This window comes from Mycolicibacterium arseniciresistens (genome assembly GCF_030519285.1).
Classification (GTDB): Bacteria; Actinomycetota; Actinomycetes; order Mycobacteriales; family Mycobacteriaceae; genus Mycobacterium; species Mycobacterium arseniciresistens.
Genome location: NZ_JAUMSQ010000026.1, coordinates 1 through 55,846 on the forward strand (window position 1 = coordinate 1; position 55,846 = coordinate 55,846).

Annotated in this window: 57 protein-coding genes, 1 tRNA gene and 4 pseudogenes (1 of these 62 cut by a window edge); 27 read left to right on the top strand and 35 right to left on the bottom strand. The window is 65.7% G+C overall.

Translation table 11 applies throughout. The features are described from left to right. Positions 1-217: 217 nt before the first annotated feature. From Q2100_RS06050 to Q2100_RS06060, 3 genes and pseudogenes are all read right to left on the bottom strand, one after another. Positions 218-718, bottom strand: coding sequence for a TIGR02611 family protein (locus tag Q2100_RS06050; RefSeq protein WP_302913252.1), 501 nt, complete (start codon positions 716-718; stop codon positions 218-220). Further along, positions 715-1,350, bottom strand: a complete 636-nt coding sequence (locus Q2100_RS06055; RefSeq protein WP_302913253.1) for a PaaI family thioesterase — start codon at positions 1,348-1,350, stop codon at positions 715-717. Before Q2100_RS06055 ends, Q2100_RS06050 begins: the two co-directional genes overlap by 4 nt. A 24-nt stretch (positions 1,351-1,374) precedes the next feature. After that, positions 1,375-2,162: pseudogene (locus tag Q2100_RS06060) on the bottom strand (aldo/keto reductase). A gap of 121 nt (positions 2,163-2,283) precedes the next feature. Here Q2100_RS06060 and Q2100_RS06065 point away from each other — a divergent pair. After that, positions 2,284-2,781: a DUF1990 domain-containing protein gene (locus Q2100_RS06065; RefSeq protein ID WP_302913254.1), complete on the top strand. Its 498-nt coding sequence runs from the start codon at positions 2,284-2,286 to the stop codon at positions 2,779-2,781. Here the strand turns inward: Q2100_RS06065 and Q2100_RS06070 are convergent. Then, positions 2,768-3,856, bottom strand: coding sequence for a hypothetical protein (locus tag Q2100_RS06070; RefSeq protein WP_264012317.1), 1,089 nt, complete (start codon positions 3,854-3,856; stop codon positions 2,768-2,770). The two genes, Q2100_RS06065 and Q2100_RS06070, sit on opposite strands and share 14 nt — an antisense overlap. 60 nt (positions 3,857-3,916) lie before the next feature. On the opposite strand from Q2100_RS06070, the gene Q2100_RS06075 reads away from it, so the two are divergent. The 3 genes from Q2100_RS06075 to Q2100_RS06085 all read left to right on the top strand — a co-directional run bounded on the left by Q2100_RS06075 (position 3,917) and on the right by Q2100_RS06085 (position 5,498). Continuing rightward, complete coding sequence (locus tag Q2100_RS06075; protein ID WP_302913255.1) at positions 3,917-4,630, top strand: ANTAR domain-containing protein; 714 nt, start codon at positions 3,917-3,919, stop codon at positions 4,628-4,630. Positions 4,631-4,764: 134 nt separating this feature from the next. Then, complete coding sequence (locus Q2100_RS06080) at positions 4,765-5,166, top strand: phage holin family protein (RefSeq protein WP_302913256.1); 402 nt, start codon at positions 4,765-4,767, stop codon at positions 5,164-5,166. Next, on the top strand, positions 5,163-5,498 hold the full coding sequence (locus Q2100_RS06085; protein ID WP_269896115.1) for a DUF3618 domain-containing protein: 336 nt from the start codon (positions 5,163-5,165) through the stop codon (positions 5,496-5,498). The genes Q2100_RS06080 and Q2100_RS06085 overlap by 4 nt, the downstream gene beginning before the upstream one ends. A 9-nt stretch (positions 5,499-5,507) precedes the next feature. Here Q2100_RS06085 and Q2100_RS06090 read toward each other — a convergent pair whose 3' ends face one another. The 3 genes and pseudogenes from Q2100_RS06090 to Q2100_RS06100 all read right to left on the bottom strand — a co-directional run. Continuing rightward, positions 5,508-6,593: a glycosyltransferase family 87 protein gene (locus tag Q2100_RS06090; RefSeq protein WP_302913257.1), complete on the bottom strand. Its 1,086-nt coding sequence runs from the start codon at positions 6,591-6,593 to the stop codon at positions 5,508-5,510. Positions 6,594-6,826: 233 nt separating this feature from the next. Continuing rightward, positions 6,827-6,949, bottom strand: a tRNA-Val gene (locus Q2100_RS06095). A 128-nt stretch (positions 6,950-7,077) separates the two neighbouring features. Then, a pseudogene (locus Q2100_RS06100) lies at positions 7,078-7,275 on the bottom strand (hypothetical protein); the annotation flags it as partial. Positions 7,276-7,659: 384 nt separating this feature from the next. On the opposite strand from Q2100_RS06100, the gene Q2100_RS06105 reads away from it, so the two are divergent. Then, positions 7,660-8,217, top strand: a complete 558-nt coding sequence (locus Q2100_RS06105) for a DinB family protein (RefSeq protein ID WP_407667584.1) — start codon at positions 7,660-7,662, stop codon at positions 8,215-8,217. A gap of 459 nt (positions 8,218-8,676) precedes the next feature. On the opposite strand, the gene Q2100_RS06110 is transcribed toward Q2100_RS06105, so the two are convergent. The 4 genes from Q2100_RS06110 to Q2100_RS31830 all read right to left on the bottom strand — a co-directional run bounded on the left by Q2100_RS06110 (position 8,677) and on the right by Q2100_RS31830 (position 11,021). After that, complete coding sequence (locus Q2100_RS06110; protein WP_302913258.1) at positions 8,677-9,339, bottom strand: adenylate/guanylate cyclase domain-containing protein; 663 nt, start codon at positions 9,337-9,339, stop codon at positions 8,677-8,679. Continuing rightward, a complete protein-coding gene (locus tag Q2100_RS06115) occupies positions 9,336-10,004 on the bottom strand; it encodes a methyltransferase family protein (protein WP_328518110.1) in 669 nt (222 codons plus the stop codon). Before Q2100_RS06115 ends, Q2100_RS06110 begins: the two co-directional genes overlap by 4 nt. Beyond that, positions 10,004-10,630 carry a class I SAM-dependent methyltransferase gene (locus Q2100_RS06120; RefSeq protein WP_302913260.1) on the bottom strand — a complete coding sequence of 209 codons (627 nt, stop codon included), beginning with the start codon at positions 10,628-10,630 and terminating at the stop codon, positions 10,004-10,006. Before Q2100_RS06120 ends, Q2100_RS06115 begins: the two co-directional genes overlap by 1 nt. A 151-nt stretch (positions 10,631-10,781) precedes the next feature. Further along, on the bottom strand, positions 10,782-11,021 hold the full coding sequence (locus Q2100_RS31830) for a hypothetical protein (RefSeq protein WP_407667585.1): 240 nt from the start codon (positions 11,019-11,021) through the stop codon (positions 10,782-10,784). Between the two features lie 80 nt (positions 11,022-11,101). Between Q2100_RS31830 and Q2100_RS06130 the strand changes: the two are divergent. The 6 genes and pseudogenes from Q2100_RS06130 to Q2100_RS06155 form a co-directional block, all read left to right on the top strand. Beyond that, positions 11,102-11,358 (top strand): annotated as a pseudogene (locus tag Q2100_RS06130) (sterol desaturase family protein); the annotation flags it as partial. Between the two features lie 31 nt (positions 11,359-11,389). Next, positions 11,390-11,791 carry an ArsR/SmtB family transcription factor gene (locus Q2100_RS06135; protein ID WP_302913261.1) on the top strand — a complete coding sequence of 134 codons (402 nt, stop codon included), beginning with the start codon at positions 11,390-11,392 and terminating at the stop codon, positions 11,789-11,791. Then, entirely contained in the window at positions 11,788-13,752 is a 1,965-nt protein-coding gene (locus Q2100_RS06140; RefSeq protein WP_302913262.1) for a heavy metal translocating P-type ATPase, read from the top strand. Before Q2100_RS06135 ends, Q2100_RS06140 begins: the two co-directional genes overlap by 4 nt. Before the next feature lie 53 nt (positions 13,753-13,805). Then, a complete protein-coding gene (lspA, locus tag Q2100_RS06145) occupies positions 13,806-14,258 on the top strand; it encodes a signal peptidase II (RefSeq protein ID WP_302913304.1) in 453 nt (150 codons plus the stop codon). Further along, positions 14,255-14,848, top strand: a complete 594-nt coding sequence (locus Q2100_RS06150) for a cadmium resistance transporter (RefSeq protein ID WP_302913263.1) — start codon at positions 14,255-14,257, stop codon at positions 14,846-14,848. Before lspA ends, Q2100_RS06150 begins: the two co-directional genes overlap by 4 nt. 58 nt (positions 14,849-14,906) lie before the next feature. Continuing rightward, entirely contained in the window at positions 14,907-15,506 is a 600-nt protein-coding gene (locus Q2100_RS06155) for a TlpA family protein disulfide reductase (protein ID WP_302913264.1), read from the top strand. A 117-nt stretch (positions 15,507-15,623) separates the two neighbouring features. Here the strand turns inward: Q2100_RS06155 and Q2100_RS06160 are convergent, their stop codons facing one another. Then, the gene (locus Q2100_RS06160; protein WP_302913305.1) at positions 15,624-15,893 is read right to left on the bottom strand and encodes a metal-sensitive transcriptional regulator; all 270 of its coding nucleotides are present in this window, start codon (positions 15,891-15,893) and stop codon (positions 15,624-15,626) included. Positions 15,894-16,188: 295 nt separating this feature from the next. Between Q2100_RS06160 and Q2100_RS06165 the strand changes: the two genes are divergently transcribed. The 5 genes and pseudogenes from Q2100_RS06165 (at position 16,189) to Q2100_RS06185 (ending at position 21,123) form a co-directional block, all read left to right on the top strand. After that, the gene (locus Q2100_RS06165; protein ID WP_302913265.1) at positions 16,189-17,568 is read left to right on the top strand and encodes an MBL fold metallo-hydrolase; all 1,380 of its coding nucleotides are present in this window, start codon (positions 16,189-16,191) and stop codon (positions 17,566-17,568) included. A gap of 129 nt (positions 17,569-17,697) precedes the next feature. Further along, a pseudogene (locus Q2100_RS06170) lies at positions 17,698-18,470 on the top strand (sulfite exporter TauE/SafE family protein). 214 nt (positions 18,471-18,684) lie between these two features. Then, entirely contained in the window at positions 18,685-19,200 is a 516-nt protein-coding gene (locus tag Q2100_RS06175; protein WP_328518111.1) for an MPT63 family protein, read from the top strand. A 201-nt stretch (positions 19,201-19,401) separates the two neighbouring features. Continuing rightward, positions 19,402-19,776 (top strand): BlaI/MecI/CopY family transcriptional regulator, encoded by a 375-nt coding sequence (locus Q2100_RS06180; protein WP_302913267.1) that lies wholly within the window; start codon positions 19,402-19,404, stop codon positions 19,774-19,776. Positions 19,777-20,343: 567 nt separating this feature from the next. Further along, the gene (locus Q2100_RS06185; RefSeq protein ID WP_302913268.1) at positions 20,344-21,123 is read left to right on the top strand and encodes a hypothetical protein; all 780 of its coding nucleotides are present in this window, start codon (positions 20,344-20,346) and stop codon (positions 21,121-21,123) included. Positions 21,124-21,176: 53 nt separating this feature from the next. On the opposite strand, the gene Q2100_RS06190 is transcribed toward Q2100_RS06185, so the two are convergent. The 6 genes from Q2100_RS06190 to Q2100_RS06215 form a co-directional block, all read right to left on the bottom strand. Next, a complete protein-coding gene (locus Q2100_RS06190) occupies positions 21,177-23,300 on the bottom strand; it encodes a heavy metal translocating P-type ATPase (protein WP_302913269.1) in 2,124 nt (707 codons plus the stop codon). 84 nt (positions 23,301-23,384) lie between these two features. Next, on the bottom strand, positions 23,385-23,717 hold the full coding sequence (locus tag Q2100_RS06195) for a metal-sensitive transcriptional regulator (RefSeq protein ID WP_302913270.1): 333 nt from the start codon (positions 23,715-23,717) through the stop codon (positions 23,385-23,387). A 67-nt stretch (positions 23,718-23,784) separates the two neighbouring features. Continuing rightward, positions 23,785-24,060, bottom strand: a complete 276-nt coding sequence (locus Q2100_RS06200) for a YHS domain-containing protein (protein WP_302913271.1) — start codon at positions 24,058-24,060, stop codon at positions 23,785-23,787. 25 nt (positions 24,061-24,085) lie between these two features. Further along, a complete protein-coding gene (locus Q2100_RS06205; protein WP_302913272.1) occupies positions 24,086-26,359 on the bottom strand; it encodes a heavy metal translocating P-type ATPase in 2,274 nt (757 codons plus the stop codon). A gap of 42 nt (positions 26,360-26,401) precedes the next feature. After that, complete coding sequence (locus Q2100_RS06210) at positions 26,402-27,373, bottom strand: DUF8832 domain-containing protein (protein ID WP_302913273.1); 972 nt, start codon at positions 27,371-27,373, stop codon at positions 26,402-26,404. Beyond that, a complete protein-coding gene (locus Q2100_RS06215) occupies positions 27,370-27,582 on the bottom strand; it encodes a heavy-metal-associated domain-containing protein (RefSeq protein ID WP_302913274.1) in 213 nt (70 codons plus the stop codon). Before Q2100_RS06215 ends, Q2100_RS06210 begins: the two co-directional genes overlap by 4 nt. A 377-nt stretch (positions 27,583-27,959) precedes the next feature. Between Q2100_RS06215 and Q2100_RS06220 the strand changes: the two genes are divergently transcribed. Then, complete coding sequence (locus Q2100_RS06220; protein WP_302913275.1) at positions 27,960-29,177, top strand: L,D-transpeptidase; 1,218 nt, start codon at positions 27,960-27,962, stop codon at positions 29,175-29,177. A gap of 495 nt (positions 29,178-29,672) precedes the next feature. Next, entirely contained in the window at positions 29,673-30,500 is an 828-nt protein-coding gene (gene ripB / locus Q2100_RS06225; RefSeq protein ID WP_302913276.1) for an NlpC/P60 family peptidoglycan endopeptidase RipB, read from the top strand. 73 nt (positions 30,501-30,573) lie between these two features. Here ripB and Q2100_RS06230 read toward each other — a convergent pair whose 3' ends face one another. The 6 genes from Q2100_RS06230 to Q2100_RS06255 form a co-directional block, all read right to left on the bottom strand. Continuing rightward, positions 30,574-31,263, bottom strand: coding sequence for a winged helix-turn-helix transcriptional regulator (locus Q2100_RS06230; protein ID WP_302913277.1), 690 nt, complete (start codon positions 31,261-31,263; stop codon positions 30,574-30,576). A 193-nt stretch (positions 31,264-31,456) separates the two neighbouring features. Continuing rightward, entirely contained in the window at positions 31,457-32,719 is a 1,263-nt protein-coding gene (locus Q2100_RS06235; protein ID WP_302913278.1) for an MDR family MFS transporter, read from the bottom strand. Then, entirely contained in the window at positions 32,716-33,831 is a 1,116-nt protein-coding gene (locus Q2100_RS06240) for a PLP-dependent cysteine synthase family protein (protein WP_302913279.1), read from the bottom strand. Before Q2100_RS06240 ends, Q2100_RS06235 begins: the two co-directional genes overlap by 4 nt. Before the next feature lie 104 nt (positions 33,832-33,935). Then, positions 33,936-34,346 carry a putative copper homeostasis (lipo)protein LpqS gene (gene lpqS / locus Q2100_RS06245; protein ID WP_302913280.1) on the bottom strand — a complete coding sequence of 137 codons (411 nt, stop codon included), beginning with the start codon at positions 34,344-34,346 and terminating at the stop codon, positions 33,936-33,938. Between the two features lie 389 nt (positions 34,347-34,735). Beyond that, on the bottom strand, positions 34,736-35,656 hold the full coding sequence (locus Q2100_RS06250; protein ID WP_302913281.1) for a M56 family metallopeptidase: 921 nt from the start codon (positions 35,654-35,656) through the stop codon (positions 34,736-34,738). Then, positions 35,656-36,018, bottom strand: a complete 363-nt coding sequence (locus Q2100_RS06255; RefSeq protein WP_302913282.1) for a BlaI/MecI/CopY family transcriptional regulator — start codon at positions 36,016-36,018, stop codon at positions 35,656-35,658. Before Q2100_RS06255 ends, Q2100_RS06250 begins: the two co-directional genes overlap by 1 nt. 418 nt (positions 36,019-36,436) lie before the next feature. On the opposite strand from Q2100_RS06255, the gene ripA reads away from it, so the two are divergent. The 3 genes from ripA (at position 36,437) to Q2100_RS06270 (ending at position 40,189) form a co-directional block, all read left to right on the top strand. Further along, positions 36,437-37,846: an NlpC/P60 family peptidoglycan endopeptidase RipA gene (gene ripA / locus Q2100_RS06260; RefSeq protein WP_302913283.1), complete on the top strand. Its 1,410-nt coding sequence runs from the start codon at positions 36,437-36,439 to the stop codon at positions 37,844-37,846. A 424-nt stretch (positions 37,847-38,270) separates the two neighbouring features. Further along, on the top strand, positions 38,271-39,017 hold the full coding sequence (locus Q2100_RS06265; protein ID WP_407667586.1) for a response regulator: 747 nt from the start codon (positions 38,271-38,273) through the stop codon (positions 39,015-39,017). Beyond that, positions 39,014-40,189 (top strand): sensor histidine kinase, encoded by a 1,176-nt coding sequence (locus tag Q2100_RS06270; RefSeq protein ID WP_302913285.1) that lies wholly within the window; start codon positions 39,014-39,016, stop codon positions 40,187-40,189. Before Q2100_RS06265 ends, Q2100_RS06270 begins: the two co-directional genes overlap by 4 nt. Before the next feature lie 28 nt (positions 40,190-40,217). Here Q2100_RS06270 and Q2100_RS06275 read toward each other — a convergent pair whose 3' ends face one another. Beyond that, positions 40,218-40,883, bottom strand: a complete 666-nt coding sequence (locus Q2100_RS06275) for a DUF305 domain-containing protein (RefSeq protein ID WP_302913286.1) — start codon at positions 40,881-40,883, stop codon at positions 40,218-40,220. Between the two features lie 253 nt (positions 40,884-41,136). On the opposite strand from Q2100_RS06275, the gene Q2100_RS06280 reads away from it, so the two are divergent. Next, positions 41,137-41,976: a F510_1955 family glycosylhydrolase gene (locus Q2100_RS06280; protein WP_407667587.1), complete on the top strand. Its 840-nt coding sequence runs from the start codon at positions 41,137-41,139 to the stop codon at positions 41,974-41,976. A gap of 18 nt (positions 41,977-41,994) precedes the next feature. Here Q2100_RS06280 and Q2100_RS06285 read toward each other — a convergent pair whose 3' ends face one another. After that, entirely contained in the window at positions 41,995-42,273 is a 279-nt protein-coding gene (locus Q2100_RS06285) for a C40 family peptidase (RefSeq protein WP_407667588.1), read from the bottom strand. Positions 42,274-42,493: 220 nt separating this feature from the next. Here Q2100_RS06285 and Q2100_RS06290 point away from each other — a divergent pair, with 220 nt between their 5' ends. The 4 genes from Q2100_RS06290 to Q2100_RS06305 are packed head-to-tail and all read left to right on the top strand — an operon-like array spanning position 42,494 to position 48,737. Beyond that, on the top strand, positions 42,494-43,519 hold the full coding sequence (locus Q2100_RS06290; RefSeq protein WP_302913287.1) for an iron ABC transporter substrate-binding protein: 1,026 nt from the start codon (positions 42,494-42,496) through the stop codon (positions 43,517-43,519). 49 nt (positions 43,520-43,568) lie between these two features. After that, positions 43,569-45,134 carry an ABC transporter permease gene (locus Q2100_RS06295; RefSeq protein ID WP_302913307.1) on the top strand — a complete coding sequence of 522 codons (1,566 nt, stop codon included), beginning with the start codon at positions 43,569-43,571 and terminating at the stop codon, positions 45,132-45,134. Continuing rightward, positions 45,131-46,195 (top strand): ABC transporter ATP-binding protein, encoded by a 1,065-nt coding sequence (locus Q2100_RS06300; protein ID WP_302913288.1) that lies wholly within the window; start codon positions 45,131-45,133, stop codon positions 46,193-46,195. Before Q2100_RS06295 ends, Q2100_RS06300 begins: the two co-directional genes overlap by 4 nt. 7 nt (positions 46,196-46,202) lie before the next feature. Then, the gene (locus tag Q2100_RS06305) at positions 46,203-48,737 is read left to right on the top strand and encodes an AMP-binding protein (RefSeq protein WP_302913308.1); all 2,535 of its coding nucleotides are present in this window, start codon (positions 46,203-46,205) and stop codon (positions 48,735-48,737) included. Here the strand turns inward: Q2100_RS06305 and Q2100_RS06310 are convergent. Both Q2100_RS06310 and Q2100_RS06315 read right to left on the bottom strand, forming a co-directional pair. Then, a complete protein-coding gene (locus Q2100_RS06310) occupies positions 48,714-50,393 on the bottom strand; it encodes an amidohydrolase (RefSeq protein ID WP_302913289.1) in 1,680 nt (559 codons plus the stop codon). The genes Q2100_RS06305 and Q2100_RS06310 overlap by 24 nt on opposite strands. A 65-nt stretch (positions 50,394-50,458) precedes the next feature. Beyond that, positions 50,459-51,367 carry a sterol desaturase family protein gene (locus Q2100_RS06315; protein WP_302913290.1) on the bottom strand — a complete coding sequence of 303 codons (909 nt, stop codon included), beginning with the start codon at positions 51,365-51,367 and terminating at the stop codon, positions 50,459-50,461. A gap of 114 nt (positions 51,368-51,481) precedes the next feature. Here Q2100_RS06315 and Q2100_RS06320 point away from each other — a divergent pair, with 114 nt between their 5' ends. After that, complete coding sequence (locus Q2100_RS06320) at positions 51,482-52,234, top strand: helix-turn-helix transcriptional regulator (protein WP_302913291.1); 753 nt, start codon at positions 51,482-51,484, stop codon at positions 52,232-52,234. 51 nt (positions 52,235-52,285) lie between these two features. Here the strand turns inward: Q2100_RS06320 and Q2100_RS06325 are convergent, their stop codons facing one another. The 7 genes from Q2100_RS06325 to Q2100_RS06355 all read right to left on the bottom strand — a co-directional run. Beyond that, positions 52,286-52,828, bottom strand: a complete 543-nt coding sequence (locus Q2100_RS06325) for an HXXEE domain-containing protein (RefSeq protein ID WP_302913292.1) — start codon at positions 52,826-52,828, stop codon at positions 52,286-52,288. Between the two features lie 74 nt (positions 52,829-52,902). Then, positions 52,903-53,244 carry a DUF3703 domain-containing protein gene (locus Q2100_RS06330; RefSeq protein WP_302913293.1) on the bottom strand — a complete coding sequence of 114 codons (342 nt, stop codon included), beginning with the start codon at positions 53,242-53,244 and terminating at the stop codon, positions 52,903-52,905. Between the two features lie 12 nt (positions 53,245-53,256). Further along, on the bottom strand, positions 53,257-53,958 hold the full coding sequence (locus Q2100_RS06335) for a cation efflux transmembrane domain-containing protein (protein WP_302913294.1): 702 nt from the start codon (positions 53,956-53,958) through the stop codon (positions 53,257-53,259). After that, on the bottom strand, positions 53,958-54,287 hold the full coding sequence (locus tag Q2100_RS06340) for an ArsR/SmtB family transcription factor (RefSeq protein ID WP_302913295.1): 330 nt from the start codon (positions 54,285-54,287) through the stop codon (positions 53,958-53,960). Before Q2100_RS06340 ends, Q2100_RS06335 begins: the two co-directional genes overlap by 1 nt. 72 nt (positions 54,288-54,359) lie before the next feature. Continuing rightward, complete coding sequence (locus Q2100_RS06345; RefSeq protein ID WP_302913296.1) at positions 54,360-54,992, bottom strand: methyltransferase family protein; 633 nt, start codon at positions 54,990-54,992, stop codon at positions 54,360-54,362. Between the two features lie 38 nt (positions 54,993-55,030). Continuing rightward, the gene (locus Q2100_RS06350) at positions 55,031-55,753 is read right to left on the bottom strand and encodes an adenylate/guanylate cyclase domain-containing protein (protein ID WP_302913297.1); all 723 of its coding nucleotides are present in this window, start codon (positions 55,751-55,753) and stop codon (positions 55,031-55,033) included. Next, on the bottom strand, positions 55,743-55,846 hold the end of the coding sequence (locus Q2100_RS06355) for a cation diffusion facilitator family transporter (RefSeq protein WP_302913298.1). It continues 868 nt past the right edge of the window; only the last 104 of its 972 coding nucleotides appear in the window; its start codon lies beyond the right edge, outside the window; its stop codon occupies positions 55,743-55,745. Before Q2100_RS06355 ends, Q2100_RS06350 begins: the two co-directional genes overlap by 11 nt.

Genomic DNA, 55,846 nt, shown 5'->3' on the forward strand with positions numbered 1-55,846 from the left:
ACCGCGGCCGGGCAGTCCCGCCTCCCGGACCGCCGCCCCGGCGGTGGTCCCGGCAGCCACCCGGATCGGGGCTGCTGGGGCGGGACTGGCGGCGGCGCTCATCGCGGACTCTCCGTTGTGTCGAGGGTGGTCGGATAATTCAGGTCGCGACCATGCTATCGGGGTGCCGTCGGGGTCACACGGCACGCCCTGAACCCACTCGGAGCGCCGGATCGCCCTAGGAGCCCACCCCGATCGGGCTGTTCAGCCACGGATGGTCGATGCCGAAGAGTTCTCCGGTCCAGTCGACGGCGCCGAGCAGCCACAGCGTGCCGAACACCACCAGCGCCGTGAGCAGCCCACCCAGGATCTGCACCAACGCGCCCTGGCGGTGGAACCAGTCCATCACCTTGTCGTAGCGCTCCTTGGCGTACGCCAACAGCCGCCGCGCCCAATCGAACTCGGTGGCCAGAATGCCAAGGCCGATGAACACGATGGCCCAGCCGGGCCCCGGATAGGGGATCGCGAGGATGCCAAGCCCGAAGACGGCCAGCCCGATCACCCCGACGGCGATGCGGTAGAAGAACTCGACCCGCGGGCGCTCACGCAGCCGGTCCCGCCACCGCGCCCACCGGCGTTTGACCGCCGAGAACCGCGACTCGTCGGTGTCGGTCGTCTCGGTGTCCGTATCGGTGTCCGTCTCGGGGGCGGCCTCGTCGCGCTCCTGCGGCGTGCTCACGGCTGCCCCGGATTCAGCTTGACGAACAGCGCCTCGGCCTCGGCGAGCACGGCCTCACCGTCGAGCAGTCGGCCCGTGACGAAGATCTTGCGGCCCTCGATGCGGTCGATACCAGCTTCCACCTGCAACTTCCTTTCCACCGGGGCGATCTTGCGGTAGTTGACGTGCAGGGAGGCCGTGCGCTGGTAGCGGCTGCGGGTGAGCTTGTAGGCGGCGTAGCCGAGCACCGAGTCGAACAGCAGCGCCACCGCTCCCCCGTGCGCGGCGCCGTTGCGGCCCAGGTAGAAGCGGCGGAACTCGGCCTCCCCGGTGATCCGGTCGTCGTCGGTGCGCCTCAGCAGCATCGGCACCTGCAGGATGTTGCCGCGGTTGGGCAGATCCATGCGACGGCCCGACGGGGCGTGCCACTCGTCGGCGCGGTGGGGCGCCAGCAGTGCCGAGACCCGCTCGATGAGGTCGGCGGCCTCGCTGATCACCTCGTCGGGCGCGTCGACGCAGCGGGCGTCGTCCTGCAGGCTGCGCACGGCCTCGACGAATCTGCCGTAGTCGGGCCCGCCCCGGGTGGTCGGGACCGGGGGGTTGAAACCGCCGCCGGTCGCCGGTGTCGACGTCTGCGTGGAGTCGGTGCTCACCCCGTCACCGTATGGGTTGCGGGGTCAGCCGGCTTCGCCGGCACGGCTGAGTGTCTCGAACTCGTCGTCGGACAGCGTGATCTGCGCGGCGGCGACGTTCTCCTCGAGGTGGGCGACGCTCGAGGTGCCGGGAATCGGCAGCACCACCGGTGAGCGCTTGAGCAGCCACGCCAGGGCGAGCTGCGACGGTGTGGCGCCGTGGTCGTCCGCGATGCGCTGCAGCGGCCCGCCCGGTGCGGCCAGCGGACCCGCGGCGAGGGGGAACCACGGGATGAAGCCGATGCTCTCTTCGGTCACCTTGTCGAGCAGTGGTTCGGCGGTGCGGGTGCTGACGTTGTACATGTTCTGCACCGACACGATGGTGGCGACCTTCTGGCGGCCTCGAGCTGGTCGACGTCGACCTCGGACAGCCCGATGTGGCGGATCTTGCCCTCCTGCTGCAGCGTGCGCAGTTCCCCGATCTGGTCCTCGGCGGGGAACTTGCTGTCGATGCGGTGCAGCTGGAACAGGTCGATGGTGTCCACGTCGAGGCGGCGCAGGCTGGTCTCGCACTGCTGACGCAGGTAGGCCGGGAAGCCGAGCGGGGTCCACTCGTCGGGTCCGGTGCGCAGCAGGCCGGCCTTCGTGGCGATGACCAGCCCGTCGGTGTAAGGGTGCAGCGCCCGTCGGATGAGGTCCTCGGAGACATAGGGACCGTAGGAGTCGGCGGTGTCGATGAAGTCGACGCCGAGTTCGACGGCGCGGCGCAGCACGCGAATGCACTCGTCGGGGTCGGCGGGCGGGCCCCATACGCCCTTGCCGGTCAATCGCATAGCGCCGAAACCGAGCCGGTTGACGGTCAGATCGCCGCCGAGGGAGAAGGTTCCGGATGCGCTTGCGACGGTTTCGTTGGCCACGACAACGACCGTACGCCGCGGGTGAGAAGGTGGCGGGGTGAAGCTCAGCGACCTCGCCGGACTCGAGTTGACCTACGACGAGGTGGGCGCCACCGCCGGCCCGTTGCCCGCGGGTTACCACCACGTGGAGGAGTCGGCGGTGATCGGGAGCGGCAGGCGGCGCTTCGAGGAGGCCGGCGCGGCGGTGATGCGGTGGGGCATGCTGCGCGGGGCCGGCGTGCGGGTCGACGCGAGCTCGGAGGTTGCCGAGGTCGGGTCCGAGGTCGTGGTCGGCGTCGGGCCGGTGCGGGCGCCGTGCCGGGTGGTGTACGTGATCGACGAGACCGACCGGCGCGGATACGCCTACGGCACGCTGCCCGGCCATGCCGAGTCGGGTGAGGAGTTGTTCTCCGTGCGCTTCGACCCGGCCACCGATCAGGTGTACGCGGAGGTGCGGGCGTTCTCCCGGCACGGCACCTGGTGGAGCAGGCTGGCCGCGCCGGTGACGTCGCTGATGCAGCGCATCATCACCCGGCGCTATCTCACGGCGCTGTAGGGACCGGGGCGTCCCGTTCGGAGGCCGGGAGTTCGGCGTGCGCGGCGACGTCGAGGTGATACGACACGACAGCCAGCGTGAACAGCCCGATCGACAGGTTGATCAGCGCGGCGAAACCTTCGGTGGCGAAGTCGACGAGCGCGTTGAGGAACGTGAACAGCAGTGCGGCGTTGCGCAGCCACCGCAGCGGCCACGCCTTGTCCGTGCGCCTGCGCGCGATCATCGCGGGCAGCGCCATCGCCGAGGTGAGTGCGGCGCTGACGACCAGGATGACCGACGCGAGGCTCGTCCCGTCGAGGTGCAGTGTCAGATCGTCGTCCTGATAGTCCCAGCCGCCCAGCGCGATGCCGAGCAGGCCGAGGACCAGGCTGCCGAGTGCGCCGACGACGAGCAGCCAGCCGACCACCGCTATCCACCGGGGGCTGCGGAAGACGCCCGGGATCAGCCGCGGCGCCCACTGCTGCAGGCGGTGCATGCGGTCGCCGGCCGGGTCGGCCGAGTGCAGCAGCGACCGGACGTGACCCACGTCGGCGGGGTTCGCGCCGTCCTGCTGCGCCCGTTCCACCAGCACCAGCCCGATGCTGCGGCGGTGGTCGGCCAGGCCGCGGGCCACCCCGTCGGCGGCGATGGCGGCGGCCGAGGCCAGGCATTCGCGCCCCGACAGCGGCCGGAAGTCCCGGAACATCCGAGCGCCGACGAGGATCAGCACCACCAGCACGTACATGATCTCGGCGGCCGGGCCGTAGAAGTAGTCATTGTCCTTGGTGACGAACTTGCCGACCTCGTCGAGGAACAACCCGAACCCGATCCCGCCCATGACGACGGCGACGATGCGGGTGCCCGCACCAAGTGTCAGCCACCCGAGCAGCAGCGCCAGCATCATCAGCGCGCCGCCCCACAGCGCATGCGCGATGTGCAGGTCACCGCCCCCGACCTGGGGGTAACCGGTCAGCTGCAGGTAGAGCCGGGTCAGCAGAATCGTGGCGATCGCGATGAGGACGAACGCCTCGGCCGCGCCGGGGCCGGTGGCGTTGCGGGTGATCGCGCCGCGGGGGGTGTGACCTGGGTTCTTCATGGGTCCTCCCCGTGTCGCAGCGCGTATTGTTGAGCAACCTATCGGAGGAGACGCTTCAGGATGGTGCTGGTGAACGAGCCAACGGGGGCGGAGGGCACGCACCTCCGCATCGCCGAGATCGTGCAGGAGCTGCACGGCCGGTCGGACACGGATTCGGAGGCCGTGCTCGCCGAACTCGTCGAGCACGCCGCCGTGGAGATCCCCGGTGCGCAGTACGCCGGCATCACCGTCACCCGCGACGCCCGCCACATCGACACCCCCGCGGCCAGTCACAAGTGGCCGATGATGCTCGACGAGATCCAGCAGCGTCACAGCGAGGGGCCGTGCCTGACCGCGGCATGGGACGAGAAGACGATCCTCGTCGACGATCTCGAGCAGGATGACCGCTTCCCGCTCTACCGCCGGGATGTGCTGGAGCAGACGCCGATTCGTACGATCATGTCCTTTCAGCTGTTCATCGCCGACGAGACGATGGGCGCACTCAACGTCTACGCCGAGGAACCTGGTGTCTTCGGCGTCGAGACCCGCGACATCGGCGTGGCCTTCGCCGCGCACTCCTCGGTGGCGTGGAACTCCGCGCGGCGTGAGGACCAGTTCAAGCGGGCGCTGGCCAGTCGCGACATCATCGGCCAGGCCAAGGGCATGGTGATGGAGCGCTACGGCGTCGACGCGGTGCAGGCGTTCGCGTTGCTGCGCAAGCTGTCACAAGATGCGAACGTGCCGCTGGCCAAGATCGCCGAGGATCTGATCGAGACGGCGCGGACGGCGCACTAGCCGTCTGCGCGCGCCGTCCGATTCAGCTACCGGCGGCTTGACGTCGTCGTCAGCCGGCACGCGATCAGGGGTTTGCACGGCGTCCGCCCGGGGCATGCCACCCGCAGACAGGCAATGCGGAGGTTGGGTGTGTCATGAGTGTGGAATCGAAGCCGGGCGCCGACGCGTCGGTCGGCGAGTTGATGAGCCAGCTGTCGGCGCAGACGTCGCGGCTCGTGCGTGACGAGCTGAAGCTGGCACAGAAGGAATTTCAGGAGTCTGCCAAGCACGCCGGAATTGGTGCTGGGCTGATCAGCGCAGCGGGACTGTTCGCGGTTCTCGGCCTGATGACCGTGATCGCCGCGGCGGTGGCGGCACTGTCACTGGTGCTCGACGTGTGGGCGGCCGCGCTGATCGTCGCGGTGGTGCTGTTCATCATCGCCGGCATCGCCGCGCTGATGAGTAAGAAGCAGGCCGAGCAGGTGACGCCCGCGGCGCCCAGGACCGCAGAAACCGTGAAGGCCGACATCCAGGAAGTGAAGGACGCGCGCAAATGACCGCACCTGAGCCCAGCCGCCCGGAACCCGGCCCCGACGCCGGCGTCGAGGACATCGAGAAGGACATCGAGGCCACCCGTCAGGAGCTCGGCGAGACGGTCGAAGCGCTGTCGGCGAAGCTCGACGTCAAGCAGCAGGCGAAAGACAAGGTCGAGGACACCAAGGCGCAGGCGAAGGCCAAGGTCGATCACGCCAAGCACGCCGCCGTCGACAAGGCGCACACCGCGCAGCACGCGCTGGCCGACAACCCGAAGAAGTCGGTGCCGGTGGCGGCGATCGTCGTGGCCGTCGCGGTGGCCGCGGGCATCATCGTCTGGCGACGGCGCCACTGATCTCAGCCGCTATTGGCGGCTGACGGGGCTTTCCTCGTTGGATGTGATTCGGCGCGCGGCGATCACGGCGCCGATCATCAGTGCGATTCCCGTGATGACTTGAGCGTTGCCGACGATTTGGCGAACGACGGCCTCGAAACCGGCCGCGTCCGCGCCCTCCAGTAATTTGTGCGGGCCGACCAGGAACACGATGGCGGCCGCTGAGAGCCATGGCCGCCAATGCCGGTGTGGTGGGGCAACGATCAGCGGAATGAGGAAGACGACGTAGGCCCAGTGATGGGTGACCGCCATCGGTGCCGCCAGCAGCGCGGCCAGCGCGACCACGGCGGTCGCCTCGACATCCATTCCAGCCCCCGTGAATCGGCGAGCCGCGAAGACGGTCGCCGTGATGATCGCGACGACACCGAACGACCAGAGAACGTGTTCGGCGGCGCCGGTGGCACCCAGTCGGGTGAGCAGACCGGTGAGGGCCTGGTTGCGGCTGAAGTCGTGACCGCCGGCGCGCTCGGTGTTGAAGAATTCCGTCGTCCAGAAGTACACCGACTCGTGGCGGCGGACCAGGTATCCGATCACCACCGTCGCAGCGAACGTGGCGACTGCTCGGGCCACCCCAGCGAAGTCACGCCTGAGCAGCAGTACCAATCCGAACGCCGCCGGGGTGATCTTGACGCCGGCCGCGATACCGATTCCCATCCCGCGGAATCTGCGGGGAAGCACTCCGAGGCAGTCGGCGACCACCAGCGCCGCCAGCACGATGTTGACCTGACCGAACTCGAAGTTCGACCTGATCGGTTCCAGCACGAGCACCGGCCCGAGCGCGGCCATGGCGGCCCAGTTCGGCGACCCGACATGCAGCCGATCGAGGATCGCGCGCAGGATCCACCACAACAGGAACAGGTTGAGTGCGCTCCACACGATCTGCAGCACCAAAAGGGGAACCGCCGCCATCGGCGCGAACAGGATCGCCGCGAACGGCGGATAGATGAACCGGAAACCCGATGCGCTCGGGAACTGATCGGAATACAGCGGCAGGTTGTTGACGATGGCGAAGCCCGCGTCGCGGAACACCGACAGGTCCATCAGCGGGTATGTCACCGCCTGCACCATGTACCGGACGCACATTCCGATACTCAGGAGTGAGGCGACCACCCAGGCGGCCCGTTGCCACAGCTGTCGGCGCGAGCGACCGTCCTCCCGCACAGGGCGGCCGTCCTCGGCGACTCGAACCACCGGCGGGCTCTCCACGATGCGAGCGTTACCCCCGAATGGTCGTCGAAAAACCGGGTACAGCGAGGTCGCGTCCCCGCTACTGATCTTGCGGGGCTTGATGGTGGTCCCGGCTGGTTTCGAACCAGCGACCTTCCGCGTGTGAGGCGGTTCTCGCCTCCACGCTGATTCGTTTATGCTGGTCGGCGCCTTGCGGATAGTTGGATTTGGACCCATTAGAGCACCTGGTCCGAAGGTTTGGCCCGATTTTGGCCCTATAAAATGGAGGGAAGATACCGACAATCTACGTGGTTTCCGCCGGTGTGCGATCCGCGTGGACGGCGCGAAATCTTCTCTCTGCACGGTGCAGCTACTAGCCACCGAAGAGCAGATAGAGACCCGCGAAGGCGTACCCCACCCTTGTGAGCATGAGCGCCAACTGCCCGGTCACCCGACGCTCGACCGGGAGAAGCCGGAGGGCGCTGTCGTGTGCGGCTATGACGGCGACAACGTGGCCGGCGACAACGCACGAGATCTTCATGGTCGACAGCACCGCCGGGTTCTGTGACAACCATCCTTGCCCTCCGTCAGCCGGGCTCATTTCGAACAAGACCCTGGGTCAGGCAACCGGATGAATGTGTCGTGGCCCCCCTCGTCCAAATATGCCAAGCCAAGGCGCCTCGCTGTGGTCCGTTATCAGAATCCGTGATTTCTACGCCGACGCGGATGACGAGCGCACCAACAGATTTGCCAGTATCGGGATAAAGCCTTCACGCCACAATCAGCAGCGCGATGACCTGGAGTAGTGAGACCCGATGAGCGCGCCTGAGGTTCATAGAAGTCATCGGCGGTCGACCCTGAACATCAAAAGTAGCCACCGCTTGGGCGAGCGCCGCGGGCCGTCGCGAAAGCGGGTTCGTCCGCGCCGCGATTGGCACAGCGCCATATCAAGCTAATGCCGCAGAATGGTGGAGTGGGAACTGACGGAACCTCGATCGACCGCGCGGACATCGTTGCCGACCTCGAGCGAGCGCGAGCGGAGTTTCATCGGCTGCTTGCGGCGGCTGACTGTTACGACGTGTGGACGAAGCCAACTCAGGGCACGCGTTGGACCAACGAGCAACTGCTTTTTCACATGGTCTTCGGCTACATGGTCGTGCAGCGACTGCTCATGTTGGTGCGCATGTTCGGCCGACTTCCTGGCCGAGCGAGCGCAACCTTTGCGTGGATGCTGAACGCGGGTACGACGCCATTTCACATCGTTAACTACTACGGCTCCTGTGCTGCCGCAACGGTGTATAACCGTCGGCGGATGGGACCCAAGCTCGACCGAGTTGTTCTCTCGCTGGAACGAAAAGTGATGCGAGAAAGCGACGATTCGCTGCGCCGGGGGATGCATTTCCCACCTGGGTGGGATCCGTATTTCACCGGCTACATGACCCTGAAGGATGTCTATAGCTACCCGGGGCGGCACTTCGACCATCACACCCGTCAATTGACGTTCGGGGCTTGATTCGCAACGTTCAACGACACGAGGCTGACCATCCCGCATTGCCCAGCGCCCGCCGAGCACACGCCTCGGTCGCCTCCGAGGAGGTCGAAGGTACCGATTCGAGTTCAACGGCGCTGAGATGTCGCTGACTCGAGCAGCAAGCGTGTGTAGGCCGCTCATCTACCAAGCCAGGGGCGATGATCTCGACTGTCCCTTCGGTGACTCGAGGTGTGTCGACCATGCCGCACAGTGCTTGGCGAGGATCGTACTGGGTGGGCGACAGTCAGCGGGACAGGTGAGCAACGGCTGGCGCCGCCCTTCTTCTGCACCACGTCAACGTAGGTAGTTGCGGCGAACCGACAATGAGTCACCAAGGGCTGTGCCGGTGCGAGCAGATAGTGGGAGCGGCCGCTTCGGCCCCGGCAGGTACGTGTCGGTGGCGTTTTTCCGGCACGGTGCAGCCCAGGCCGACCGGGTCCCTCATGTGGCGGCATCGGTTGTGTAATTCGTGGGATTCTTGGAGAACCGTTCGGCGCAACGGCCAGAGCAGAACCAGATGTCTTGATTCTCGTGACGCAAGTGATGACTGGTTGTGCGGGGGTCGATTCGAGCACGACAAACGGGATCAACGGGGTACCGGGGCGCTGGCAGCGACGCGCGGTACATCGCCATCGGGGACGTGATGTTGCGAAGCGCGGTGATGCCCAATGCGTATGCCGTCAGACCCAAGTTTTCGCATGCGTGTACTACCGGCTCGGTGACTACCGCCTGGCCGGCGCCAGCGAGTGCCGTGACGCGCGCGGCGGTATTGACCGCGTGCCCGAAGAAATCGTCGTTGCGTCGGACGGCGCTTCCGTGGTGAATTCCGACTCGGAGCACGAGGAAGCCGTCTTCGGCAGCGGCGCGGTCGGCCAACGCCACGATCGTCGCCATCATCTGGTCGGGACTGGGGGCGTGCAGCATCACGGTGTCACCCATGCTTTTGACCAGGTCGACATGAGGGGTGAGCGCGTCTTGTGTGAGATCCACCAGCCGCCCAGCGAGGTGTGCGGCTTCCTCGTCGCCGCACATCTCAGTCAGGGCGGTGAAGCCGGACAGATCGACGAAAGCGAACGTTGCGTCGTCGGTGGTGATCCCGTTCATGGCTGGCCGTTTCCACTCGCGTCGGTTGTCGTTGCGGTCGACCTGTACGACAAATTGTCACGAACTTGTAGACGCCCGATCCCTGGGAGGAATCGGCCGGCGGTTGCGGTGTACTGGGCATAGGGCTCGCCGTGGAGGCGGTGTAAGCGCGGCTCTTCGACTCGCCGTACCTGGGTTTCGATACCGAACACAGTAAGGACCCAACCGGTCAACGCGACCACGTTGGGGACCATGAGCGTCAGGCCGAGCAACGCGACGAGCACTGCGGTGAAGATCGGATTGCGCACCCACCGGAACGGGCCGGTGGTGACCAAACTGGTGCGTTCACGGTCGTCGACACCGATCCGCCACGATGAGCCCATCGCCATCTGGGCTGTGAAAGCGGCCAGGATGCCGATGACTGCCAGGATGACGCCGAGCAGTTGGACGGGAGGATGCAGGGAGCTCAGAGGAGGAAGGCCCAGCCAGTGCGCGAGCGGGCCGCCAACACCGACTGTGAGGTAACCGATGTCGGTCGTGGTCAGCGCAAACCATCCCAGCGAGCCTCGCGGTGACAGCGTGCGCCGGTTCCCACTGTCACCGGTGCGGTGACGCTGGATCAGGGTGCGCAGCAGCCCACATATCAGCATCATTCCCAGGAACAGGCTTACTGCGGCGGCGGCCATCACCGTCCACCACCGTCGGCCACCGGCTTGGAGGCCACGCCCAGCAGGTAATCGCCTTGAATACGGTTGACCGATCCGAGGATGAGCAGGCCCTGCCGGCGCAGTTCGTCGACGAATTGTTCGGCGGTGAATCGGTCGCCGATCGGGTGGTCGAACAGTCGCCGGTAGGTCGGGCGGTCCAGGGCATGAGCGGTGACCTCTTCGAAGTAGAACCGCCCGCCGGGCGCGAGCACCCTCGCGGCTTCGGCCACCGCGGTACGCCACTGCGGGATGTGATGGATGATGCCGAAGTCGAACACTGCGTCGTAGGCGTCGTCGTCAGCGTTGAGCGCGGCCCGAAGATCGGTGGCGCTGCCACTCACCAGGCTGACCCGGTTCCCATAAGACGCCAGCCGCTTTCGTGCCCGATCGATCATCGCCGGATCTAGATCGAGGGCATCGATCCGGTCGGCGCCGAAGCGTTGCAACACCAACTCTGATCCGTAGCCCGATCCGCAGCCGATTTCGAGTGCTGCGCTCCCCGGCGGGAGCCGGCCCCCGATTCGCAGCAGTACCGGCACCTCGTAAAAGCGTTGGAGCCACCGCCGAGGTTGCGAGTTGATCAAGGCGGTCTCGGTCCAATTCATCAACACCACAGGACCCCTTTCTCCCCGGCACCCATCGCTTCGCGGGTGGCATCGCCGATGAACGATCTATCTGTGACGCTATCATCGTTTTATGACGATGAATAGCGTCGGTAATGAGGGCGCTGGACCGCGTTGGGGCGGGGACGCCCTGCTACGTCCGGGAGTGTTGGCCTTCACCGGGTCGATAGGCGTCACCGATGCCCATGCCCACCATGCCGTCCAGGTGATCGTCGCGACAACGGCCGTCACGGTGCTCGACGCGGATGGCGAACGGCATCGAGGCAGGAACCTGGTGGTGCCCGCGGACGCACAGCATCGGATTGAAGTCGGCGCCGAGCAGGGCACCGTGGTCTTCCTGGACCCGGAGTCCGCGCCGGGACGGTCCGCTCATCTTCGGGCGGTTCGCTCCGGATGGACGGTCGTCCCCGCGCTGACTGTCACCGGTCGACGTGCGCTGGCCACCGTGACCCCAATGAAGGTCACCGCTTCCACCACCTCAAATGGGCCGGCATCGGCGACGTCAACTTCGGCCTGTTCACCCTGCTATGGGACCACCTGCCTACGACCCCACCCGCCGCTTCGACTCCACCCAACTCGGCATGGCCGCCAAACCCGACAACCCCAGCACCTATCTCCGCCAGATGCTCTACCCGTTCACTCGGGGCGGTGGCTGCACCCTGACAGGCAATGCCCGCTCGCAGCAGGCACAGACCCACCCCCCGAAGTGACGTATCGCTGAGAGCCGTTTATCATCGTCGTATGGCGATGAATAAGGCAGATGGATGCCTATCCGCCCCTGGGACCTCCAGCCTCGACGCTGCGGTGGCGCTGTTTCACAGTCTCTCCGACTCAACACGGCTGGCGATCGTGCGCCGTCTGGCCGACGGGGAGGCGCGCGTCGTGGATCTCATCGGCGAGCTGGGCTTGGCGCAATCCACCGTCTCGGCGCATGTGGCGTGTCTGCGCGACTGCGGGCTGGTGATCGGTCGGCCCGAAGGCCGCCAGATGTTCTATTCGCTGACCCGCCCGGAACTGATGGACCTGCTGGCTTCAGCGGAGACGCTGCTGGCTGCCACCGGCAACACGGTGGCGCTCTGCCCCAACTACGGAACCCGCGCCCGCAGGGTCGCGACGATCGACAACGAGGAGTCCCCCCGATGAGCGACGCCTGCGGCTGCGGCAACGACGAACCCCGCAGCGCCGAAGATCAGGACGAGCCCGAACGACTGTGGGAAATCAAGGAATTGCAGTTCGCCGCCATCTCGGGCGTATTCCTGCTGGTCGCCCTGATCGCTGGACTCGTTGACGTCCCCGAGCCGGTCGTGCGCGCCCTCGAAGTGGTCGCGCTGCTGACCGGCGCCTACACCTTCGTGCCGTCAACCCTCAGACGGCTGGCCAAGGGCAAGATCGGCGTCGGCACTTTGATGACCATCGCCGCAGTGGGCGCGGTGATCCTTGGCGAGGTCGGTGAGGCCGCGATGCTGGCCTTCCTGTTCTCCATCAGCGAAGGCTTGGAGGAGTATTCGTTGGCACGCACCCGCCGCGGATTGCGCGCCCTGTTGTCGCTGGTGCCTGACGAAGCGACCGTGCTGCGTGGCGGCGGCGAAAAAACAGTTGCTCCTGCCGACCTAGAGATCGGTGACCGCATGGTGGTCAAGCCGGGCGAGCGTGTTGCCACCGACGGCATCGTCCGGCAGGGCCGCACCGCATTGGACGTCTCGGCCATCACCGGCGAGTCGGTCCCCGTGGAAGCCGGACCCGGTGATGAAGTGTTCGCCGGCTCCATCAACGGCACCGGGGTACTGGAGGTCGAAGTCACCACCACCGCCCAGGACAACTCACTGGCTCGCATCGTGCGCATCGTCGAGGCCGAGCAGTCCCGCAAGGGCGCGTCCCAACGCCTCGCCGATCGCATCGCCAAGCCGCTGGTACCGGGCATCATGATCGCCGCGGCCGTGATCGCGGCGATCGGCAGCCTGTTGGGTGACCCGGCCACCTGGATCGAACGCTCCCTGGTGGTGCTGGTGGCTGCATCACCGTGCGCCCTGGCGATCTCGGTGCCAGTCACCGTGGTCGCCGCCATCGGCGCCGCCAGCAAGTTGGGATCACTGGTCAAAGGCGGCGCTGCCTTGGAAGGGCTCGGCCGAATCCGCGGCATTGCCCTCGACAAGACCGGCACGCTCACTGCCAACCGGCCCGCGGTCATCGAGGTCGCGACCACCAGCGGCACGACGCGCGAACACGTGCTGGACCTGGCCGCAGCATTAGAATCGCGCAGCGAGCACCCGCTCGCCGCCGCGATCCTGGCCGCGGCCGGCGAGGTCACCCCCGCCTCCGACGTCGAAGCCGTCACCGGTGCCGGGCTCACCGGACGGCGCGACGGGCACACCATCCGGCTAGGCCGCCCCGGCTGGCTCGACCCCGGCCCACTGGCTGGCGACGTCACCCGAATGCAGCGGGCCGGCGCCACCGCAGTCCTCGTCGAAGACGACGGCCGCGTCATCGGTGCCATCGCCGTGCGCGATGAGCTGCGCCCCGAGGCCGCCGAAGTGATCTCTCAACTGCGGCGCGACGGCTACCACGTAGCCATGCTCACCGGCGACAACCAGGCCACCGCCACCACGCTGGCCCGCGACGTCGGGATCGAAGCCGTGCACGCCGAACTGCGCCCCGAGGACAAGGCACGACTGATCGAACAGCTACGCACCCAACGCCCGACCGCGATGGTCGGCGATGGCGTCAACGACGCTCCCGCATTGGCCACCGCCGACGTCGGCATCGCGATGGGCGCGATGGGCACTGACGTCGCCATCGAAACCGCCGACGTAGCGCTGATGGGCGAAGACCTGCGCCACCTCCCGCAGACGTTCAGCCATGCCCGCCGAGCCCGAGGGATCATGTTGCAGAACGTCGGCCTCTCCCTCGGCTTGATCATTGTGCTGATGCCGCTGGCGCTGTTCGGCATCCTCGGACTCGCGGCAGTCGTACTGGTCCACGAACTCGCCGAGATCATCGTCATCGCCAACGGCGTGCGCGCCGGACGTACCAAACCGCTGGCCTCCGCAGCGGTTGGACAGCCAGCCAACGAACTACGCACTTCAGCGGTGGGCGCGCCGTCGTGACAGCCGGCGACCCCACCGGCTCCCGAACACGTGTGCTCCGAGCGCGCGTCACCCTGGCCGCCGTGGCGGTGATCGCCGCCGGATTGGACCTGATACTCAAGTCGTGGGCCAACCGCACGCTGACCGACGGCAGCACAAGAGAATTCGGTTTACTCCAACTTCGACTAGCTTTCAACCCCGGGGTGGCGTTCAGTCTCGGCAACACTGTGCCCCCCGCAGTTCTGCTCGGCGTCACAAGCGTGATCGTGATCGCACTCGCGGTGTTCGCCTTCCGATTCACCCGCAACGCGGCGTTGCCCTTCGTGGTGGCACTGGCCGCCCTACTGGGTGGCGCGGTAGCCAACCTCATCGACCGCGCCGCTGATGGTGTGGTCTCCGATTACCTGCACACAGGGTGGTTTCCCACCTTCAACCTCGCTGACGTCTTCGTCGTCACGGGCGCTGCCGTACTCGTTATGGCGAGCCTGCGCACAAGCGAGACCGGCAACACGGGAGGAGCAGCATGATCCTGTCGTCGATCCTGCCCGCGGTCGGCCTGTTCATCGTCACAAATATCGACGACATCATCGTGCTCTCGCTGTTCTTCGCCCGCGGCGCAGGACAACGCGGCACAACGGCCCGGATCACCGCGGGCCAGTACCTGGGATTCGCGGGCATTCTTGGCGCGGCAGTCCTCGTCACGTTGGGCGCCGAAGCGTTTCTGCCGCCGGAGATCACCCCGTACTTCGGGCTCATCCCCCTGGCCTTGGGACTGTGGGCGGCATGGGAAGCCTGGCGTGACGATGATGACGACGACGACGACGCGAAAGTCGCGGGCAAGAATGTCGGCGTCTTGACCGTCGCTGCAGTCACATTCGCCAACGGCGGAGACAACATCGGTGTCTACGTCCCGGTCTTCCTCAGCGTGGGGCCCGCGGCCGTGGTCGCGTACTGCGTCGTCTTCCTGGTGCTCGTCGCGGTCCTGGTCCTCGCCGCCAGATTGGTCGCCACCCGCGCGCCGATCGCCGAGGTCCTCGAGCGCTGGGAACACGTTCTTTTCCCGATAGTTCTGATTGGTCTCGGCATCTTCATCTTGGTCAGCGGCCTCGCCTTTTGAGAGTTGAACAGTCTCGCTCGCAACCCGTGGATACCAAATTGGCCCTCGAGGAGGACCTGTGACTAGCCCTAGGCGATCTGGCGCCGTCATCGCAGGCCTGGTCGTGTTGACCACAGCGCTGTTGACCGGATGCAGCACCGGCGAGAACGCTGTGGCACAAGGCGGTACGTTCGACTTCGTCTCTCCGGGCGGCAAAACCGCGATTTTCTACGACCCCCCCTCCACACGAGGCACCATAGGCGATCTGCGCGGCCCAGACTTGTTCACCGACGAACAGATTCAGCTCTCGGACTTCACCAGCAGGGTCGTCGTCATCAACGTGTGGGGCTCCTGGTGTGCGCCATGCCGCACCGAAACTCCCGAACTGGAAACGGTTTACGCCGAATATCGCGACCGAGGGGTGCAATTCCTGGGTATCGACGTACGCGACAACAGGGACACCGCACGTGACTTCGTCACCGACCGCAACGTTGGCTACCCTTCCATCTACGACCCATCGCTGCGCAGCCTGATCACCCTGGGACGCAACTATCCGACCAGCGTGGTCCCCACCACGATGGTCCTCGACCGCCAACACAGAGTCGCCGCGGTTTACCTCATGGCACTGCTGGCCGAAGACCTGCGGCCGCTACTCGACCGGGTGACGACCGAGCGCTGACGCGCTCCGCGCACGACCAGCTGCAGATTCGCCGCTGGTCAGCGGGGATCACGTGGATTGTTAGGCCAGAGGTGCCCGTCTCGACGGTCCGCAATTCCGATCAGTCCTCTGCCGAGGCTAGGCGAGCGCGAGGAAAAGCTTCTCCAGTTCCGCTTCGGTCATCGGAGTGTCGGCGCCGGACTGCTCACCGGTGACACAGTCTCGCAATCCCGTCGCGACGATCTTGAAGCCGGCGCGGTCAAGCGCGCGAGAAACAGCGGCCAACTGTGTGACGACGTCTTTGCACTCACGTCCTTGCTCGATCATCGAAACGACGCCGGCGAGCTGGCCCTGCGCCCTGCGCAGTCTGTTCAGGACTGCATCGATCGCCTCTTGGTCTCCGACCATGGTCATTCCTTTCGTCGCCGCTACCAGATTACCCGTGGGGGTATTCGGCAGGCTGGTCAACCATCCCGTGCGCATCGTCATTCCCGTCCCAAAAGGGCCGGTGTCAAACGCCGCCGGGCATAAGTGGATGTCCCGCCGCTTGCCATCCTATACCCCTGGGGGTATTGTCGTCGACAACAGCGGCATACCCCCGGGGGTATAGGTCGCCTGGGACTAGATACCCCGGGGGGTATCGTAGGTATGTACAGCGGGCCGCCGCGAATCGGTGCCCGACTCGGTTTGAGAGGAATGGTCGATGATCTTGGAGCAGTACTACATCGAGTGTCTGTCGCATGCGTCGTACCTGATCGGCGATGAAACCACCGGTCGCGCTGTCGTGGTCGATCCGCGCCGCGACATCAGCGATTATCTGGCAGACGCGCGCAGCTTCGGTCTGACGATCGAAGGGGTGATCAACACCCACTTTCACGCCGACTTCGTCTCCGGGCACCTGGAATTGGTCGATGCGACCGGCGCGTGGATCGGGTTCGGTGAGGCCGCCGAGACCGACTACCCAATACGCCGGCTGGCTGACGGGGAGCACGTGTCGCTGGGCGAGGTGGACCTGGAGATTCTGTCGACGCCGGGCCACACCTGGGAATCGATCAGTGTGCTCGTTCGCGAGCGTGCCGGGGCCGAGCCGGTGGCCGTGCTCACCGGTGACTCTTTGTTCATCGGTGATGTCGGCCGCCCAGATCTGGCCAACATCGGTGAGAGCTCGACCACTGACCTGGCTCGAGCGATGTACCGCACGATCCACCACAAGCTCATGCTGCTGCCGGACAGCGTGACCGTGGTGCCCGCGCACGGGGCCGGCTCGTCGTGCGGAAAGAACCTCTCGACTGAACTCACTTCGACCATCGGTGAACAGCGGGTGCGCAATCCGTCGGTGCAGCCGATGCCCGAGGATGCCTTCGTCGCGATGCTGACCGCGGGTCAGCCCGCCGCACCGGCGTACTTCGCGTCCGACGCGGCGATGAACAAGCGCATTCACCCCCTTTTGCAGGCCGACCGCACTGTGCCCGAGATGGCGCCGCAGCAGATCCGCGCAGCACTCGACGCGGGGGTGCGGGTGCTCGATGCCCGCAGCGTGGAGGACTTCGCCGCTGGGCACCTGCGCGGGACGGTCAACGTCGGCTTCGACGGCCGGTTCGCCGAGACTGGCGGCATGGTCGCCGACGTTGGTGAGCAGATCGCCCTGATCACCTATCCCGGTGAAGAGCAGCAGGCGGCGCTGCGGCTGGCGCGTATCGGCTCCGACGACGCCATCGGCTACCTCAACGTGAGTCGCGACGGGCAGTTCCCGGCTGCGCTCGCCGACCTCGTGCAGGCCGCACCGCGTACGACGGTCACCGAACTGGACAAGCTGCTGGCCGAAGGAGCGGTGACGCTGATCGACATCCGCAACCCGGGTGAGCGCGAGGGCGGCGCCATCCCCGACTCCCTGCACATCCCGCTTGCCCATTTGCGTCTGCGCCTCGGCGAGGTGCCGGCCGGCAAGCCGATCGTCGTGCACTGCGCCGGTGGCTGGCGCTCCAGTGTGGCTGCATCGTTGTTGCGCGCCAACGGCATTAGGCAGGTATCCGACTTGCTCGGAGGGTACAACGCGTGGGCCGACGTCCACGCCGCAGTGTGACAAGACACACGAAGGAAGGACTTCACAGGATGTGTGACGCCGTTACCTGCCGGGTGTGTGGCAAGGCGACGTGGGATGGGTGCGGCGCCGCGATGATGCGGCGCCGATCGAACGGGTAGCGGAACTGTCATGGCGATCGCGATAGGCCTGGCCCTGGGTGCGCTGACCGGCGTACTGCTGGGTCTGCTCGGCGGCGGCGGGTCCATTCTCGCCGTTCCGGCGCTGGTTTACGGGATGGGTTTCGACGTCGAGCAGGCGATACCCATCTCGCTGATCGTCGTCGCCGCGGCCTCAGCGGTCGGGATGCTGCCCAAGATCCGCGCCAAGCAGGTGCGGTGGCGCATGGCCGCAATCTTCGCCGCCGGCGGTATACCTGCCACGGTCGCCGGTAGCGCCATCAGCGCGCACCTGCCCCAGTCGGTACTGATGATCGGATTCGCGGTGGTGATGGTGGTCGCCGGTATCCGCATGCTGACCGACCAGGGCGCCACCGGCACGGCCTGCAAGATCGACGCGGGCCAGGTCAACTGGCGCCGCTGCGCACCCCGATCGGTCGGTGCCGGACTCCTGGCGGGTTGCTCACCGGACTGTTCGGCGTCGGCGGTGGCTTCCTCATCATCCCGGCACTGGTGGTGGTCCTCGGTGTCGAAATGTCTACGGCCGTCGGCACTTCGCTGCTGATCATCGTCGCCAACTCCGTCACCGGCGTCTTCTCTCACCTCCAGGGAATCAACGTCGACTGGCAGGTCACCGCCGCCTTCGTCGCCGCCGCGATGGCCACCTCACTGGTTGCCGGATACTTCGGCACCAAGACCAACACCACCCGGCTGCAGCGCTGGTTCGCCTACCTGGTGTTCGCCGTCGCCGCCTACGTGCTCGTCGACACCCTCATCTTCAGCTGACCGGGATCGAAGGAGCAGGAGGTGGACGTCGCGAACACGGAAACCTTCGGACTCGGATGAGGGCAGCTCCCTTGTCACCACGCCATGCCGATCGACTTCGAGCATCATCTACTATCTCGGTACGAACATAGGAGATGCCGGGCGGTCGGTGACCGGGGCGCGGTAAAAGGAGCCAGACGTGCGCAAGTTCTCTCTGATGACGGTTGTGGTGGCGATGGCGGCGATGCTGGGGGTGAGTTTTGCCGGGGTAGCGTCGGGGGCGGAGAACTGTGCGCACCGCTTCGGGTCGCATCAGCAGGTCGCTGATGGCGGTGGCATGCAGGACTGGTCGGTAACGGATTTGAAGAAGAGCAGTGACGTGGCGCCAGGATTCCCGGTGGCCGGGCAGCTATGGGAGGCGACCGCGACGGTGACGGCGATCTCGGGCACCTCGACGCCAGTGATCCCCAACTTCAACGCGACATCTGACGGCGGGAACTACCCGGTGCTGTGGCAATTGGCGACTCCGCAAGGCATCTCCGCTGCCACGTTGGCTCAGGGTCAGACGGCGACCGGCAAAATTTACTTCGACGCCACCGGCGGGGACCCCATGGCCGTCATCTATAGCGCTGGCGGCGCGAAGCCGCTGATGTGGTGCTGCAGCGAGGCGATGATGGCGATGCCGATGGACACGTGCATGTGTTGCGCCGACATGAAGGAACCGTGCCCATGCTGCGCGGGGAAGATGTAACGCAGCACTCAAGCGGCACAAGAGCCCAGCTCAAGCGCGCCCTCAGGCGGTTCCGTTCAAGAACGCCTTGGCTACTATTTCGGTACCGAGATAGTAGTTGGCGCGCGTCGCGCCGGTAATCGCGATCCAGGACCCCCACCGACGAAGACCGGCCGCAGCGAAGAGCCATGCACGGCATAGTGAGCGGAAGAGGTGGTATCGGTGCGGGTGTTCGGTGAGCTGGAAACCGTGGTGATGGCCCAGCTGTGGGCCACCGACGGACAAGGCACCGTCCGGGAGGTGGTCGATCAGCTGCGCGCCGACCGCGAAGTCGCCTACACCACCGTGCTCTCGACGATGGAAAACCTTCACCGCAAAGGGCATCTGCGACGGCAACGCGAAGGCAAGGCCTACCGCTACCGCACCACCCTGAGCCACGCCAAACACATCGCTGGACTGATGCGCGAAGCCCTCCGCAACAGCGAGGAGGACACCACCGCTGTTCTGATGCACTTCGTCGACGAAATGAGCCCAGAGGAACTAGCGGGGCTCGAGGACGTGATCCGGCGCCGCGGCTCAGGGACTTCCAACCGATGAGCCTGGCCGTGTGCCTGCTCGCGAACGCGATGTGCTGACGGTGCTGGGCCCTGCCGTGTTGTCGCGGGCGCGCCGGTGCCGCACCACGACTTGGCATAGGTGCCTAACTGGCTGTGACGGGAAGTGTGCTGATGTCCGCGGCGGCGATGCTCATGTCCCAGACCGTCGCCTCCTGGGGTCGGATCGGTGCGGTCCTGACCCGGGTGCATCGCCGGTCTGGATTTGATCGTGAGCGGCGGGTACGGCCAAGTGGTGCAGGTCGGCGTCCTCGGCGAGCATCCTGGCGGTGGCCACGCCTGGCACTCGCGCCGCGCTCTGTACGAGTCGAGAAGGCGGCAACTGCATGCGCGCGAAGCCCTAGCCGTGATCGACGTAGATCTACAGTAGGTGGCGGCCGCTGATGGTCGCCGCCGCCCCTCGCTGCTTAGCCAGGACCTCTGAACGCTAGAAGAACCGCTCTGGCGGGGAGTGGCGCGCTGACGGAAAGGATGACGGAAGAATCTCGGTCAAGTTGAGATCTGATGTCGCATAGTTGCCGGCCCAGACGGTGCTGTCATCATCGGACGAGTGGCGCCCACAACAGCAACGAAGACGGACAGCAGGCTGGCGGCTCGCCTTGCCGCATTGGCCTCTATCGGCGCTTCGGTGATCCACTTCGCCGTCGTGCCGAATCATTGGCGAGAGTGGATGCTCGCGGGGCTGTTCTTCGCCGCGATCGCGTCGTCTCAGCTTATTTGGGCACGGGTGGTGCTAACCCGAACTACAGCTCCAGTGCTCGCCGCCGGCATCCTGCTCAACGTGGGAGCCATTGCGCTATGGGCCTTATCGAGGACTGCTGGATCCCCGTTCGGCCCGAACGCAGGGCAGCCGGAGTTAGTGCAAGCCGCCGACCTCTGCGCACTCCTGTTACAGATCTACGTCGTGATGGGTGCTGGGTGGGTGTTATACCGAGGTCCGCAAGGCGAGCACGTATCAACCTTCGTCAGCGCCGTTATCCTCTTGGGCGCAACCGGTGTCGTGGCGCTGGCGTCCACCATTGGAGTCGCTTCGGGGATACGGCACGGCCATCACGCCCCAGCGAGCGCAGACGCCGATCACCATGGGACGGCGAACGAGGATGCCCCCGGTGACCACCACGGCACTGGCGCCGAACCGGCGGAGGAAAGCCATCCCGGCACGGAAATCGGGCCGGTGAACAGCCCCGACGTTGGCCATCCAGAGTCGGTCATTCCGCCGGCGGTGATTGAGCCTGCCGAGGAGCTGACGGCGCCTGCACCGCCGGCGGCTCCGCCGCCATCTACGGTTCCCTCGCAGGAAAGGCACGGCGATCACGATCACGGCGGATGACGCTGAGGTGCCCGTGCGGGGTTGAAGCACACTCTGCGGCGGGCTACGCGGAATCAGCGATCGAGGACCGCGCGGGTGCTTGACTCGGGACTCAGGTCGAGGCTGCGCAACAGTTGTGCGTTGAGCGCCACGACGATCGTCGACAGAGACATCAGGATTGCGCCGACTGACATCGGGAGCACAAATCCAATCGGTGCGAGCACACCGGCAGCCAGAGGCACCGCGATGAGGTTGTAACCCGCTCCCCACCAAAGGTTCTGCTTCATCTTGCGGTAGCTAGCGCGGGACAGCTCGATCACCGACAGCACCGAGCGAGGGTCCGAACTGGCCAAGATAACACCGGCGGAGGCGATGGCGACGTCGGTGCCGGCGCCGATCGCGATGCCCACGTCGGCCTGCGCCAACGCGGGAGCATCGTTGACACCATCGCCGACCATCGCCACCTTCTTGCCCTCACGCTGCAGAGCAGAGACCTTCGACGCCTTGTCCTCCGGGCGTACGCCGGCGAACACGCGATCGATGCCGAGTTCCTGGCCCACCGCTAGGGCGACCGCCTCAGCGTCACCGGTGATCATGACGACCTCGACGCCGAGCTTGTGCAAGGCATCGACCGCTTCGCGGGATTCGGGGCGGATCTCGTCGGCCAGGCGCAGCCCGCCGAGCACAGTGCCGTCGCGGACGACGTGCAAGATGATTGCACCCTCCTCCCGCCACGCGTTGGCGGTGCTGACTTCCTGTCCGCCAATCTCGTCGAGCAGGCGGGGGCCGCCCACCCGGATCTCGCGCTCTCCAACCGTGGCAGTCACCCCAACCGCCGGAGAGGAGGAGAAGCCGCTGGCGCGCGGCACAGTGAGTGCGCGCTCCTTGGCGGCTCTCACGATGGCCCGCGCCAAAGGGTGTTCACTGTCAGCCTCGGCGGCGGCCGCCAGGGCCAGCACGGTGTCGTCGTCGAGGTCACCGCGGGCCTCGATCGCAGTCACGGTCGGCTCACCCTTAGTCAGAGTGCCGGTTTTGTCGAAGAGGACGGCGTCGACGGTGCGCATACCTTCCAGTGCCAGGCGATCCTTGATCAGCACACCTCCCCGCGCGGCGCGCTCCGTGGCGATCGACACCACCAGCGGTATCGCCAAGCCCAACGCATGCGGACACGCGATGACGAGCACGGTGATCGCCCGGACGACGGAGGCGTCGGGATCTCCGACAATCGACCACACCGCGGCAGTGATGGCGGCGGTCGCTAGGGCAAACCAGAACAGCCAGCCCGCCGCCTTATCGGCGAGGCGCTGGGCTCGCGAGGACGAGTTCTGCGCCTCGGTGACCAGGCGCTGGATTCCCGCCAAGGCGGTATCGTCGCCGGTGGCAGTGATTTCAACCCGCAGCCCGGAATCGGTGGCGACAGTCCCAGCCGTCACCGCATCTCCGACGCCGCGGGCCACCGCCCGCGATTCACCGGTCACCATCGACTCGTCCATGTCCGCACGTCCGTCGACGATTCTGCCGTCGGCGGGGACGCTGCCACCGGGTCGCACGACCACCAGATCTCCCACCTGCAGATCGGCGGGCGCGACGGTGATGACGCGGTCGCCGTCGACCTTCTCGGCCTCATCGGGAAGTAGCGCGGCCAGTGAGTCCAGCGCGGAGGTGGTCTGAGCCAGGGAGCGCATTTCGACCCAGTGGCCGAGCAGCATGATGACGATCAGCAGCGCCAGTTCCCACCAGAATTCCAGTTCGTGGTGGAGCAGGCCCAGGCTCGCACCCCAGGAGGCGAAGAATGCGACGGTGATGGCCAGACCGATGAGCAGCATCATTCCCGGTTTGCGGGAGCGGACTTCGCTGACGGCGCCGGTGAGGAAGGGGCGACCGCCGACGATGTACATGACCGTGCCCAGTAGTGGCGCGATCCAGCGGCCGCCGGGGACGTCGGGCACTGCGTAGCCGAGCAGCATGGCGAACATGGTCGAGAACGCGATGACCGGTATGGCGATGATCAGGTTGATCCAGAACAGCTTCCGGAACACAGCAACATGATCGGCGCCGTGGCCGGCATGACCCCCGTGGTCAGCATGGTTGTCGTGGTGGACGTTCGTGTCCTGAATGGCGTGCACGCCGTGGCCGTCATTGTCTGCGTAAACGTCGGCGTGCGATGTCGCTATGGCGTGCTCATCGTGGTTAGTCATGTTGTGCTCTCCTTGAGGAGTCTCACGTGTCGGTTCGCGCGGCTCTGTAGCACCGCGGCGGCGTCGGTGCACCGCCGGTGTGGGTCATGACCGCACGAGTCGGGCGATGGCTTCGGATGCTTCGGTGAGTTTGGCGTCGGCGGCCGGTCCCCCGGCGGCAGCAGCGTCTCGAACGCAGTGCCGAAGATGGTCGTCGAGCAGCGCCAGCGCGACGCTTTGCAGGGCTTTGGTCAGCGCGTCAGCTTGGGTGAGGATGTCGATGCAATAGCGTTCCTCCTCAATCATCCGGCTGATGCCGCGGGCCTGGCCCTCAATGCGTTTCAAGCGTTTGACGTATCTGTCCTTTTCGGTGATGTAGCCGTGGTGGACCGAACCCGATGCCGGGCAGTCGGTGACGTTCTCGTCGACGTGAGTCATGGCAGATCCTTCGTGCTGTGAGCGGGGGCGCCGCTACGAGCGATGCGGCGCGGGGTCCGGGATTCAGTCACGCCGCGCTGGCGTACTTGTCGGGGTCTCGGTCGAACCGCGGTCCACATCCTTTGCAGCAGAGCCAATACCGTCGGCCGCGGTAGTCGCGGAACAGGCCCGCGGCTTCGGCGGTCGTCTTGTTCACTGACGTGCCGGGCATCACCGGGCATGTCGTCTCGTCCGTTGCGGGGTCGAGGAGGTTTGTGGCCGCAGGATTGGTGACCATCGTGCCGAGGTCTTGTGTCGAGCCGCTGCAGCAGCAGCGCGACGTCAGGCTCTTGTTGTCGGACATGGGTACTCCTTGGTGCAATAAGGGTTTAGTGGGTAGGGGCAGAGGATGTGGATGTGGATTTGAAGCCGCGCAGTCGAAGGCTGTTGCCCACGACGAAGACGCTGGAGAACGCCATTGCCGCGCCGGCGAGCATGGGGTTGAGCATGCCCAGGGCTGCGACCGGTATGGCGATGACGTTGTACGCGAACGCCCAGAACAGATTCGTCTTGATCGTCGACAACGTTCTGCGGGATAGCCGAATCGCGTCGACGGCGCTGCGCAGGTCGCCGCGCACCAGAGTAATGTCGGAGGCCTCGATCGCGACGTCGGTTCCGGTACCCATCGCCAGGCCGAGGTCCGCTTGAGCCAGAGCGGGCGCATCGTTGACGCCGTCACCGACCATCGCCACGGTCTTGCCCTCGAATTGCAGCCGGACAATGACGTCGACTTTGTCTTTCGGCATGACCTCGGCGATCACGGTGTCGATGCCGACCTCGGCGGCGATCTGGCGGGCGACGGCTTCGTTGTCGCCGGTGAGCAGCACAGGCGTCAGGCCAATCCCGCGCATCTGTGAGATCGCTTCAGCACTGGTCGGTTTCACCGTATCCGCGACAACGAATACGCCGCGAGCCTGCCCGTCCCAGCCGACGGCGACCACCGTCTTGCCTTGCGCTTCGGCCGCTTCTTTCGCCCGCACCAACTCTGGGCTGAGGCGTTGAGACCAGTCGGCGAGCAGTGATTCACGTCCCACGACGACGGCGTGGCCATCGACGACGCCCTGCACGCCCTTGCCTTCGGCATTAGCGAAATCCTCAGGGGTGGGCAGCGTCCCGAGTTCTTCGGTGGCGGCGATGGCGATGGCTTGGGCGATAGGGTGCTCCGAGGCGTTTTCCAATGCGCCGGCCAGCCGGAGCAGGTCCACACGTTCGGTTCCCGGGGCGGTGATGACGTCGACCAGGGTCATCTTCCCAGTGGTGACGGTGCCGGTCTTGTCCAGCACCACGGTGTCGACCTTGCGGGTGGACTCCAGCACCTCAGGGCCCTTGATCAACACGCCCATTTGCGCGCCGCGACCGGTGCCCACCAGAAGTGCGGTCGGCGTGGCCAAGCCGAGCGCGCAGGGGCAGGCGATGACCAGGACCGCCACCCCAGCCGTGAAGGCTGCCGCGACCGGGAAGCCCGCGCCCAGCCATGCGCCGAGTGTGATCACCGCGATAGCGAGGACGATCGGCACGAAGACGCCGGAGATGCGATCGGCCAGCCGCTGGACCTTGGCCTTGCCCGTTTGGGCGTTCTCCACCAGTTGGGCCATCTGCGCCAGCTGGGTGTCGGAACCAACGCGGGTGGCGCGCACCACCAAGCGGCCGCCAGCGTTGACGGTCGCACCGACCACGGTGTCACCTGAACCGACCTCCACGGGGACCGATTCGCCGGTCAGCATCGAGGCATCGACCGCCGATGTCCCCGATACCACCACCCCGTCGGTGGCAATCTTCTCTCCCGGGCGCACGACGAACTCGTCGCCCACCATCAGGTCCTCGACGGCGATTTTCGACTCCGCGCCGTCGCGCAGCACGGACACCTCCTTGGCGCCCATCTCCAGTAGGGCGCGCAGCGCCGCACCGGCCTGCCGCTTGGACCGCTTCTCGAAGTAGCGCCCCGCAAGGATGAATGTCGTCACGCCAGCGGCGACTTCGAGGTAGATGTTCGCGGCGCCGTGGGACGGTGCGAGTGTCAGTTCGAACGAATGCTTCATTCCCTGGGTGCCGGCGGTCCCGAGGAACAGCGCGTACAGCGACCACAGGAAGGCCGATAAGGTGCCCAGGGAGATGAGCGTGTCCATCGTCGCCGTGGCGTGGCGCAGGTTGGCCCAGGCGGCGCGGTGAAACGGCCACGCCGCCCAGACGACCACCGGCGCAGCCAGCACCAGCGACGCCCACTGCCAGTAGGTGAACTGCAGCGCGGGGATCATCGCCATCGCGATGACCGGCACCGACAGCAGCACCGAACCGGTCAGCCGGTGGCGCAGGGACACCATGTCGGGGTCTTCGGTCTCGCCTGTGTCCCCAGGCGGGGCGGGCTTCTCCGGTGTGGGTAGCGCGGCGCTATATCCGGCGTTTTCCACCTCGGCGATCAGCTGCGCGGGATCGTATCCGTCAGGCACCGTGACGGTGGCCTTCTCCGTCGCGTAGTTGACTGTTGCCGCGACGCCATCGATCTTGTTGAGCTTGCGTTCGATGCGGTTGGCGCAGGAGGCGCAGGTCATTCCTCCGATGCGTAGCTCAACGCTCGGGCCGGACACGGGTGTTGATGTCGTCATGTGTGCCAGTGCCTTTCAGTTTTCTGGGTCGGACGGAGGTCATCAGTGCCCGCCGGCATGGCCCGCGTCGCGCGACGGTTCTCGTGCGGGCTGATTGGTGTCGCCGCGTGCGGCGTCGACGACGAACGTGGCGGTGTGCACGGTGTCGTCGACCTTGAAGTCGAGGTAGAGCAGGTAGCGACCGGCGGTGGGTGCGGTCGCCGCGAAAGACACCGCTGGGCCACCGGTGCGGTCCCCCACAGGCTCAGCGCCCTCGGGGTGCACGTGCAGATACGCCAGGTCACCTTCACGCAGCGCGACGAGGTGCCCGTATGCCCCCAGGTAGGGCATCAGTGCCGTCACCGGCTCGCCGTCACGGGTGATCTTCGCTGTAAGCTGCTTCGACACGCCCGCGGTGAGCGCACCGTCGAGTTCCACTGTGTACCCGGCGATCTCATCCGAGATGCGTGTGGTCAGTGGGGGCGACGGGGCCAACTCGCCGGCCACGTCGACCGTGCGGGTGAGCGTGAGTTTGGTGCTGTTGGCCTGGGCGGGCTGAAAATCCGCAAACACCCGGTAGGTGCCGGCGGCCTTCCACATCCAGGGCGTCGACCATATGCCGGTTGTCTGATCCAGGACTGGGTGGACGTGCGCGAAATGCTGACCATCAGGACGGACGACGATGAGATGCAGCTTCTTGTCGTGCACGGTGGCGTAGTCCAGGAGCGGCGTGCCGCTGGGATCAGCGATGGTGAAGCTCAAGCTGCCAGGACCGCTGGAGGCTCCGGGTGCCCGTACCGCGCTAAGCGCGTATCCGCCTTGAGCGAGCGACAACCCAGGCGGATCAACGGGCAGAGGTGACACCGGCAACGCCTGCTCGGTCGGCACGTTGTGATCAGTCGCCGGATCAGCGCCAACGTGCTGAGTAGCCGTCACCGCGGCGTCGGGTACGACCGCCGCTGCGGTGACGTACGCAGCCGTGAACGCCACAGCAAGTCCGGCACCGAAAGCGGCCAACCGCCCCGTGGCGTTCATGCGACACGCACCGCCGAATAGCCGGCATCTTCGACGGCATGCAGGATTTGCGCGTCGTCGACCGGACCGCTGGCGGTCACGACCAGCGTGCCCGTCGCGGCACTGACCTGGACGTCTTGAACCCCGGCGACCTCGCCGACTTCTTCCCGCACCGACTGCTCGCAGTGCCCGCAGGTCATGCCGGTGACGGCGTACTTGCTTGTGCTCACGAGATCATCTCCGTCCTTCTCAAACTATACCCCCACAGGGTATATGACAACAGCTTACCCCCATGGGGTATATGCGCAAGTGTGAGGCTGCAGGTGCCACACGGGGCGATTTCGCCCGCTGCTGATACGTAGGGAGGATCGCGGAGATACGTCGCTGCTGGACTCATGTCCCGCACGCAATGTCGCCGCGCGCTTCGATCCGACTTCGGCGCCCCGCCCTTTACCAAATCTTCATCGAAGGATTAAGAAAGCCAACCGGGTCGAGCACCACACTTCGAGGTGACCCATCAAGTACGTCGCGCTCGAACGCCCCGACGACGCTTGGCCGCACAGTACGACGACGCCCCCCGACCCCAGAAAGTAGGAGAGCCACCCCGATGCCAGCCTGCCCCCCGCCGTGGCGATTCACGACGCGTCGGCTGCGGACGACTGTCATCGCTGTCGCTGTGCTCCTGGTCTCGGCCGCCTGCTCGTCGTCACCTGCAGCTGCGCCCCAGCCCGAAGCCATCTCGGAGAAGGGCACCCCGTTCGCCGACCTGCTTGTGCCGAGCCTGGAGACGTCGGTGACCGACGGTGCGATCGGCGTCGCCGTCGACTCCCCGGTGAGCGTGACCGCCGGAAGCGGAGTCCTCGGCCAGGTCTCATTGACCAACGAAGCCGGTGAGCTGGTGAACGGGCAGCTGAGCCCCGACGGAGTTTCCTGGTCATCCGCTGAGCCGCTGGGCTACAACAAGCAGTACACATTGGAGGCCGAGGCGCTGGGCCTCGGCGGGGCGACCAGGACGACGGCGACCTTTGAAACCCACTCGCCGGACAACCTGACGATGCCCTACGTGTTACCCAACGACGGAGAAACCGTTGGCGTCGGCCAGCCCATCGCGATTCGGTTCGATGAGAACATCACGAATCGACTAGCGGCACAGCAAGCGGTCACCGTGAAAACCAACCCACCCGTTGAAGGTGCCTTCTACTGGCTCAACAACCGAGAAGTTCGTTGGCGTCCCAGCGACTACTGGAACCCGGGCACCAGCGTCGAGGTCTCGGTGAAGGCGTACGGCGTCGACTTCGGCGACGGCCTCTTCGGCCAGGACGATGTCACCAGGCGTTTCACGATCGGCGACGAAATCATCGCCACGGCCGACGATGCCACCAAGACGATGACTGTCCGGCGCAACGGTCAAGTGGTGAAGACCATGCCCATCTCAATGGGCAAATCGAAGACGCCGACCGACAACGGTGCCTACATCATCGGCGACCGTTACTCATTCCTGGTGATGGATTCCTCCACATATGGAGTGCCGGTCAACTCCCCCGACGGATATCGCACCGAAGTTGAATGGGCCACCCAGATGTCCTACAGCGGCATCTATGTGCATTCCGCGCCGTGGTCTGTCGGTAGTCAAGGCGTCGCCAATGTCAGCCACGGATGCATCAACGTCAACCCAGCCAATGCGCGTTGGTTCTACGACAACACCAAGCGCGGCGACATCGTCGAAGTCGTCAACACAACGGGGCCCACTCTGGCGGGAACCGACGGGCTCGGCGACTGGAATATCCCGTGGTCGCAATGGAAGGCCGGCAACGCCAACCTCTGAGCCTGCCCGACTAGGGGCCGCCCGCCGACTCATGATGCGCTCGTGCGAACGTGTTCAGCCCCGCGGACTCGTCACGGGACGTCTCCGCGCAAGGCTTGCTTGTACACATCGCTCACCGCGGCGTACATCGTTCGCATCGCATTCCCCCCCGGGCCGCCTGGAGACCCGGGCGGACGCCCGACACTGTCGTCTTCTCAGGCTATTCGGAATCGAATCCCCCATGGGTGACTCTCCACGTGCGAGGTTCCTCAGGCGCGGGCGCCGAACAATCGACTCCGCGGCCGCGAATGCTGTTTGAGCGCAGCTCTTGGCTGCCTCGCCTCGGCAGAAAATACGGCAGCCGCAATATGTTGCCACCAGTATCGATGGAAATTCCACGCGTGTAGTTCTGTTACAGATGTTACCTACGGGGCAGATGTGAGTTACGCTTTTCTACGTAATTGCTACGTAAGTCATTGCTGCACAGCTCGGATGAGTCGCCGGCCATGGTTGGACATGACGCGCGAAACCGGCATTTGGCGGCGCACGAAGAATCGAGTCGGCGTGAAACTTACTGCGCAACGCGCACATACGGCCCGTCGTCGCGTTGACCGGCACACGTCGCCATTCGTGATCAACAAATTCCGTGCAGTAGTGCGCCGGGTCGGCTGCGGTCTTGGATTGCTCACCGCATTGTCTATCGCATTCTCCCCCGTCGTTTCGGCTGAACCCACTGCTGGAGTATGGGATCCGCTGCTGCCGCGGATGGCAAGTGCAGGCGCGCCGGGCGACCCAATCGCCATTGCGAATGCCTCCCTGCAGGCGAGCGCGCTTGCGACACAGACGACCATGGACATGGGCCGTAAGTTCCTGAGCAGCCTAGGCATTCTCAGTCCTGCAGCGAGTCCGGAGTCGAGTGTCCGCGGCGGCCGAGTGTACGGCGCGCAGGCCGTCGAGTACGTCATTCGGCGAGCCGGGACACAGATCGGAGTTCCGTATTCATGGGGCGGGGGAAGCCTCAATGGGCCTAGCCGCGGTGTGGACTCCGGGGCGGGAACCGTTGGGTTCGATTGTTCCGGCCTGACGAGGTACGCGTTCGCCGGCGTAGGAATATTGCTTCCGCGCTATTCCGGGGATCAATATGATGCCGGACGCAAAGTGCCACCCTCGCAGGCCAAGCGAGGGGATCTACTCTTCTGGGGACCTGGGGGCAGTCAGCACGAAGCCATCTACCTTGGTGGTGGCCAGATGCTGGAAGCACAGCAGACTGGTGTTCCGATCAAGGTGTCACCGGTGCGGATGTCGGGGATGACACCGTACGTCGTACGCATCATCGAGACGTGACGCAGCCTCTGCCGCATTCCCCCCGGCCCGTGTTCTGTGGCCCCGCCGGACGGCCGGCGCACCGTGCGTCCACTCAGCAGCCGAGAAAGTAGCCCACGCCCCGCACTGTATGCAGATATCGAGGGGATGACGGGTCCTCGCCAAGCTTGCGACGCAGCTTGCCGACATGGACTCCCAATGCGGCTCGGCTACGGCCACCAGCGGTGCCCCAGACGATCTCTTCCAACTGCCGCCACGTCAGCGGTTCGTTCGGACATGTGGACAGCGCGGCGAGAATGCAGAATTCAGTACGAGTGAGCGCCAAGGTGCTCCCGCTGAGGTGCACACGGTGCGCCTTCACGTCGACAACGAGGTCGCCGATCGTGCGCAGCGTCACTGCACCGTTGTTCTGCACCGACTCCGCACCGACGTCGGCGTGCCTGAGTGCCCGACGAATGCGAGTGATGATGAGCGCCACATCGCTGACAGCCGGAACTGTCTCTCGTGGCAGCAAAGGGGTGATTTCTGCATCGGTAAGTGCGACGACACCGACGTGAGCCACCTGTCGAAGACGGTCCAGCGTGGCGAGCCGCGCTCCATCTGCACCAACGGACACCATCACGACGTCGGGGTCGCCGCAGCGCAGCTCCTCGACCGCGGCAGAATCGGAATACGCGACAGCAACAACGAAATCGAGGGCACGCAGTCGTCGAGCCAGCGTCGCGGCGTAGATGTGTCGCGGCTCGCACAGCAGCAAGCGGATGCGGCCGGTGCCGGCATCCACTGATAGCCCGCTGTTCCGGCGCCCGATTTCGTCGGTCGTGTGGGCTCCTTGGTCGGTGGCACCGGCGACGTACGAAGTTGTTTCCAGTCAGGACTGCCGGTTTCACCCATTGTACGACATCTACGTATCTACTACGTAGATATCGACGCATCCTGTCGCGAAACTGTCAAACAACGCCTGCCGCCGCTACTGCTCAAGCGGTGTTCGCGCCATTCACCGTCGCCTCCGCGGGCTGAAGACGCCCCTTGCGGTCCAATCGGTACAATGCGAGCGCTGAGGCAAACCCGATGAGGCTCAGCATGATCCACAGCAGTTCGGGTGCCCCCACCCTCACCGATGCCTGCACCAGCGTCCCGGTGACCAGATTGCCGACGAGAATGCCGACACCGACAATGGTGTTGTAAAAACCGTAATGGGTGCCGACTAGTCGGTCGTTGGCCAACGACACAACGGTGTCCATTTCGAACGGAAAGACCGCGGCCGAGCCCACCGCCAAGACGGCGGTGGCAACCAGCAGCGCCGCGGCTGCGGCTATCCGCCCGGCTCGGTTGTCGTCGGGCAGCACAATCATCGGCACAAATGCGACCGACACGGTGACCATCCCGATCACCAGCGAGCGACTCGAGCCCCAGCGCTGCGTGAACCACCGGGTGATGCGCATCTGTCCGATGACCGCGACCAGCCCGGAGATCACGAAGATCAACGCGGTGACGACAGAATCATTGCCGGGAAATAGGCTTCTGGCCTGCAGGGGCATGGCAAGGTAGACCTGGAAAGACAGCACGTACGACCCGATCATTGCCGCGGCGAAGAGCAGAAACGGTCGATTGGCCGCCACCACTCGCCAGTCGTCCAGAACTGAGGTTTTCTCGCGCGCCGGCGGTGCGGTGCGTTGCGGCAGGGCGAAGAGCTGCGCGATCGTCAGGCCGGCAAAGACCACCGCGGCAGCCGCCGCGGTGATGCGGAAATCGATGAACATCAACGCCAAACCCACCAGAGGCCCTGCCAGAATCCCAGCCTGATAGAACACGTTGAACAAGGCGAATGCTTCGACGCGGCGCGTGCCGGCTTCGGCGGCCAGGTACGCCCGCACGGCCGGATTGAACAATGCCCCGGCGAATCCTGTTGCTGCCGAGGCGATCAGTACAGCCGGCAGTGAATCGGCGACGATCAACAGGCCGAAGCCTGCGGTGCGCAGAAGGCAGCCGGCGATGATGAGCGGCTTGTAGCCCAAGCGGTCGGCCAACGTGCCGCCGATGATGAACATGCCCTGCTGGGAGAAGTTGCGGACCCCCAGAACCAAGCCGACGGCCCAGGCGGCGAGCCCCAGCGGACCGGCCAGGTAGCCGGCCAAGTACGGCATCAACATGTAGAAGCCGAGGTTGATGCCGAATTGGTTGACCATCAGCAACCGGCTCGGCCAACCGAAGCTGCGAAATTCAGACGCCAGGTTCATCGCGAGATCAACCGCCTGGGGTCGACTACCTTGGTGGACCGTGCCCAGCGCGTGACCGCCTGAGCGAGCGGATCTTCGACGGTGTCCGGGTGCGACGGTGGCTCGACACCGAGCAGACCATGCTGACGGCAGTAGTCGTCGTTGTAGACGGTGTCGAAATAGCGTTGAGGCCCGTCGGGGAAGACGGCCGCCACCGTGGTCTCCGCGGAGCTGGTTCGTGCGGCCCAAGCTGCCACGAGTGCCACTGCGCCCACGCTCCAGCCTCCACTGGCGTAATGGGTGGCGGCAAGGGTACGGCAAGCCCACACCGCTTCTGCTGGAGCGACCCAGTGCACCTCGTTGAAGGCGCCGTAGTCGACGTTGCCCGGGTAGATACTCGACCCAAGCCCGCGCATGAGACGGGTGCTCGCGGGTTGGCTGAAGATCGTCGACCCGATCGTGTCGACACCGATCAGGCGCACGTCCGGATTGAACTCCCGCAGCACTCGTGCCACGCCGGCGGAATGCCCCCCCGTTCCCACTGAGCACACCAGGATATCGATCGAGCCGAGCTGTTCCCTCAACTCCATCGCGAGCCCGCGATAGGCCTCGACGTTGTCAGGGTTGTTGTACTGATCGGGATGCCAGGCGTGCGGATCGGTAGACAAGATCTGTTGAACGCGGTCACGGCGGGCTTGCTGCCAGCCGCCCTGGTGATTCGGCTCCTCGACCAGGTCGATACGCGCACCGAACGCGGCCAGCATGTGTTGAATCATCGGTTCCATGCCCGGATCGGTGACCAGGGTGACGGGATGACCATATACGGTTCCCGCGAGAGCGAGCCCTAAACCTAATGTGCCACTAGTCGATTCGACAATAGGCGCCCCCGGTACCAGAGCGCCGCTGGCGCGGGCGCGTTCTACCATGTGCAGAGCCGGGCGGTCCTTCATTCCTCCGGGATTGAACCCTTCGAGCTTCGCCCAGAACCCCCGCTCACCGTCGGTGAAAGGCGCCCCGATGCGCAGCACCGGCGTCTGACCGACCATGGTGGCCGGCCGGCCGTAGCGGCCCAGTCGGCGCCGTCGGGCAAGGTGGGCATCATGGGCATGGTGGATCGACAGCACGTTCTTCATCGCTGCAAGTCATTTCTGTTGACGCCGCGCCTATCGCGCGGCTGCTGATTACGGACAGCAGACACCGGCCTCATTCACGAAGGAACGGGCCTGGCGCTGACCGATCAGCGGCGCGCGATACAGAGCTGTTCGAGTAGGCGTCGACCGAATATCGTCTGAGGTGAGCAGCGCGGTGGACCGCGTACTGCGGTCGGTGCCGACCGCCGCCACATCACCAGCATCGCGAAGACGAGGATCACGCCGAAGGTGGCCAGGGAGACGGTCCCCCGCGGCAGCACCGCTTCGACGGCGATCTCCGGCGAAATGGGTCCCCCTTCGGAGACGTGCGGGTGATCGACGGTCACCGACGCTGGCGCACCAACGGCGCTGGCAAACAACGCGTGCGGGCCGTGCGGAGACGCCGGCTCGGTTCCGGGCAGAGCCCACTCGGCGCCGACGATCACAATCCAGAACGCGATGAGCGCGGCGACGACCGCGCGCCCTCGCCGATGTGAATCCGCGTCGATGTCTCTCACGATGTTGCCGACTGTAGCAGCACATCGTCGACATGAGTCGTCGCGCTGTAGTTGACACGATGCTGTGACCTGCCCGCGACATGGCGGCGAACACCCTCCGCACGTAGGCGATCCTGGTCGCGTCGTTAGCTTTGATGATGTTGCCAACAAGGCGTTTTCGTCTCATAGCCATGTAGGTCCCCAGGGACGGTACGACTCGTCTTTGCAGGTTATCTACGGTTTTACTCCGTAGATAATTGCGATGCCGATATCCCGATGCCGACGACTGCCCAAAGATTTGCTGAGGACCTACTGCTGTTGGACTTTGAGCTGGTCGCACTCGGACGCCGGAGATCGCGGACCACCGGTGTTCATGATGCGAACCGGACCACTTCGGCGACGACTTTGGCTCAATGGTGACAGAGCACTTGGATCAGTGCTGGGGCGGCGAGCATAAGGGTCATGGCTGCGCCTAGGGCGACGCGGTGGCGCCATTGGATGTGCCTTGCTGTGGGCATCGCCAGTCGCACCGCGCGGTTGAGAACTGCTGTTCCTGCGGCTGCCAGCCCCTCGGGCAACGGCGCTCGGTGGCCGGCCAGTGTGAGCAGACCGCCGAGCAACGGGCGGATCCCGACGCTTCGTGCGGCAGCGTCATCGGCGCACATCTCGAGAAGCTCTGCCACCGCGGCGTTCGCAGTGGCGAACAGTGGGATCCGAGGGAGGGTGAAGGCCAACGCGCGCAGCACCATGAGTATGTGATGGTGTCGGCCCGAGATGTGGGCGTCCTCGTGAGCGAGAACCGCTTCGAGCTGCGCGCGGTTCAGGGAATCGATGGCCGCGGAGGTAACGACGATGGCATTGGGTCGGCCGATTACGCAGTAGGCGGCTGGCCGGACAGCGTCAACGACCACCACATCGGAGCTCCCCGTGGGGCGTCCGATGATCCGCGCAGCGTGTGCGTGTTCGTGGCTGCGTGCGCGCAACGTTGCGATCGAGCGGCAGACCCGTATCGCTACGATGCACAAAGTCAGCAGACCCCCGGTGATCACTGCCATCGACCCGATGCGGCCCGGCAGCGGCGTGTGGTCGGAGAAGCCGAATAGTTCAAGACACAAGGTCAACGCCTCGGCATCATGCACACCCTCCGCAACGGCGACGATGATTAAAGCGAGGGTGGCCATCCAGGCTATGAGGGTGGCGCCGATCGCGACCAGCCAAGCGGCGACCCCCATGTGAGGACTCACGCCGCCGCTGGTCATTCTGCGCAACACGGAAGGTGCCAGCCAGGCCAGCGCACCGCCGTAGAGCGCAAGCCACATCGCCGTGGTCATCATTGACGGCCCTTGCGTAGCGCCGCCCTCAGTTGCGCGGACTGCTCCTCGCTCATCTGATCGACGAAGAAGGACAGCACCGCGCTGGTATTGCCGCCGGAGTCGAACGCCGCCTTCATCAGGCGGGCCGAGCGTTCCTCACGGCCCATAGGGGGGCGATACACGTAGGCTTTGCCGCTGCGCTCCCGAGTGAGCCATCGCTTGCGGTACAGGTTGTCCATCGTTGACATCACCGTCGTGTAGGCAATCTGACGGCGACGCGACAATTCATCGAAGACATCGCGCACCGTTACGGGGCCCGCGTGATCCCAAACGTGCTCCATCACGACCGCTTCCAGGTCACCGAACCCTCGGTGTTCCATATCGCCGGACTCCCGCTCTCGAACGTCGACTGGCTATACGCGCAGAGACGCTATTGCCGTTCCCAATGTAGCGGTCCTCAGGCCACTTGCCGGTATCCGCAGCGGTGAAAGGTTGTCGCGTCCGCTGCAGCTGACGGCTTGGACTCTGGGGTGCCGGGCAACGTTGCACCAACGTCAACGTTCGACCTCACTGCACAGCGACCCATCCGCGGGCGCCCGTCACGGTGCGGAGAGCACCCGTCGTCAACTGTTACCGAGTCGGTACTGTGACGGGCGTTTCTGAGGGGACAGGTGTGATGTACGTTACTCCTACGTACTGCACTACTACGTATGTCCCTCCGGCCGTAAGCATCAAGGACGCTTCACACTCGAAGTTCCACGATTGCTCGCTCGCGCAGCACATCCTCAGGAGGCTTCGATGCGGCGCCTTTGCACACTTATATTGATCGCCGTGCTGATATCTACACTGACGGTCAACGCTGCCAGCGCGGCGAACGCCGGTCATGAAATGGGCGGCGCCTCCCATGGCGACAGCGGTGACGCCCATAGCCTGATCCCGGCCCTCGCTGTCGCGAACCAGCGCGTGTCCGATATTGCAGCTGCCATTCAGGTCAAGCAGGAGAACGTCAACCAGACTCTGGTTCAGGTAGCGGCCGCCAGAGACGCTCTCGCCGGTGCAAGGCGCGATGCCACAGACACCGAGCGTGCCCTGGTCGATATTCAAACGGCTGTCGACCTTGCACAGCAGCGGTTGGACCGGTTCGCCGCATCGAGTTATGTGAACGGGCCTGCTGGAGCATTACCTCTGGCGCAGGGCCCCGACGAGATCCTGATGGCCGCCTCGACGCAACAGGCGTTGATCCTGGCCTTCGGACGAGTCAAAGGCGACCTTGCGCGCAGGCGGACAGACCAAGCCAATAAGGTGGCGGCCGCCAAGGCGGCCCACCAGCAGGCCGATCGTGCCGCGGCCGAGGCGCAACGCAGGCAAGACGCCGCCGTCGCCGCGCTCGCCGAAGCGCAGCAGTCGTTCACAGCACAAGAGTCCGAAGTCCAACGCCTCGCAACGGAGCGCGATGCCGCTCGTGCTCGACTCGATGCCGCCCACCCTCCTGCCCCTACCGGGTCCGCGTCAGCGCTGCCCGCTCGCGACGTGTCACTGGGCATTCAGTGGGACCACGAGGCACCGGGACCGTTCGAACGCGCCGGCGAAGGACAGTGGGACACCACATTGCCGATGGTGCCCAGCGCAAATGTCGCCGGCGACCCGATCGCCATCATCAACGCCGTCCTCAAGATCATGTCCACCTCGACCCAGATGACTGCCGAGATGGGACGCAACTTCCTCACCAAGCTCGGCGTTCTTTCGCCAGCGGCCGCTCCCGCCGACCCTGGTTTCACCAATGGGCGTATTCCTCGGCTCTACGGCCGTCAAGCCTCCGAATTGGTCATCCGCCGAGCCATGTCTCAACTCGGGGTGCCGTACTCGTGGGGCGGGGGCAACGCCAGCGGACCCTCTCGTGGCATCGATCAAGGCGCCGGCACCGTCGGCTTCGATTGTTCGGGCCTGATGCTCTACGCGTTCGCCGGCGTCGGCATCAAGCTTGACCACTACTCGGGGTCGCAATACAACGCCGGGCGCAAGATTCCCTCGTCCCAGATGCGTCGAGGTGATCTGATCTTTTACGGCCCCAACGCGAGTCAGCATGAAGCGATGTATCTCGGGGACGGAATGATGCTCGAAGCGCCCTACACCGGGGCCGTTGTGCGTGTCGCGCCGGTACGCACATCTGGCATGACGCCCTACGTGACCCGCTTGATCGAATACTGAGGCTCGCATACCGGGTCTCGGTGGCACATCAGCGGCGTCGCCACACCCAACTGGCAACCGCCTCGTCAAGCCAGCTCGAGTTCAGTGAGTGCGGATGCGGTCGCTGTCGGCACATTCACTAGTCGCGTCGTAAACGCGGGGAAGCCCGCGGTGGTCTTAGAGAGCCGAACAGGGCAACCGTGCCCCCGATGGCACTTGCCCACACTACGAGGAGTCCTGCGCAGAGCGTCAACCATGTCTGCCATCCGAAGCCGTCGGGACAAAAGCTCAACCACCAATGCATGGTGCTGCACCTCCTTCCATGCTCAGCTTGCGTAGATTGCACCGTTCAACAGGTATGCCTTCTATGAAGATCTGCTGAAGATCGACGATTCATCAGTCGTGCCCCACCACAACTGCACGGCCAGCGGGCACCATGAATGCGATGGAGCACCCGACCGGACCGCCGCCTGAACAGGCAAAGGGTTACCGCGCGCTGGTGGTCGATGACGAAGTAGCGCTGGCCGAGGTCGTGGCAAGCTACTTGGAGCGGGAACAGTTCGAGGCGATCGTGGCCGATAACGGCGTCGACGCGATCGCTGTCGCACGAGAGCTCGACCCAGATGTCGTCGTCCTCGACCTGGGACTTCCGGGCATCGACGGTCTGGAGGTGTGCCGACAGTTGCGCACGTTCTCCGACGCTTACGTGGTTATGCTGACAGCTCGCGACACCGAGATCGACACCGTGCTCGGCCTCACCGTCGGCGCTGACGACTACATCACCAAGCCATTCAGTCCACGAGAACTCGTGGCGCGCATCCGGGCCATGCTGCGGCGCCCGCGCGTGCTGCAGACACCCCTTGCGGCACCTGGACGTGACACTGCACCGCCGCGGCGGTTCGGACCGCTGAGCATCGATGTGGCGGCCCGCGAAGTGCGCATCGACGGTGTTTCGATCTTGTTGACCCGCACGGAGTTCGACATTCTGGAGGCGCTGTCCGGGCACCCCGGGATGGTGCTGACTCGGCTGCAACTCCTCGAGATCGTTCGCGAAGGTCCGTGGGTCGGCAATGAACACCTCGTCGACGTCCATATCGGCCATCTTCGTCGCAAACTTGGCGACGACGCTGCGCAGCCCCGCTACATCGCTACGGTGCGCGGAGTCGGTTACAGGATGGGTACCGGACAGTGACCACCGCTTCCATCGCTGCACTTCGACGACGAAGCCGGTGGAGCCGTCGTCCTGGTATCGGGTTGCGTCTCCTCGCGGCCCAGGCCATCGTCTTGGTCGCCGGAGCGGCGACCACCTCCGTGGTGGCCGCTGTCGTGGGACCGCCGTTGTTTCGTGAACATCTGCATCGGGCCGGGGTGCCGGCTAATTCACTCGAAGAAATTCACGCCGAGGAAGCGTATGGCTACGCGACCGTGATATCCATCGGAGGTGCCCTGGCGGTCTCGGCGCTGGCTGCACTGGCGGTCAGCTGGTATGTCAGCCGACGACTGCAGCGGTCGATCACCGAGGTCTCCTCCGCGGCGACCGCCATCGCTGACGGTCATTACGGAATCCGCGTGTCTTCTCCTCGACTCGGCGACGACTTCGATGCGCTCGCCGTTGCCTTCAACGAGATGGCGTCCCGACTGCAGGCTGTCGAAACGACGCGACAGCACCTCTTCGGCGACTTGGCGCACGAGATTCGCACACCCGTCGCGGTACTCGAGGCATACGTCGAGGCGCTCGAAGACGGGGTTCGCGCGTTGACGCCGCAGACCGCGGCGATGTTGCGCGATCAGACCCGGCGGCTCGTGCGATTCTCCGAGGACGTGTCCGCCCTGGCCAAGGCGGAGGAGAGCTCCGTCTCGATGACCTACGACCTCATCGACGTCGGACGGCTTGCCGATCGCTGCGCTGCCGTCGCACGCGAACCGTATGCCGATAAGGGTGTCGCACTCGATGTCCACGTCGACGGCGGATTGCCGTGCTTGTGGGCAGACGAACAGCGGCTGGCTCAAGTCCTAGGCAACTTGCTCGACAATTCGTTGCGGCACACGGCTCGCGGCGGATGCGTCGAAATTCGTTGTATGCGTGTCGCAGAGCAGGTGTCAATATCTGTCGTGGACAGCGGAGAGGGAGTAGCAGCCGAACATCTTCCTCGGCTGTTCGAACGGTTCTACCGCGCTGACGCGGCCCGCGACCGCGGAAAGGGCGGCGCCGGAATCGGGCTTGCAATCGCGAAGGCACTCGTCGAAGCGCACGGCGGAACCATCACCGCAACAAGTGCAGGCCCGGGCACCGGCGCCACGTTCACCCTCACCATGCCGACCGCGCGCCGCCACGACGATGCGCCGGCGACGGAAGGCGCGTGACGAACGGTCGGCCATTAAACAGTTCAGCTCACTGATTTTTCAGCAGGCCCTGCATCGTGGTGATCTCCTGTTGCTGCGAGGAGACGATGGCGCGCGCCATGTCGACAGCCGCGGGAAGTTGCCCGCTGTCGATCTCTTGCTGAGCCATCGTGATCGCACCCTCGTGATGCTTGATCATCTGCGTCAAGAACAGCCGGCCGGCTTCGGTACCCTGTGCGTTCTGCAGAGCCGCCATGTCCGCGTCAGACATCATTCCGTGACCGCTGCCCGTCGGCATTTGACTCATGTCCCCGCCGGACATGTCGTGACCCGGCATGGGTGTGCTGCTCGAAGCGGGCGTTGAACCGGCCCCCCACTGCTGCAGCCAGCCTTGCATCTGATCGATCTCCGGGGCCTGAGCGTTCTTGATTTGATTGGCCAGCGTCACGATCTGCGGCTGGATGCCCTGCTTGCCCAGGAGCATGTCACTCATCTCGATTGCCTGCTGGTGATGAGGGATCATGCCCTGCGCGAACGCCACATCAGCGTCGTTGTGCGCGGCGTCGCTACTTGCGGCGCTGGTCGATGGTGCCGACGCCGCGGCCGAAGTGCTGGACGACGCCTGAGTATCGCTCGCCGTATTCGAACAGGCGCTGACAGCCACGCCCACCGCCACTGCGGCCATGAGCCCATACCCAACTCGCTTGTGCTGCATCGCACATCCTTCCTAGACCATTCTCGGTGATAGCGGGCTTTCACCCGACACGCGTTATGCGCGGCTCGGGACCAGCCTCCTGGGGCGGAGTATGCGTCGCCTCGTCTTCCGATAAAGATTTGATGAAGAGCGCTCCTAGCCACGTCGCAGGTGGCCGCACCGCTCCCCTTTGTGCCGGCGGGACGCGCTCGCGCTCCACCTCAATCTACTATCACGTTACGTACATCGGTCGGCCGCGATGAGGGTAAGTACCGTGAAGCGCTGGAACGTCGTTGCGATGAGTGCAGCCGCGGCGTTGGTCGTCGCCTGCTCAGGACCTGTCGAGGACACCCCGGCGGTCGTGCCGGGAATGACACATATTCATGGCTTGGGCATCAATCCATCCGACCAACGTCTCTATGTGGCAACCCACTATGGATTATTTCGGATAGCCGAGGATGACGCCCCGCAACGCGTCGGCGACTCGATGCAGGACTTCATGGGCTTTACGGTCACCGGTGCTGACGAGTTTCTGGCCAGCGGCCACCCGGACCCGGCGGACCGACAACAGCCTCCGCACCTTGGTCTGATCAGGACCACTGATGCCGGGAAAACCTGGGAATCTGTGTCGCTGAAGGGCAGTGCCGACTTTCACGCACTGGAATATCGCCACGGGCGCGTATACGGGCTGGACAGCCAGTCAGGCGCGGTGATGGTCAGCGACGACTTGACGTCCTGGCAGGCGCGCACCGACGTCGCGGCCGCCGACCTCGCTGCGTCCCCGGCGAACCCGCACGAGGTTCTGGCAACGACACGCGAAGGGCTGCTGCGCAGCACCGACGGCGCATCGACGTTCAGCACCGTCATCGGAGCACCACAGCTCACACTCGTCAGCTGGCCCGACAGTGGACCCCTCATCGGTACTGACGCCGGGGGAAAGCTCCATGCCAGCACCGACGGCGGCCAGACCTGGCAGCCGAGATCCGCCGTCGCCTCGAGACCTCAGGCGCTCTTAGCCGCAGGCGGTGGCCAGGTGTATGTCGCCACAGATGACGCCATCTACGCCTCCGAAGACGACGGCACCTCTGTGCGGATCCTGACCACTGTCTCCTGAGCGGACGACCAAGACGTCTCAGTAGCGGCGGGAGTTATGGATGGGCGCAGACGAGATGAGCGCCGCCCTCACCGAAGTGCCGTACGTCGAGGCGTGAACCATCATGCCGTCGCCGATGTAGATGCCGGCGTGCGAGGCATCGGCGTAGAACGTGACGACGTCGCCTGGCTGCGGGTCGGAGATTGCGACCGGTCGCCCGCCTGCGGCCAGCGCCTGACTGGAGCGGGTTACACCAATCAGCGATGTGCCGATGCTGTTCGGCGCCCAGCCGGACCGCGGCTGCTGGTCACTGGCCATCGCTGCTCCCATCGCACAGGGACCGACCGTCGCCACCGTCCGCCATGGACCCCCTCTGCGAGCAACTTCGGCTTTCAGCGACAAGACGCAGCCAAGGACGTCTCCGAGCACGATCGAGCCGGCGTCAAGGGGAAACAGAGGCGACCGATGCACTTGCCGATCACGCGATCGGCAAAGGTATGTTCGTTAGGCAACCCTGACCTTGCAGAAAGGCCGGTCGATGTCAGCCCGCCGGAGTCGTTGGAGTCGCATCACCGCACTGGGGGCCGCCGTCGCGCTGGCAGCGGGTCTCGCCGCCTGCTCGTCGTCGGAGAAAGAGGACGGCCTGCTGGTTTACAACGCGCAGCACGAGTCGCTGACGAAGGAGTGGATCGACGCCTTCACCAGAGAGACCGGCATCAAGGTCACCTACCGCCAGGGCGGCGACACAGAACTGGGCAACCAGCTGATCGCCGAAGGCGATCGGTCCCCAGCCGACGTGTTCCTCACCGAGAACTCCCCCGCCATGGCCGCCGTCGAGAAGGACGGCCTGTTCAGCGACGTCGACCAGGCCACCATCTCCCAGGTGCCGCCGCAGTTCCGCCCCGCCACCAACAAGTGGACCGGCGTCGCCGCGCGCACGACGGTGTTCGCCTACGACAAGACCAAACTCACAGAGGCCCAGCTGCCGCGGTCGATCATGGATCTCGAGAATCCCGAGTGGACGGGCCGCTGGGGCGCCCCACCGGTCAAGCCGGACTTCCAGGCCATCGTCGCGGCGATGCTCAAACTCACCGGCGAGCAAGCCACCGGCCAATGGCTGGCCGGCATGAAGTCAGGCGCCGAGATCTACTCCGACAACATCGCCACGCTGCGCGCCGTCAACGACGGCCAGGTCGAAGGCGGGATCATCTACCACTACTACTGGTTCCGCGATCAGTCGCAAACCAAGGAGATCTCGGGCAACACCGCGCTGCACTACTTCCGCAACCAGGATCCGGGCGCCTTCGTCTCGATCTCCGGTGGCGGCATCCTGAACTCCAGCAAGAAGAAGGAAGACGCCCAGAAGTTCCTCACCTTCATCACCAGCAAGGCCGGCCAGGAAGTGCTCGAAAAAGGCACCTCGTTCGAGTACCCCGTGGCCAGCGGCGTTCCGGCCAACCCCGCGCTGGTGCCTCTCGTCGACCTGCAGGCACCCGCTGTAAACCCGTCGAACCTCGACGCACAGAAGGTCACCGACCTGATGACGCAGGCGGGCCTGCTCTAGATGGACGGTTGACGTGGTCACCCCCACCGCGACGGCCGCGGACGCGGCCCTGATCGACGCCCTGCCGACATCGGAAGGGCCCGGCCGAGCCCCAGCCACGCGGCCCGGGCCGGTCCTCACCGCCGGTGTGGTGCTGCTGGTGGTCGCGACGTTCGTGCCGATCGGATACGTCGCCTGGTCGGTGGTGTCGCTCGGGCCTGCACGGGTATGGGAACTCCTCGCACGGCCGCGCGTGCTCGAACTGTTCGTCAACACCGTCGGTCTCGTCGTCGTCACGGTCCCGATCTGCATCGTGCTCGGCGTGGGCGCGGCATGGCTGGTGGAGCGCTCCGACGCCCCCGGCCGGGCGATCTGGCGGCCGCTGTTCGTCGCTCCGCTTGCGGTGCCCGCGTTCATCAACAGCTACGCCTGGGTCAGCGTCGTCCCCACCCCGCACGGCTTCTGGGCGGGCATCCTCGTCGCCTCGCTGTCGTACTTCCCGTTCGTCTACGTGCCCGCCGCGGCCACGCTCCGTCGCCTGGACCCCGCGATCGAGGAATCCGCTCGCACGCTCGGTTCCAGCCCGGCGGCTGTGTTCCGGCGCGTGGTGCTGCCGCAGCTGCGGCTCGCCGTCCTGGGCGGCGGACTGCTCATCGGCGTGCACCTGCTGGCCGAATACGGCGCCTTCGCGATGCTGCGCTTCTCGACGTTCACCACCGCGATCTTCGAGCAATTCCAGGCCACCTTCAACGGCGCGGCGGGCAGCACGCTCGCCGGCGTCCTCATGCTGCTGTGCCTCGTGCTAGTCGTCGGCGAAGCCGGCGTCCGCGGCAACGCCCGCTATGCCCGGCTCGGTTCCGGCGCCCAGCGCACGTCGCTGTCCCACCCCCTGGGTGGCATGACGCTGCCCGCACTGGCGGCCCTCGCGGCGCTCGCCGTACTGTCGCTCGGGGTTCCGGCGTGGACGATCGTGCGGTGGCTGTGGATCGGCGGCAGCGACGTGTGGGCGCTCGGCGAAATCGTGCCGTCGACGGTGCAAACCGCGGCGCTGGCCGCCGGGGCGGCGGCACTGACGACGGTGCTGGCCTTCCCGTTCGCTTGGATTGCGGTGCGACACCGCGGGTTCTTCGCCCGCTTCGTCGAGGGCTCGAACTTCGTGACGAGTTCGATGCCGGGCATCGTGACCGCGCTCGCGCTCGTCACCGTGGCGATCCGCTTCGCTCCGCCGCTGTACCAGACGGCGACGCTCGTGCTCGCGGCCTACGTGCTGATGTTCATGCCCCGCGCGATGGTGAACCTGCGGTCGGGTCTGGCCCAGGTGCCGCCGACACTGGAGGAGGCGTCACGCTCGCTCGGCGTATCCCCCACCCGCACCCTGTTGCGAGTCACGTTGCGGCTCACCGCACCTGCGGCCGCAGCTGGCGCCTCGCTGGTGTTCGTCGCCGTGGCGACCGAGTTGACCGCCACCCTGCTGCTGGCCCCGACGGGGACCACCACGCTCGCGATGCGGTTCTGGTCGCTGTCGAGCGAGCTGGCCTACGCCGGCGCCGCACCGTATGCGCTGCTGCTGGTCGTGCTCGCGGTCCCGGTCACCGTCGTGCTGTTCCAGCAGTCGAGCAGGGCGGCCGCGCTATGACGAACGCGCTCGACGTCAGCGGTCTGGTCAAGTCCTTCGGCAGCCACACCGTGCTGCACGGCATCGACCTCGGCGTGACCGCGGGCACCATCACCGCCGTCGTCGGCGCCTCCGGCTGCGGCAAGACGACGCTGCTCCGCCTCGTCGCCGGCTTCGAGAACCCGGACGCCGGAACGATTTCCATCGCCGGACGCCAGGTGGCCGCCGCCGGACGCAGTACCCCCGCGCACCGCCGCGACGTGGGGTACGTCGCGCAGGACGGTGCGCTGTTTCCGCACCTGACCGTGGGTCAGAACATCGCCTACGGGTTGTCCGGCCGCAAGCGCTCGTCAGAGCAGCACGTCGCCGAACTACTCGCCACCGTCGCCCTCGACGAGTCCTACGCCGCGCGCCGCCCGCACGAACTCTCCGGTGGGCAGCAGCAGCGCGTCGCCCTCGCCCGCGCCCTCGCCCGCCAACCCGCGCTCATGCTGCTCGACGAACCGTTCAGCGCCCTGGACACCGGGCTGCGAGCGTCGACCCGCAAGGCCGTCGCCGCACTGCTCTCCGACGCCGGTGTCACCACGCTGATCGTCACCCACGACCAGGAAGAGGCGCTGTCGATCGCCGACCAGGTGGCGGTCATGCGCGACGGCCGGTTCACCAAAGTCGGTACGCCGCAGACGGTCTACCGCGAACCCAACGACCGCTTCACCGCCGAGTTCCTGGGAGACTGCGTGCTCCTGCCGTGCACGTTAAGCGACGGGGTCGCCACCTCCGCGCTGGGCCGGCTGCCGGTCCGCGGCTCCGTCCGCGACGGCGGCGGCATGCTGATGCTCCGCCCCGAGCAACTGGAGGCGACGACCGTCGCCGACGACGACCTCGGCGACGGCATGGCGACGGTGCTGGCGTCGGAGTTCCGCGGCCACGACGTCATGCTCACCGTGGACCTCGGCGGTGACGCCGCGCCGATCACCGTCCGCCAGCACAGCGTCGCGCCGCCTGCGGTCGACGCCAAGGTCCGCATCCACGTCACCGGCGCCGCCGTGGTGTTCGGTGACCGCCCACGCGACGGCGGCTGACAGCGCCATGATGTTCGAACGGCTCGTCGACCACCTCGCCTGCCACGGCGACGACGTCGCGGTGATCACGGCCGAGACGACCGTCAGCTACGCCGAACTCGCGACTTGGGTCGCCGCCAGGGCCGCCGAACTGGGCACGCGGCGCAAGCTCGTCCTGCTCGAGACCCGCAACGACCTACCCACGCTGGTGACCTACCTCGGCGCGCTCGCCGGCCACCACGTCGTGCTGCCCGTCCCTGCGGGCGGCGACCACCGGTCGGTCGACGAGACCTACCACCCGGACGTCATCGTCGCCGACGGCGTCGTCAACGGGGGGCCACGCCACCGTCCCGCCCCCGAACTCCACCCGGACCTGGCCCTGCTGCTCTCGACGTCCGGCAGCACCGGCTCCCCCAAGCTGGTGCGGTTGTCCCGGTTCAACCTCGCCGCCAACGCCGAGTCCATCGCCACCTACCTCGACATCACCCGAACCGACAGGGCGGCAACGACTCTGCCGATGTCGTACTGCTACGGAATATCGGTGATCCACAGTCACCTGCTGCGCGGGGCCGCAGTCGTGCTCACCGACCTGTCCGTCGTCGACGACGACTTCTGGGAGTCGTTCCGCACCCACGGCGCAACGTCGTTCGCGGGCGTACCGCACACCTTCGAACTGCTCGACCGGATCGGCTTCGAGGCGATGTCGCTGCCGAACCTGCGCTACGTCACGCAGGCCGGCGGACGGCTCGACCCGGACCGCGTGCGGCGGCTCGCCGATCTCGGCGCACGCTCGGGGTGGCGGTTCTTCGTCATGTACGGCGCCACCGAGGCCACCGCGCGCATGGCCTACCTGCCGCCGGAACTCGCCCACGACCATCCTGAGTCGATCGGCGTGCCGATCCCCGGCGGCTCGTTTCACATCGAACCGGTCGACGGCATGCCCGGCGGCACAGGCGAACTCTTCTACCGCGGACCGAATGTCATGATGGGCTACGCCGACACCGACGCCGACCTCGCCTCCGGTGCCGGCGTCGAGGAACTGCGCACCGGCGACATCGCCCACCGGCGTCCCGACGGCCTCTACGAGGTGGTGGGCCGCAGCGACCGGTTCGTGAAGCTGTACGGACTGCGCATCGACCTGCAACGTGTCGAGTCGGCCCTGCACGCCGACGGCGTCGACGCGATCTGCACAGACGGCGACGGGCTCCTGATCGTCGGCGCCGCCGACCGTCAAAGGGACTGCGACGTCACAGCCGCGGCGGCCGACGCGTCCGGACTTCCCCGGGCGGCGGTCCGGGTCGTCGACGTCGACGAGATCCCACGGCTGCCCAACGGTAAGCCCGACTACCGCAGCCTGCGAGAGCGCGCCGCCGAGCGGACGACCGACGACGCCCGCCTTGACCTGATTGGCTTGTTCGCCGACGTGCTGCAGATCGACACGGCCGACGTCGACCCCCGCAGCAGCTTCGTCGACCTCGGCGGGAACTCGCTGTCCTACGTCGCCATGTCGGTGCGGCTCGAACGCGCACTCGGGCACCTGCCCGCGGACTGGCAGCGACTTCCGCTCAGCGAGTTGGAGTCCGCCCGCAAGACCCGCCAGTGGTGGGGAACGACGCTCGAGACCAGCGTGGCGCTGCGTGCGGCGGCGATCGTCCTGGTCGCCGGATCGCATGCCGAGCTGTGGGTGCTGTGGGGCGGCGCGCACATCCTGCTGGGCATCGCCGGATACAACTTCGGCCGCTTCTGCCTCACGCCCCTGCCGCGCGCCACCCGGGTGCGCCACCTGGTCAGCACTATCGGCTGGATCGCCGTGCCCGCAACGGTGTGGGTGGCGTTCGCGCTAGTCGTCACCGACGACTACGCGGCCTCGAATCTACTGTTGGCCAACAAGTTCATCGGTCCAGACGACAGCATGACCGCCGGGCGCCTGTGGTTCGTCGAAGTCCTGGTGTGGGTGCTGGCGGGGTTGGCGCTACTGTGCGCGACGCGGTGGGGCGACCGCGCCGAACGCAGGTGGCCGTTCGGCGTCGCCGCGGCATTCCTCGCCCTGGGCATGGCACTGCGGTGGGACGTCTTCAGCATTGGGCTCGGCAAGGCCGCGTGGTTCACCATGCTGGCGTTCTGGTTCTTCGCCATCGGTTGGGCTGCCTCGAAGTCGTCCACGGTGTCGCAGCGGCTCGCGGTGACCGCGGTCCTCGCGGTCGGAATCGTCGGGTACTTCGGCCAACCCAACCGCGAGGCCCTGGTGTTCGGCGGCTTGGCGCTGCTGATCTGGCTGCCCGCCATCCGCTGCCCGTCGGCGTTCACGGTCACCGCTGGCCTGATCGCCGAGGCGTCACTGTTCATCTACCTGACGCACTACCAGGTGTATCCGCTCTTCGGCGAGCACCGATTGCTGGGAGTAGCGGCCGCGGTGGCAGTCGGCATCGTGCTGACCTACCTCGTGGCGAAGACCCGGCGGTGGCTGCGGTTGCGCCGCCCGACGACGCTATGGACGATGAACTGTCGACGACGCGGACACACCGCAGCACCCGAGTTGTCAGGCAGGCGTTACTCGTCTTGATTGTGCGGGCGTGGTGGATGCAGTGGCGTCGGTCATGCTTCCGGTGACGGTGCGGCCGCCGAGCATCGTGGCCAGCACGCGAGTATCCGTTAGGTCAGCGAGCCGACAGGTCAGTGGGTTTCGATCCACGACAACCAAGTCTGCGTGGTGATCGACAACCAGTGATCCAATACGTTCCCAACCCAATACTTCGGCCGCGGTGCGCGTCCACATGGCCAGTGCCTCGGTGCGTGAGATTCCGGCGGTAGCGGCGGGACGGCCGGTGGCGCCGTAGCGGGGTTCGACAGCCAGGGCAAGGTGTTCGAAAACGTTCTTGGGTCCCCAGTCGGTGCCGCAGCCTACGGTCATCCCGGCATCCAGGAACCGCTGCAGCGGAACGAGATGTTCGAGGATGTGTTGTCCGACGCGCTCGGCGAACAGCTTCCCCTTGCCCCAGGAGAACGACATGGTGGTCGTGAGGCCGAGTCTCAGAGCCGCAAGGCGCATGATCTGGTGAGGTTCGGCTATCGCGGCGTGCTGCACGATCCAAGGGCGGTCCCCCACGCGCAGCGGCCCGTCGAGTCTTTCGAGCTGGTCGAGGTAGGTGGCGAGTTCACCGTTGCCGGCGATCATCATGTTCAAGCGCAGGCCACTCTCCAGGCAGAACCGCATGATCTTCTCGACCGTGTCGGCAGGTACGAAGGATCGCCCTGTGGTCATGGTGCCGAATGGTCCTCGGTACGGCTCACGCATCAGTAGTTGTCCAGAGTGGCAGGACCCGCCGCGCCCGACGGTGATGCCGTCGATGCGCAGCATGTCGTCGTCGCGGTCAACCATGTCGGTGGCGCGTTGCAGCCGGGTCAGCAGGCGGTTGACGTCCAGTGGCTGATCGTCGGGCATGCCGTAGATGTGCGCTTCCGGTGCACATTGCACTCGCACGGTGAGCTGATCGGTGCTGCGCAGCCACCGGTAGAGCTCGATGTGGGAGAAGTCCATCGCGTGGGCTTCATAGACAGTGGTTACGCCGAGTGCGTTGGCGGCCCGCATCGCGCGAATCACGCCGGGCTCGAAAGCGTTGGGCTGCAACAATGGTAGGCGCCGTAGCAAGCTGTTCATGGAGTCGTCGTTGTTGTAGTACAAGGTGACCGCACCGTGAAGTCGGCCGGTGGGCTCCCCGCTGGTGTCCTTCTCGACGCAGACATCGCCGATGCGGTCGGCCGTGTGGCGGTCGATGCCCAGCCGCTGCAATCCGGCGCTGTTGAGTACACACGTGTTCGGGATGACCGGAGCCCACGCCTGGATGAATACCGGATGATGCGGTGCGGCGCGGTCGAGCACGACTCGATCGGGCAGGACGCCCTCAGCGAGGTCACGGTACGAGCGCCTCAGAAAGTAGTGCGGTTCCCCCACTGGAGTGGTCATGATCCACTCGCCGACCGGCGTCGTCTGCGCGCGGGAGGTGATGCGCGCGGCGATGTCGCTGTGGTCGACCGCATCGGCCAGGTCGACCAACGGCTCGGCGATCACCCCGAAGTGCAACAGGTGAGGGTGGGTGTCGACGAAGCCGGGCAGCACGGTGGCGCCGTCGAGGTCTACGACGTCGGCGTCCGGTCCGGCCGCACGACGGACGGCGGCATCGTCCCCCACGGCGGTGATGCGGCCCTCGGTCACGGCCACCGCTTCGGCGATGGTGTCTGCGCGATCGCAGGTGAGGACGGTGGCGTTGGTGTAGACGGTGCTCGTCATGAACGGGTCGCCGCCTCACGGACGCCGTCGTCATCCGCGCTGTCCTTGAGCTGGCAAGCGCCGGTCGCGCGGAAAGGCTCGGCTAGCTGGGCCAAATATCCCACGGGGTAATCCGGCTTGGCGGCCATACCGAGGTCGTCGCTAGTAAATCGGCGCTGAGGGTCGAAAGAGAACGTGCGCAGCGCGTGATCCCAGACGAGGGTGAACAGACCGAAGTTGACGTCACCGATGCCTGCCCACTTCAGGTGATGGAAGCGATGGCCCTCATTGAGCGCGAGCACCTTGCGCAGCGGGCCAATGCGGTAGTCGGCATTGGAATGCTGCAACAGCAGCTGCACCGCAATGCACACGGTCAGCACCTCGGCCACCGCCTTCGGCATGCCCAGCAGCAGCAGCGGCACGGTGCCGGCCGCAAGTTCAAGAGCCCCGTGCAGCGGATGCTTCATCAAGCCGTTGAATCCGTAGAACCGTTTGACGCTGTGATGCACGGCGTGGAAGCGCCACAGCCATCCCACCTTGTGACTGACCAGATGCGCGGCGGTCACCCCGAGATCAGTGACCACGATCGCGATCAGCACCTGCACCACGAATGGCAGCGACGCCGGCCACCGTTCACCGAACGGTGACAGCGCGGCCATGAGCGGAATCACCAGCACCGTGAGTAGCAGAGACGTCTCGTTGATGAAGGCGTGTGCCACGTCGCGGCGCCCATCACCGACCGAGGTGTTCCACTCGTCGGTGTAGGGCAAGGTTCGCTCGGCGACGAAGGACAGGCCGATCGCCGCAACGATAAGCGCCGCCATCCACAGCTCGGCCCAGGGTGCGTGCGCCAGGCCGATGGCAGCACCGTTGATCCCGATCAGCATCACCGGCACGTAGCCGTAGCGAACAATTGTCTTCGTCATGTTCTCAGTGTCGAGAGAGCGAGCAGGCCGGCGCATGTACAGATCGGGCGACCTTCCGCCGCGCGGAGTTCGTGGTATTCAGGCGTAGGCACCAGAGTTGGCATACTCAAAGACGTGACATGGTCGGGCGCCGCGGTGATCGAGCCAGGCCGGCTGATTTATAGCGGTCGCCTAGGTGCCGCGCACGGTCACTCGCACGCGGCGGTGCAGATTGCCGTGGCTTCCGATGAGCCGGTGCTCTTCACCGACACCTCCGGCCGTAGTGTCCACGCTCGCGCTGGCATCATTCCGTCAGGCATCACGCACTCTGTCGATGCCGGCGCGGCGACCGGAATCATGATGTACCTGGATCCCACCAGCGCACGCGGGCGCCGCGTCGAGGCTCTCGTCGACCGGGACGCGAAGGCAGACGTGTCCGCCTGGGTCGCGGCGGCGCAGCGGCTTCCGGCAGCGCCGCCGCTGTCGGAGGATCTCTCGGCGGCCGCCGATGCCGTGCTCGCAAACCTCCTCGGGCCTGATGACCTCATCGCCACACGGGCCGAGACGCATCCCGCTGTCGCGGCCGCCGTCGCGTTGCTGCCCGACCTGCTCGGCGGCCCGGTGCGATTGACTGACGTCGCTTCCGCCGTCCATCTGTCGGCCGACCGGCTCGGCCGCTTATTCGCCCGCGACGTCGGTTTGTCGTTTCCCGCCTACGTCCGGTGGGCAAGGCTTATCCGCGCGATAGAAGTGGCGCGCATCGGAGGAACGATCACCGATGTGGCGCATGCCGCCGGCTTCACCGACAGCTCCCACGCCAACCGCGCCTTTCACGAGATGTTCGGCGTTGCACCGATCGACGTGCACCGCAGCGTGCGGCTCACCTGACCGATCGCGCGGCTGGCCCCTTACCCGCGGGCGTGACGCTAGGGCCTGAGCTCACTGCCCGGCAGGTACCCGGTGCCCGCGTGCCAGCCGGCTCATACCCCACCAGGCGACCGGTGCGAGCACCACGACGGTCCACATGCCGGGGACATAGGAGGTTGTGGAGTCGTTGAGCCAAGGGAACACGAGGAAGTGAGCCAGCTCCGTGACACCCATGGATGCGAAGAAGGTCCACGCTAGATAGCGGCCGAGGGGGTTCGCTCGCTTCATCAGGAGGGGGACCAACAGCCACGCGCCTACCGAAAGCCCGACGAGCGCCAGTACGGCGAACGACGCGACATTCGGCGTCGGTACGCCCGTAACGTCAGCAAGGTAGGCGAAGAATCCGAACTGTTTCTCCTCGACACGGTGCAGAAGAAACAAGACCAGGCAGCTGACGAACGGCAACTTGATGTCCGACCACGTTCCCCGCGCCGGAAGGACCAGCCATAACACCAATCCGCCGATGAAACCAGCCGTGAAGACCAGCATCGTGACAACCCCGAAGCCGATGTATCCGAGCAGCAGCGTCACCGTGCTGACCAACAGTGCCGCCATGACGGCCGAAGCAGGCGCCTTCGCCGACGTAGTTGCGCTTCGCGCGGCATTCTCCCCGGCCGACGGTGCAGACCTCACGCCGAGAATTGCTCCGCGAGATCGGCCGGAACGGTCATCGGCGTCATCAGTCCGGCGTCCACCCGGCCGGTGTTGCCCTGCGGATAACGGCCGGTCAGCGAGCCCGGTGCAGCGACCACGATGCGCACCAACTGGCCGAGCGCCTCCCGGCGATCATGTTCGCGCAGCGCAAGTTTAAGCATCGCGACGTGATTCATCTTGTGTAGCAAAGGATCCGGCGGCGAGATGATGTGTGCCCGTTCCAGATGCCGCCAGCGCTGCTCAATTGAGGCTGCAGCCGTCGCCGCCGTCATCTCTCGGTGATACAAAGCGCGTACCTGTGGGCTGAGCCGACTCATTCGATCGCGCCTCTATTCCCCATCGCAGCACTGGCAGTCGCGCTCGTCGGTCGCCGCCTCGGCTGTCCGCAGCGGGGCGGCGCAACAGGTTCGCCCCTTCCATGCTTCGAGGCCTTCCCGTACGGCGATGGCGGCGATGACGAGGGCGGCCAGCGGGTCAGCCCACGACCACCCGAAGAAGCTGTTCAAGAGAAGCCCCACCAACAGCACCGCCGATAGGTACGTGCAGAGCAGGGTCTGTTTGGAGTCGGCGACGGCCGACAAAGAGCCAAGTTCGCGCCCTGCTCGCCGCTGCGCCCAGGACAGCACCGGCATGATGGCCAGGCTCACCGCTGCCAGCGCGATGCCCACTGTCGAATGCTGGGCTTCACCGAAGCCGAACAGCGACCGAACCGCATCGACGGCCACGTAGGCGGCGAGGGCGAAGAAGGAGAACGCGATGACCCGCAAGGCGGCTTTTTCTCGGGACTCGGGGTCCTTGCCGGCGAACTGCCATGCCACCGCCGCAGCGGAGCAGACCTCGATGACGGAGTCCAGCCCGAACCCGACGAGGGCTGCCGATGAGACGCGTGTCCCCTCGGCGAGCGCGATGATGGCCTCGATCACGTTGTAGGTGATGGTCGCCGCGACGAACAGGCGGATTCGCCGTGATAGCACTCGCCGTCGGTTGTCGGTGATCACCCTCCGCGCGGCCGGCACGCCCAGATCGCTCATCAGCAGCACTCCTTCTCATCGCTGGCCGGGCACCAACCGGGGTCGACCGCCAACACCACCCCGGCGAGGTCGTTCAATGCGTGACCGATTCGAGGATCGGCCAACTCATAGCGTGTGCGCCGACCTTCGGGGATCGCGACGACGAGGCCGCATCCCCGTAGGCACGCGAGATGGTTGGAGACGGTTTGGCGCGAGACACCGATGTCATCGGCCAGGTCGGACGGGTAGCGGCCACCGCGGCACAAGCTCAGCAGGATCTGGGTTCGGGTAGCGTCCGACAACGCGTAGCCGAACCGCACCAGCGCATCGCGACGCACCACGGTCTCCATCACCGAATGATAGTACAGAGTCTCATGTATTCACACAACGCTGTACCAACTGGAGTCGCCGGCCCATCGGTGTCAGTGCTCGGCGACCGAGTTACCGGCCGTTGACATGCGTCCGACGCCAGGGATGAACCGGCCGACCGTTGCGGCGTAGTCGACATAGCGCCGACCGTGCGTGAACCGCAAATAGGGTTCTTCCACGACGCGCACCTGCAATTCAATGGACACCAGGAGCAATCCAAAGCCAATGAGCGTGAGGATGTTCGGCACCATCAGGGCCACGCCGGCGCCGAACATGAGCATGGCGGTGAAGATGGGGTTACGAACCCATCGGAAGACTCCGCTGTCCACCAGCTGCGTCTTCTCCGTAACGTCGACGCCGATACGCCAAGAATCGCCCATGGCTTCCTGCGCCCACAATGTCGCCGCGACGCCCGCAATGGCAGCGCAGGCGCCCACGATTCCCCAGACGCCGTGATCGAGACTTTCGATAGGCGCGAGGATCCCGACCAGTTGCAAGACCGGCGCCGCGACGCCGACCAAGATGGCCACCACGAAGCCCATCCCAGCGAGCCATTCCCATGAACCCGGTCGCCCGTGGATCCCGCGCATCCCGGTCGATCCGGTTCGCCGCCATTGTCGGTAGCTGCGCAGTCCGAAGGCGGTAGCGAGGAAGACGCCGTAGAGCGCCAATGCTGCAACGGCCATGATGTTTTGTCCTTCCGTCGATGTGATGGGATCCGGCCCTATGACTGAGCGCGGCCGAAGACCGGAGATTCCGATGTTGCGAAGTCCTCAGGGCGCCGACTGAACCGCGTCGCGCACAAGCTCGAGCAAAAGCGGTACACCCGGTGATCGTGGGTCACGGTGACGGCGGTGCCTGTCGCCGCAATGTGCATGCGGCATACCGGATCCACGTGTCCCTGGTGTGTGCTGGCGACGTCGACGGCGTACACCTCGATGGGTTCGGCGATGTTTCGTAGACGCATCGCACCCAACGCTGCGATAGGCAGCCCGGAGCCGGCACCCGCCGCGGCAACTGATGGGTCGATGAGGATCTGGCCGGCGCTCGCTTGGCCGGCAAGACGGGCGGCGAGGTTGACCGTGGCGCCGAAGACGTCGCCACGTCGGCGGATGACGGGTCCCGAACTGACACCAGCGCTCAGTAACGGGAAGCCCCCAGCACGGCGCGTGGCCTCGGTGAGGCGCGTCAGGAAGCCCAGCGCTGCCTCCGCGCTGCCTGTGATGACCATGACAGCGTCACCGATTGACTTGATCACCTCGTCGCCGGGACCGAGCGCATCTGCCGCCATGCCAGCAAAGGCGTCCGCCAGTTCGGCAGCGTGGTGGTCGCCATGGACCTCGGTCAGCGCGGTGAATCCGGACAGGTCCGCGAAAATCACGACTGCGTGAGTGTCGGCGTGTTCAAAAGGTGTCCACGCAGGCTCGCCCATATCGTCAGCCGCCATCTCGTCCGCTTCGGTAGCTCGGTCCGTGCGCTTCGGCGCAATGATCGCCGGCCGGGACCGCGGTGTGATCGATCTGCAGCGTGGTGTGGTCGA

Excerpts from the sequence above, each read along its gene's own strand:
- Q2100_RS06070 (WP_264012317.1), bottom strand. The coding sequence starts at position 3,856 with ATGAAGAACCCAGGTCACACCCCCCGCGGCGCGATCACCCGCAACGCC.
- Q2100_RS06075 (WP_302913255.1), top strand. The coding sequence starts at position 3,917 with ATGGTGCTGGTGAACGAGCCAACGGGGGCGGAGGGCACGCACCTCCGC.
- Q2100_RS06080 (WP_302913256.1), top strand. The coding sequence starts at position 4,765 with ATGAGTGTGGAATCGAAGCCGGGCGCCGACGCGTCGGTCGGCGAGTTG.
- Q2100_RS06085 (WP_269896115.1), top strand. The coding sequence starts at position 5,163 with ATGACCGCACCTGAGCCCAGCCGCCCGGAACCCGGCCCCGACGCCGGC.
- Q2100_RS06105 (WP_407667584.1), top strand. The coding sequence starts at position 7,660 with ATGCCGCAGAATGGTGGAGTGGGAACTGACGGAACCTCGATCGACCGC.
- Q2100_RS06110 (WP_302913258.1), bottom strand. The coding sequence starts at position 9,339 with ATGAACGGGATCACCACCGACGACGCAACGTTCGCTTTCGTCGATCTG.
- Q2100_RS06115 (WP_328518110.1), bottom strand. The coding sequence starts at position 10,004 with ATGGCCGCCGCCGCAGTAAGCCTGTTCCTGGGAATGATGCTGATATGT.
- Q2100_RS06120 (WP_302913260.1), bottom strand. The coding sequence starts at position 10,630 with ATGAATTGGACCGAGACCGCCTTGATCAACTCGCAACCTCGGCGGTGG.
- Q2100_RS31830 (WP_407667585.1), bottom strand. The coding sequence starts at position 11,021 with ATGAGCGGACCGTCCCGGCGCGGACTCCGGGTCCAGGAAGACCACGGT.
- Q2100_RS06135 (WP_302913261.1), top strand. The coding sequence starts at position 11,390 with ATGGCGATGAATAAGGCAGATGGATGCCTATCCGCCCCTGGGACCTCC.
- Q2100_RS06140 (WP_302913262.1), top strand. The coding sequence starts at position 11,788 with ATGAGCGACGCCTGCGGCTGCGGCAACGACGAACCCCGCAGCGCCGAA.
- Q2100_RS06150 (WP_302913263.1), top strand. The coding sequence starts at position 14,255 with ATGATCCTGTCGTCGATCCTGCCCGCGGTCGGCCTGTTCATCGTCACA.
- Q2100_RS06160 (WP_302913305.1), bottom strand. The coding sequence starts at position 15,893 with ATGGTCGGAGACCAAGAGGCGATCGATGCAGTCCTGAACAGACTGCGC.
- Q2100_RS06165 (WP_302913265.1), top strand. The coding sequence starts at position 16,189 with ATGATCTTGGAGCAGTACTACATCGAGTGTCTGTCGCATGCGTCGTAC.
- Q2100_RS06175 (WP_328518111.1), top strand. The coding sequence starts at position 18,685 with ATGGCGGCGATGCTGGGGGTGAGTTTTGCCGGGGTAGCGTCGGGGGCG.
- Q2100_RS06190 (WP_302913269.1), bottom strand. The coding sequence starts at position 23,300 with ATGACTAACCACGATGAGCACGCCATAGCGACATCGCACGCCGACGTT.
- Q2100_RS06195 (WP_302913270.1), bottom strand. The coding sequence starts at position 23,717 with ATGACTCACGTCGACGAGAACGTCACCGACTGCCCGGCATCGGGTTCG.
- Q2100_RS06200 (WP_302913271.1), bottom strand. The coding sequence starts at position 24,060 with ATGTCCGACAACAAGAGCCTGACGTCGCGCTGCTGCTGCAGCGGCTCG.
- Q2100_RS06205 (WP_302913272.1), bottom strand. The coding sequence starts at position 26,359 with ATGACGACATCAACACCCGTGTCCGGCCCGAGCGTTGAGCTACGCATC.
- Q2100_RS06210 (WP_302913273.1), bottom strand. The coding sequence starts at position 27,373 with ATGAACGCCACGGGGCGGTTGGCCGCTTTCGGTGCCGGACTTGCTGTG.
- Q2100_RS06220 (WP_302913275.1), top strand. The coding sequence starts at position 27,960 with ATGCCAGCCTGCCCCCCGCCGTGGCGATTCACGACGCGTCGGCTGCGG.
- ripB (WP_302913276.1), top strand. The coding sequence starts at position 29,673 with ATGACGCGCGAAACCGGCATTTGGCGGCGCACGAAGAATCGAGTCGGC.
- Q2100_RS06235 (WP_302913278.1), bottom strand. The coding sequence starts at position 32,719 with ATGAACCTGGCGTCTGAATTTCGCAGCTTCGGTTGGCCGAGCCGGTTG.
- Q2100_RS06240 (WP_302913279.1), bottom strand. The coding sequence starts at position 33,831 with ATGAAGAACGTGCTGTCGATCCACCATGCCCATGATGCCCACCTTGCC.
- Q2100_RS06250 (WP_302913281.1), bottom strand. The coding sequence starts at position 35,656 with ATGACCACGGCGATGTGGCTTGCGCTCTACGGCGGTGCGCTGGCCTGG.
- Q2100_RS06255 (WP_302913282.1), bottom strand. The coding sequence starts at position 36,018 with ATGGAACACCGAGGGTTCGGTGACCTGGAAGCGGTCGTGATGGAGCAC.
- ripA (WP_302913283.1), top strand. The coding sequence starts at position 36,437 with ATGCGGCGCCTTTGCACACTTATATTGATCGCCGTGCTGATATCTACA.
- Q2100_RS06265 (WP_407667586.1), top strand. The coding sequence starts at position 38,271 with ATGGAGCACCCGACCGGACCGCCGCCTGAACAGGCAAAGGGTTACCGC.
- Q2100_RS06275 (WP_302913286.1), bottom strand. The coding sequence starts at position 40,883 with ATGCAGCACAAGCGAGTTGGGTATGGGCTCATGGCCGCAGTGGCGGTG.
- Q2100_RS06285 (WP_407667588.1), bottom strand. The coding sequence starts at position 42,273 with ATGGCCAGTGACCAGCAGCCGCGGTCCGGCTGGGCGCCGAACAGCATC.
- Q2100_RS06290 (WP_302913287.1), top strand. The coding sequence starts at position 42,494 with ATGTCAGCCCGCCGGAGTCGTTGGAGTCGCATCACCGCACTGGGGGCC.
- Q2100_RS06300 (WP_302913288.1), top strand. The coding sequence starts at position 45,131 with ATGACGAACGCGCTCGACGTCAGCGGTCTGGTCAAGTCCTTCGGCAGC.
- Q2100_RS06305 (WP_302913308.1), top strand. The coding sequence starts at position 46,203 with ATGATGTTCGAACGGCTCGTCGACCACCTCGCCTGCCACGGCGACGAC.
- Q2100_RS06315 (WP_302913290.1), bottom strand. The coding sequence starts at position 51,367 with ATGACGAAGACAATTGTTCGCTACGGCTACGTGCCGGTGATGCTGATC.
- Q2100_RS06325 (WP_302913292.1), bottom strand. The coding sequence starts at position 52,828 with ATGGCGGCACTGTTGGTCAGCACGGTGACGCTGCTGCTCGGATACATC.
- Q2100_RS06330 (WP_302913293.1), bottom strand. The coding sequence starts at position 53,244 with ATGAGTCGGCTCAGCCCACAGGTACGCGCTTTGTATCACCGAGAGATG.
- Q2100_RS06335 (WP_302913294.1), bottom strand. The coding sequence starts at position 53,958 with ATGAGCGATCTGGGCGTGCCGGCCGCGCGGAGGGTGATCACCGACAAC.
- Q2100_RS06340 (WP_302913295.1), bottom strand. The coding sequence starts at position 54,287 with ATGGAGACCGTGGTGCGTCGCGATGCGCTGGTGCGGTTCGGCTACGCG.
- Q2100_RS06345 (WP_302913296.1), bottom strand. The coding sequence starts at position 54,992 with ATGGCCGTTGCAGCATTGGCGCTCTACGGCGTCTTCCTCGCTACCGCC.
- Q2100_RS06350 (WP_302913297.1), bottom strand. The coding sequence starts at position 55,753 with ATGGCGGCTGACGATATGGGCGAGCCTGCGTGGACACCTTTTGAACAC.